52 protein-coding genes and 1 pseudogene (1 of these 53 cut by a window edge) are annotated in these 55467 nt (G+C 68.4%); 24 read left to right on the forward strand and 29 right to left on the reverse strand.

Annotated features, from left to right (window positions below; genetic code table 11):
* Window positions 1–44 precede the first annotated feature (44 nt).
* From L3V85_RS21370 to scpA, 5 genes are read right to left on the reverse strand one after another with little or no spacing between them, the layout of a single operon-like run.
* Window positions 45–668 carry a hypothetical protein gene (locus L3V85_RS21370; RefSeq protein WP_237674709.1) on the reverse strand — a complete coding sequence of 208 codons (624 nt, stop codon included), beginning with the start codon at window positions 666–668 and terminating at the stop codon, window positions 45–47.
* The gene (locus L3V85_RS21375; protein ID WP_237674710.1) at window positions 638–2182 is read right to left on the reverse strand and encodes an acyl-CoA carboxylase subunit beta; all 1545 of its coding nucleotides are present in this window, start codon (window positions 2180–2182) and stop codon (window positions 638–640) included. Before L3V85_RS21375 ends, L3V85_RS21370 begins: the two co-directional genes overlap by 31 nt.
* A 37-nt stretch (window positions 2183–2219) precedes the next feature.
* The gene (gene meaB / locus L3V85_RS21380) at window positions 2220–3218 is read right to left on the reverse strand and encodes a methylmalonyl Co-A mutase-associated GTPase MeaB (protein ID WP_237680618.1); all 999 of its coding nucleotides are present in this window, start codon (window positions 3216–3218) and stop codon (window positions 2220–2222) included.
* Window positions 3219–3262: 44 nt separating this feature from the next.
* Window positions 3263–3739, reverse strand: a complete 477-nt coding sequence (locus L3V85_RS21385) for a GNAT family N-acetyltransferase (protein ID WP_237674711.1) — start codon at window positions 3737–3739, stop codon at window positions 3263–3265.
* Between the two features lie 10 nt (window positions 3740–3749).
* Window positions 3750–5912 (reverse strand): methylmalonyl-CoA mutase, encoded by a 2163-nt coding sequence (gene scpA / locus L3V85_RS21390; RefSeq protein ID WP_237674712.1) that lies wholly within the window; start codon window positions 5910–5912, stop codon window positions 3750–3752.
* 128 nt (window positions 5913–6040) lie between these two features.
* On the opposite strand from scpA, the gene L3V85_RS21395 reads away from it, so the two are divergent.
* Window positions 6041–6682, forward strand: coding sequence for a GntR family transcriptional regulator (locus tag L3V85_RS21395; RefSeq protein ID WP_237674713.1), 642 nt, complete (start codon window positions 6041–6043; stop codon window positions 6680–6682).
* Between the two features lie 27 nt (window positions 6683–6709).
* On the opposite strand, the gene L3V85_RS21400 is transcribed toward L3V85_RS21395, so the two are convergent.
* The 7 genes from L3V85_RS21400 to L3V85_RS21430 form a co-directional block, all read right to left on the reverse strand.
* Complete coding sequence (locus L3V85_RS21400) at window positions 6710–7498, reverse strand: IclR family transcriptional regulator (protein WP_237674714.1); 789 nt, start codon at window positions 7496–7498, stop codon at window positions 6710–6712.
* A 160-nt stretch (window positions 7499–7658) separates the two neighbouring features.
* Window positions 7659–8660, reverse strand: a complete 1002-nt coding sequence (gene dusA / locus L3V85_RS21405) for a tRNA dihydrouridine(20/20a) synthase DusA (protein ID WP_237674715.1) — start codon at window positions 8658–8660, stop codon at window positions 7659–7661.
* 134 nt (window positions 8661–8794) lie between these two features.
* Complete coding sequence (locus L3V85_RS21410; RefSeq protein ID WP_237674716.1) at window positions 8795–10507, reverse strand: acyl-CoA dehydrogenase family protein; 1713 nt, start codon at window positions 10505–10507, stop codon at window positions 8795–8797.
* A complete protein-coding gene (locus L3V85_RS21415) occupies window positions 10504–11184 on the reverse strand; it encodes a TetR/AcrR family transcriptional regulator (RefSeq protein ID WP_237674717.1) in 681 nt (226 codons plus the stop codon). Before L3V85_RS21415 ends, L3V85_RS21410 begins: the two co-directional genes overlap by 4 nt.
* Before the next feature lie 46 nt (window positions 11185–11230).
* Window positions 11231–12052, reverse strand: coding sequence for a helix-turn-helix transcriptional regulator (locus L3V85_RS21420; protein ID WP_237674718.1), 822 nt, complete (start codon window positions 12050–12052; stop codon window positions 11231–11233).
* Between the two features lie 28 nt (window positions 12053–12080).
* The gene (locus L3V85_RS21425; RefSeq protein WP_237674719.1) at window positions 12081–12878 is read right to left on the reverse strand and encodes an acetoacetate decarboxylase family protein; all 798 of its coding nucleotides are present in this window, start codon (window positions 12876–12878) and stop codon (window positions 12081–12083) included.
* Window positions 12879–12978: 100 nt separating this feature from the next.
* Window positions 12979–13362, reverse strand: a complete 384-nt coding sequence (locus L3V85_RS21430) for a response regulator (RefSeq protein WP_237674720.1) — start codon at window positions 13360–13362, stop codon at window positions 12979–12981.
* A gap of 177 nt (window positions 13363–13539) precedes the next feature.
* Here L3V85_RS21430 and L3V85_RS21435 point away from each other — a divergent pair, with 177 nt between their 5' ends.
* Window positions 13540–13935: a hypothetical protein gene (locus tag L3V85_RS21435; protein WP_237674721.1), complete on the forward strand. Its 396-nt coding sequence runs from the start codon at window positions 13540–13542 to the stop codon at window positions 13933–13935.
* Between the two features lie 22 nt (window positions 13936–13957).
* On the opposite strand, the gene gabT is transcribed toward L3V85_RS21435, so the two are convergent.
* Genes gabT through L3V85_RS21450 form a run of 3 tightly spaced genes read right to left on the reverse strand, consistent with a single transcriptional unit; the run spans window position 13958 to window position 17474 of the window.
* The gene (gabT, locus tag L3V85_RS21440; protein WP_237674722.1) at window positions 13958–15247 is read right to left on the reverse strand and encodes a 4-aminobutyrate--2-oxoglutarate transaminase; all 1290 of its coding nucleotides are present in this window, start codon (window positions 15245–15247) and stop codon (window positions 13958–13960) included.
* Between the two features lie 47 nt (window positions 15248–15294).
* Window positions 15295–16524, reverse strand: a complete 1230-nt coding sequence (locus L3V85_RS21445) for a serine hydrolase domain-containing protein (protein WP_237674723.1) — start codon at window positions 16522–16524, stop codon at window positions 15295–15297.
* Between the two features lie 20 nt (window positions 16525–16544).
* Window positions 16545–17474 (reverse strand): GntR family transcriptional regulator, encoded by a 930-nt coding sequence (locus L3V85_RS21450; RefSeq protein WP_237674724.1) that lies wholly within the window; start codon window positions 17472–17474, stop codon window positions 16545–16547.
* A gap of 168 nt (window positions 17475–17642) precedes the next feature.
* Here L3V85_RS21450 and L3V85_RS21455 point away from each other — a divergent pair, with 168 nt between their 5' ends.
* Genes L3V85_RS21455 through L3V85_RS21495 form a run of 9 tightly spaced genes read left to right on the forward strand, consistent with a single transcriptional unit; the run spans window position 17643 to window position 28663 of the window.
* Window positions 17643–18998, forward strand: a complete 1356-nt coding sequence (locus tag L3V85_RS21455; RefSeq protein WP_237674725.1) for an aspartate aminotransferase family protein — start codon at window positions 17643–17645, stop codon at window positions 18996–18998.
* 25 nt (window positions 18999–19023) lie between these two features.
* Window positions 19024–20124 carry a C45 family autoproteolytic acyltransferase/hydolase gene (locus tag L3V85_RS21460; protein WP_237674726.1) on the forward strand — a complete coding sequence of 367 codons (1101 nt, stop codon included), beginning with the start codon at window positions 19024–19026 and terminating at the stop codon, window positions 20122–20124.
* A gap of 54 nt (window positions 20125–20178) precedes the next feature.
* On the forward strand, window positions 20179–21798 hold the full coding sequence (locus L3V85_RS21465) for an ABC transporter substrate-binding protein (RefSeq protein ID WP_237674727.1): 1620 nt from the start codon (window positions 20179–20181) through the stop codon (window positions 21796–21798).
* An 18-nt stretch (window positions 21799–21816) separates the two neighbouring features.
* Window positions 21817–22761, forward strand: coding sequence for an ABC transporter permease (locus L3V85_RS21470; RefSeq protein WP_237674728.1), 945 nt, complete (start codon window positions 21817–21819; stop codon window positions 22759–22761).
* A gap of 1 nt (window position 22762) precedes the next feature.
* Window positions 22763–23578 (forward strand): ABC transporter permease, encoded by an 816-nt coding sequence (locus tag L3V85_RS21475; protein ID WP_237674729.1) that lies wholly within the window; start codon window positions 22763–22765, stop codon window positions 23576–23578.
* The gene (locus tag L3V85_RS21480; protein WP_237674730.1) at window positions 23575–25239 is read left to right on the forward strand and encodes an ABC transporter ATP-binding protein; all 1665 of its coding nucleotides are present in this window, start codon (window positions 23575–23577) and stop codon (window positions 25237–25239) included. Before L3V85_RS21475 ends, L3V85_RS21480 begins: the two co-directional genes overlap by 4 nt.
* Window positions 25236–26228, forward strand: coding sequence for an alpha/beta hydrolase (locus tag L3V85_RS21485; protein ID WP_237674731.1), 993 nt, complete (start codon window positions 25236–25238; stop codon window positions 26226–26228). Before L3V85_RS21480 ends, L3V85_RS21485 begins: the two co-directional genes overlap by 4 nt.
* A gap of 14 nt (window positions 26229–26242) precedes the next feature.
* Window positions 26243–26890 carry an FMN-binding negative transcriptional regulator gene (locus L3V85_RS21490; protein ID WP_237674732.1) on the forward strand — a complete coding sequence of 216 codons (648 nt, stop codon included), beginning with the start codon at window positions 26243–26245 and terminating at the stop codon, window positions 26888–26890.
* A gap of 39 nt (window positions 26891–26929) precedes the next feature.
* On the forward strand, window positions 26930–28663 hold the full coding sequence (locus L3V85_RS21495) for a hypothetical protein (protein WP_237674733.1): 1734 nt from the start codon (window positions 26930–26932) through the stop codon (window positions 28661–28663).
* A 16-nt stretch (window positions 28664–28679) separates the two neighbouring features.
* Here the strand turns inward: L3V85_RS21495 and L3V85_RS21500 are convergent, their stop codons facing one another.
* Entirely contained in the window at window positions 28680–29735 is a 1056-nt protein-coding gene (locus L3V85_RS21500; protein WP_237674734.1) for an NAD(P)-dependent alcohol dehydrogenase, read from the reverse strand.
* 18 nt (window positions 29736–29753) lie between these two features.
* The gene (locus tag L3V85_RS21505) at window positions 29754–30764 is read right to left on the reverse strand and encodes an aldo/keto reductase (protein WP_237674735.1); all 1011 of its coding nucleotides are present in this window, start codon (window positions 30762–30764) and stop codon (window positions 29754–29756) included.
* Between the two features lie 99 nt (window positions 30765–30863).
* On the opposite strand from L3V85_RS21505, the gene L3V85_RS21510 reads away from it, so the two are divergent.
* The 4 genes from L3V85_RS21510 to L3V85_RS21525 all read left to right on the forward strand — a co-directional run bounded on the left by L3V85_RS21510 (window position 30864) and on the right by L3V85_RS21525 (window position 33562).
* The gene (locus L3V85_RS21510; RefSeq protein ID WP_237674736.1) at window positions 30864–31757 is read left to right on the forward strand and encodes a LysR family transcriptional regulator; all 894 of its coding nucleotides are present in this window, start codon (window positions 30864–30866) and stop codon (window positions 31755–31757) included.
* A 109-nt stretch (window positions 31758–31866) separates the two neighbouring features.
* Entirely contained in the window at window positions 31867–32334 is a 468-nt protein-coding gene (locus L3V85_RS21515) for a (R)-mandelonitrile lyase (RefSeq protein ID WP_414080145.1), read from the forward strand.
* A gap of 11 nt (window positions 32335–32345) precedes the next feature.
* Window positions 32346–33122, forward strand: coding sequence for a carboxymuconolactone decarboxylase family protein (locus L3V85_RS21520; protein ID WP_366491388.1), 777 nt, complete (start codon window positions 32346–32348; stop codon window positions 33120–33122).
* 59 nt (window positions 33123–33181) lie between these two features.
* A complete protein-coding gene (locus L3V85_RS21525; protein WP_237674737.1) occupies window positions 33182–33562 on the forward strand; it encodes a phosphopantetheine adenylyltransferase in 381 nt (126 codons plus the stop codon).
* A gap of 13 nt (window positions 33563–33575) precedes the next feature.
* Here L3V85_RS21525 and ilvB read toward each other — a convergent pair whose 3' ends face one another.
* A complete protein-coding gene (gene ilvB, locus L3V85_RS21530) occupies window positions 33576–35354 on the reverse strand; it encodes a biosynthetic-type acetolactate synthase large subunit (RefSeq protein ID WP_237674738.1) in 1779 nt (592 codons plus the stop codon).
* A gap of 65 nt (window positions 35355–35419) precedes the next feature.
* Here ilvB and L3V85_RS21535 point away from each other — a divergent pair, with 65 nt between their 5' ends.
* Both L3V85_RS21535 and L3V85_RS21540 read left to right on the forward strand, forming a co-directional pair.
* The gene (locus tag L3V85_RS21535; protein ID WP_172839876.1) at window positions 35420–35914 is read left to right on the forward strand and encodes an Lrp/AsnC family transcriptional regulator; all 495 of its coding nucleotides are present in this window, start codon (window positions 35420–35422) and stop codon (window positions 35912–35914) included.
* A gap of 91 nt (window positions 35915–36005) precedes the next feature.
* A complete protein-coding gene (locus L3V85_RS21540) occupies window positions 36006–36599 on the forward strand; it encodes a hypothetical protein (protein ID WP_237674739.1) in 594 nt (197 codons plus the stop codon).
* Window positions 36600–36612: 13 nt separating this feature from the next.
* Here the strand turns inward: L3V85_RS21540 and L3V85_RS21545 are convergent, their stop codons facing one another.
* The 6 genes and pseudogenes from L3V85_RS21545 to L3V85_RS21570 all read right to left on the reverse strand — a co-directional run bounded on the left by L3V85_RS21545 (window position 36613) and on the right by L3V85_RS21570 (window position 42798).
* Window positions 36613–37629 carry an OmpA family protein gene (locus L3V85_RS21545; RefSeq protein WP_237674740.1) on the reverse strand — a complete coding sequence of 339 codons (1017 nt, stop codon included), beginning with the start codon at window positions 37627–37629 and terminating at the stop codon, window positions 36613–36615.
* 113 nt (window positions 37630–37742) lie between these two features.
* Window positions 37743–38975, reverse strand: a complete 1233-nt coding sequence (locus L3V85_RS21550) for a dienelactone hydrolase family protein (RefSeq protein WP_237674741.1) — start codon at window positions 38973–38975, stop codon at window positions 37743–37745.
* A gap of 14 nt (window positions 38976–38989) precedes the next feature.
* Window positions 38990–39514, reverse strand: coding sequence for a flavin reductase family protein (locus L3V85_RS21555; RefSeq protein WP_237680621.1), 525 nt, complete (start codon window positions 39512–39514; stop codon window positions 38990–38992).
* A pseudogene (locus L3V85_RS37445) lies at window positions 39488–40723 on the reverse strand (styrene monooxygenase/indole monooxygenase family protein); the annotation flags it as partial. The gene L3V85_RS21555 and the pseudogene L3V85_RS37445, both read right to left, overlap by 27 nt.
* A gap of 7 nt (window positions 40724–40730) precedes the next feature.
* A complete protein-coding gene (locus tag L3V85_RS21565) occupies window positions 40731–41972 on the reverse strand; it encodes a styrene monooxygenase/indole monooxygenase family protein (RefSeq protein WP_237674742.1) in 1242 nt (413 codons plus the stop codon).
* Window positions 41973–42006: 34 nt separating this feature from the next.
* Window positions 42007–42798, reverse strand: coding sequence for an SDR family oxidoreductase (locus tag L3V85_RS21570; RefSeq protein WP_237674743.1), 792 nt, complete (start codon window positions 42796–42798; stop codon window positions 42007–42009).
* A 183-nt stretch (window positions 42799–42981) separates the two neighbouring features.
* Here L3V85_RS21570 and L3V85_RS21575 point away from each other — a divergent pair, with 183 nt between their 5' ends.
* From L3V85_RS21575 to L3V85_RS21590, 4 genes are all read left to right on the forward strand, one after another.
* Complete coding sequence (locus tag L3V85_RS21575) at window positions 42982–44019, forward strand: AraC family transcriptional regulator (RefSeq protein WP_237674744.1); 1038 nt, start codon at window positions 42982–42984, stop codon at window positions 44017–44019.
* 78 nt (window positions 44020–44097) lie between these two features.
* Entirely contained in the window at window positions 44098–44397 is a 300-nt protein-coding gene (locus L3V85_RS21580; protein WP_237674745.1) for an iron uptake protein, read from the forward strand.
* 34 nt (window positions 44398–44431) lie between these two features.
* A complete protein-coding gene (locus L3V85_RS21585) occupies window positions 44432–46117 on the forward strand; it encodes a PepSY-associated TM helix domain-containing protein (protein WP_237674746.1) in 1686 nt (561 codons plus the stop codon).
* On the forward strand, window positions 46110–46433 hold the full coding sequence (locus tag L3V85_RS21590) for a DUF3325 domain-containing protein (RefSeq protein WP_237674747.1): 324 nt from the start codon (window positions 46110–46112) through the stop codon (window positions 46431–46433). Before L3V85_RS21585 ends, L3V85_RS21590 begins: the two co-directional genes overlap by 8 nt.
* Before the next feature lie 12 nt (window positions 46434–46445).
* Here the strand turns inward: L3V85_RS21590 and L3V85_RS21595 are convergent, their stop codons facing one another.
* Window positions 46446–46889: a GFA family protein gene (locus L3V85_RS21595; RefSeq protein WP_237674748.1), complete on the reverse strand. Its 444-nt coding sequence runs from the start codon at window positions 46887–46889 to the stop codon at window positions 46446–46448.
* A 334-nt stretch (window positions 46890–47223) separates the two neighbouring features.
* On the opposite strand from L3V85_RS21595, the gene L3V85_RS21600 reads away from it, so the two are divergent.
* A complete protein-coding gene (locus tag L3V85_RS21600; RefSeq protein ID WP_237674749.1) occupies window positions 47224–49035 on the forward strand; it encodes a sensor histidine kinase in 1812 nt (603 codons plus the stop codon).
* 9 nt (window positions 49036–49044) lie between these two features.
* On the opposite strand, the gene L3V85_RS21605 is transcribed toward L3V85_RS21600, so the two are convergent.
* The 4 genes from L3V85_RS21605 to L3V85_RS21620 form a co-directional block, all read right to left on the reverse strand.
* Window positions 49045–51147, reverse strand: a complete 2103-nt coding sequence (locus L3V85_RS21605; protein WP_237674750.1) for an alpha/beta hydrolase domain-containing protein — start codon at window positions 51145–51147, stop codon at window positions 49045–49047.
* A 62-nt stretch (window positions 51148–51209) separates the two neighbouring features.
* A complete protein-coding gene (locus tag L3V85_RS21610; RefSeq protein ID WP_237674751.1) occupies window positions 51210–52175 on the reverse strand; it encodes a Bug family tripartite tricarboxylate transporter substrate binding protein in 966 nt (321 codons plus the stop codon).
* Between the two features lie 49 nt (window positions 52176–52224).
* Window positions 52225–52593 carry an AtuA-related protein gene (locus L3V85_RS21615; protein WP_237674752.1) on the reverse strand — a complete coding sequence of 123 codons (369 nt, stop codon included), beginning with the start codon at window positions 52591–52593 and terminating at the stop codon, window positions 52225–52227.
* Complete coding sequence (locus tag L3V85_RS21620; RefSeq protein ID WP_237674753.1) at window positions 52590–53984, reverse strand: acyclic terpene utilization AtuA family protein; 1395 nt, start codon at window positions 53982–53984, stop codon at window positions 52590–52592. Before L3V85_RS21620 ends, L3V85_RS21615 begins: the two co-directional genes overlap by 4 nt.
* Before the next feature lie 99 nt (window positions 53985–54083).
* On the opposite strand from L3V85_RS21620, the gene L3V85_RS21625 reads away from it, so the two are divergent.
* Both L3V85_RS21625 and L3V85_RS21630 read left to right on the forward strand, forming a co-directional pair.
* The gene (locus tag L3V85_RS21625; RefSeq protein ID WP_237674754.1) at window positions 54084–55001 is read left to right on the forward strand and encodes a LysR family transcriptional regulator; all 918 of its coding nucleotides are present in this window, start codon (window positions 54084–54086) and stop codon (window positions 54999–55001) included.
* Between the two features lie 141 nt (window positions 55002–55142).
* A protein-coding gene (locus tag L3V85_RS21630; protein ID WP_414080146.1) for a Bug family tripartite tricarboxylate transporter substrate binding protein crosses the window boundary here: on the forward strand, window positions 55143–55467 show its 5' end (the start). The gene runs 653 nt beyond the window's last position; only the first 325 of its 978 coding nucleotides appear in the window; its start codon is at window positions 55143–55145; its stop codon lies off the right edge, out of view.

A 55467-nucleotide genomic window follows, 5' to 3' on the forward strand; every position in this document is an offset into this window, starting at 1 on the left:
TCAAGATGATGTTCCGTACTTGTCAGATTTGCCGGCCAAACGGCCTACATCTCCGTCAGACATTTTTCAAGCCATGCACCCGTCACTCGCGTGATTGCCATCGGCTCACGGTACGAGTCGACGGGATAGGCGTAGAAGAACTCGATAAGCCGCGTATTGCTCGCATCGGAAGTCTCTGTGCCCATGTACTTCAGCGTGGACTGAGCTTCGGACAAGGGGCGCCCTTTGAAGCGCATGACCGCAGGGATGAAAGAGGTTTGCCACGTTTCGCCGCACCGCCCGACAGTAGCCTCGGACGCCTGCGGAAACAAACGCGCCGCACATGCGGACGCAACGACTTTCAACTCATCGGAGGCTCCTGACGCGGGCAACGACTTTCCCCAGCCAGCAAGCAGACGTTCATACTCACCTTTGAGCGGGGCCAGCAGTTGTGCAAGAGCCTCCGCACGCGCCGTATCGGGCGAGTCCGACGAGCGATTCGCCTCTGCTTTTGCGGGGACGTGTAGTGCCTTGAAGAGCAGTCCGCATTGGACGCCACGCGCGTCGAATGCCGGCAACTTTGAATCGGCGGCACTGCACCCCGATGCGATTCCCAGCATGGCCAGTGCGGAAACCAGGAGCTGGACAGAGCGTTGAATCACAACGGAATGTTCCCGTGCTTGCGCCACGGGTTCTCGAGCTTCTTCTCGCGCAGCATCACCAGCGAGCGGCAGATGCGCTTGCGCGTCTCGTGCGGCAGGATCACGTCGTCGATGTAGCCGCGCGCGCTGGCCACGTAGGGGTTGGCGAAGCGCGCCTTGTATTCGGCCTCGCGGGCGGCAAGCTTCTCGGGGTCGTTCTTGTCCTCGCGGAAGATGATTTCCACGGCGCCCTTGGCGCCCATCACCGCGATCTCGGCGCGCGGCCAGGCCAGGTTGACGTCGCCGCGCAGGTGCTTGGAGGCCATCACGTCGTAGGCGCCGCCGTAGGCCTTGCGCGTGATGACGGTGATCTTCGGCACCGTGCACTCAGCATACGCGTAGAGCAGCTTGGCGCCGTGCTTGATGATGCCGCCGTACTCCTGCCCGGTGCCGGGCATGAAGCCGGGCACGTCGACGAAGGTCACGACCGGAATGTTGAAGGCGTCGCAAAAGCGCACGAAGCGCGCGGCCTTGATGCTGCTCTTGATGTCCAGGCAACCCGCCAGCACCAGCGGCTGGTTGGCCACGATGCCGATGGTCTGGCCTTCCATGCGGGCGAAGCCGATCACGATGTTCTTCGCGTAGTCGGGCTGCAGCTCGAAGAAGTCGCCGTCGTCCACCACCTTCAGGATCAGCTCCTTGATGTCGTAGGGCTTGTTCGGGTTGTCCGGCACCAGCGTGTCGAGCGAATAGTCGGGCCGGTCGGCCGGATCGCCCTGGCCGTTGTTGCCCAGGCGCACCGGCGGCTTCTCGCGGTTGTTCAGCGGCAGGTAGTTGTACAGGCGGCGCAGCATCATCAGCGCCTCGACGTCGTTCTCGAACGCCATGTCGGCCACGCCGCTGCGCGTGGTGTGGGTGATGGCGCCGCCCAGTTCCTCAGCCGTGACGCTCTCGTGCGTCACCGTCTTCACCACCTCGGGGCCGGTGACGAACATGTAGCTGCTGTCCTTCACCATGAAGATGAAGTCGGTCATGGCGGGCGAATACACCGCGCCGCCCGCGCAGGGGCCCATGATCATGCTGATCTGCGGCACCACGCCGGAGGCCATCACGTTGCGCTGGAACACGTCGGCATAGCCGCCGAGCGAAGCCACGCCTTCCTGGATGCGCGCGCCGCCCGAATCGTTCAGGCCGATGACCGGTGCGCCGACCTTCATGGCCTGGTCCATCACCTTGCAGATTTTCTCGGCATGCGCTTCGCTGAGCGCGCCGCCGAAGACGGTGAAATCCTGGCTGAACACGAACACCAGGCGGCCGTTGATCATGCCGTAGCCGGTGACCACGCCGTCTCCGGGGATCTTCTGCTCGGCCATGCCGAAGTCGACCGAGCGGTGCTCGACGAACATGTCCCACTCTTCAAAAGTGTTGTCGTCGAGCAGCAGCTCGATGCGCTCGCGCGCGGTGAGCTTGCCCTTGGCGTGCTGCGCGTCGATGCGCTTCTGCCCGCCGCCGAGACGCGCTTGGGCGCGGCGCTTTTCGAGTTGTTCGATCAGTTCTTGCATGGTGTGCTTCCGAAGCTGTGGTCCTGAATTTCTTGTCTCATGGCTTGGCCGTGACGGCGGCCGCGGCAAGCAGGCTGCGCGCCGCCGTCGAAGCCGGCAATGTGCCCTGTGCCACCTGCTGCGTGAGCTGCGGCAGCAGCTCGCGCACCTGCGGGTGATGCCTGAAGGCCTGCTTGAGGCCGGCGTCGATGCGTTCCCACATCCACGCGGTGGCCTGCTTTTCGCGGCGCCTGCCGAGCTTGCCGTTGGCGGTCTGCAGCTGCCTGAATTGCGTGACGGCGTCCCAGAAGGCGTCGACGCCGGTGCCAGCCAACGCGCTGAGCTGCAGCACCCTGGGCAGCCAGAAGCGCACTTCGGCGCCGCTGTGCGCGTCATGCACGGCATGCGCGTGGTCCGGGTTGCCCTGGTGGCCGAAAAGCCGCAGCGCCGAAGTGATCTGCGCCTGCGCGCGGGTGGCGGCGTCCTTGTCGATGTCGGCCTTGTTGATGACGACGAGGTCGGCGATTTCCATCACGCCCTTCTTGATGGCCTGAAGGTCGTCGCCGGCGTTGGGCAGCTGCATGAGCACGAACATGTCGGTCATGCCGGCCACGGCGGTCTCGCTCTGGCCCACGCCGACGGTCTCGACGATCACGATGTCGTAGCCGGCGGCCTCGCAAACCAGCATGGCTTCGCGCGTTTTCTCGGCCACGCCGCCCAGCGTGCCGCTCGACGGGCTCGGCCGTATGTAGGCGCGCTCGTGCACCGAGAGGCGCTCCATGCGCGTCTTGTCGCCCAGGATGGAGCCGCCCGACACGGTGGAAGACGGGTCGATGGTCAGCACCGCCACGCGGTGGCCCTTGCCGATCAGCAGCAGCCCCAGCGTCTCGATGAAGGTCGATTTGCCCACGCCCGGCACGCCCGAGATACCGAGCCGAAACGAACTGCCTGTGCGCGGCAGCAAGGCCGTGAGCAGCTCGTCGGCCTGCGTGCGATGGTCGGCGCGTGTCGATTCGAGCAGCGTGATCGCCTTGGCGATGGCACGGCGCTGCGCCATGCCTTCCGTGCCGGTGACCGTCGCTTCGAGGGCCTGCACGGAATTCAGCACGCAGCAGCCTCCGACGCGACGCGCCAGCGGTAGTACAGGTCGACGCCCTCCTCGCCTTCGAGCACGAAGCCGTGCCGCAGATAGAAGCGGTTGGCGTCGCTCTTCACCAGCGCGGTGAGCTTGATGTCGAGCTGCCGTTCGCGCGCCTGCGCCTTGGCCCAGTGCATCACCCATTCGCCGATGCCGCGGCCCTGGAAGCCGGTGCGCAGGTAGAGGTGATCGAGCCGCAGCGCGTCCGTGCCCTCGGGCTTGAGCGTGACGAAGCCGACGCGCTGGTCGCCGTCGAGCACGATGTGGTGCATGTACGGCACGACGAAGCCGGCGCTCAGGCGTTCGCGCGAGCGCGCGAGGTCGAAGCGGCCGACTCGCTCCAGGCTCGGGCGCATCGCATCGATGCGCACCGCCAGCATGTCCTCGAAATCGCCGGAATCCACCGGCTGCAGCGACAGCCGCGACAAGAGATCGCCCACGTCGCGCGCCTCAGGCCGTGACCGCCGCGCGAATCTGCTCCAGCACATCCTTGGCGCTGGCCGGAATGGGCGTGCCCGGCCCGTAGATGCCCTTGACGCCGGCCTCGTACAGAAAGTCGTAGTCCTGCCGCGGAATCACGCCCCCGACGAACACGATGATGTCGTCCGCGCCCTGCTTGCGCAGTTCGTCGATGATGGCTGGCACGAGCGTCTTGTGGCCGGCCGCGAGCGTGCTCACGCCGACGGCGTGCACGTCGTTCTCGATAGCCTGGCGCGCGCACTCTTCGGGCGTCTGGAACAGCGGGCCCATGTCCACGTCGAAGCCCAGGTCGGCAAATGCCGTCGCGACGACCTTGGCGCCACGGTCATGGCCGTCCTGCCCGAGCTTGGAGATCATCACGCGCGGGCGGCGGCCCTGCTCCTCGGCGAAGGCGTTGATTTCGGTCTTGAGCGTTTCCCAGCCCTCGGCCGAGTCGTAGGCGGCGGCATACACGCCGGTCACCTTCTGCGTGTCGGCACGATGGCGGCCGAACGATTTTTCGAGCGCGTCGGAAATCTCGCCCACCGTGGCGCGCAGTCGCACCGCATCGATGCTCAATGCCAGCAGGTTGCCGGTGTTGTTCTCGGCGGCTTCGGTGAGCGCGTCGAGCGCGGCCTGCACCTTGGCGCCATCGCGCGAGGCACGGATGCTCTGCAGGCGCGCGACCTGCTGCTCGCGCACTTTCACGTTGTCGATGGAGAGGCTGTCGATCGCGTCTTCGCTCTTGAGCTTGTACTTGTTGACGCCGACGATCACGTCCTTGCCGGAGTCGATGCGCGCCTGTTTCTCGGCGGCGGCCGCCTCGATCTTGAGCTTGGCCCAGCCGCTGTCCACGGCCTTGGTCATGCCGCCCATCGCCTCGACTTCCTCGATGATGGCCCAGGCCGCGTCGGCCATGTCCTGCGTGAGCTTCTCCATCATGTAGCTGCCGGCCCAGGGGTCGATCACGTTGGTGATGTGCGTCTCTTCCTGGATGATGAGCTGCGTGTTGCGCGCAATGCGGGCGCTGAACTCCGTGGGCAGCGCGATGGCTTCGTCGAGGGCGTTGGTGTGCAGGCTCTGCGTGCCGCCGAACACCGCGGCCATCGCCTCGATGGTGGTGCGCACCACGTTGTTGTACGGGTCCTGCTCGGTGAGGCTCCAGCCCGAGGTCTGGCAATGCGTGCGCAGCATCAGGCTCTTGGGGTTCTTGGGCTCGAACTCCTTCATGATGCGGCACCACAGCAGGCGCGCCGCGCGCATCTTGGCCACTTCGAGATAGAAGTTCATGCCGATGGCCCAGAAGAAGCTCAGGCGCCCGGCGAAGCCGTCGACGTCGAGGCCCTTGGCCAGCGCGGTCTTCACGTACTCCTTGCCGTCGGCCAGCGTGAAGGCCAGCTCGAGCGCCTGGTTGGCGCCGGCCTCCTGCATGTGGTAGCCGCTGATCGAGATCGAGTTGAACTTCGGCATTTTCTGCGCCGTGTACTCGATGATGTCGCCGATGATCCGCATGCTCGGTGCGGGCGGGAAGATGTAGGTGTTGCGGACCATGAACTCCTTGAGGATGTCGTTCTGGATGGTTCCGCTCAGCTGGTCCTGCGCCACGCCCTGCTCTTCCGCCGCGACCACGTATCCCGCGAGCACCGGCAGCACGGCGCCGTTCATGGTCATGGACACGCTCACCTTGTCGAGCGGGATCTGGTCGAACAGGATCTTCATGTCCTCGACCGAATCGATCGCTACGCCGGCCTTGCCCACGTCGCCGGTCACGCGGGGGTGGTCGCTGTCGTAGCCGCGATGGGTGGCAAGGTCGAAGGCCACGCTCACGCCCTGCCCGCCGGCGGCCAGCGCCTTGCGGTAGAAGGCGTTCGACTCCTCGGCTGTGGAGAAGCCGGCGTACTGGCGGATGGTCCAGGGGCGCACCGCGTACATGGTGGCCTGGGGGCCGCGCAGGTAGGGTTCGAAGCCGGGCAGCGTGTCTGTGTACTTCAGCCCCTGCAGGTCGGCCGCGGTGTAGAGCGGCTTCACGCTGATGCCGTCGGGCGTGATCCAGTTCAGCGCGCTCACGTCGCCACCGGGCGCCGACTTGGCTGCGGCCTTGGCCCAGGCTTCGAGATCGGCGGGCTTGAAAGAGGGTTCGGGTGTGCTGCTCATGAGGGGCCGCTTCGCAGTGTCTTGCAGAGGTATTTGCAAATTTGCTTGCACGAATTTGCAAGTCGTTCGGGAGTCTAACCCATCCATAATTATTAATTCAAACCCGATTTTGAAGTACAGTGCGGCCCATGTCCGCCGTCACCCTTACTCCCCGCGCCCTCTATGAAGAGGTGGCCGAGCTGCTGCGCCAGCGGATCTTCCGCCGCGAGCTGGAGCCCGGCAGCTGGATCGACGAGCTGAAGCTGGCCGAGGAGTACGGCATCAGCCGCACCCCCCTGCGCGAGGCGCTGAAGGTATTGGCGGCCGAGGGCCTGGTGACGATGAAGGTGCGCCGCGGCGCCTACGTGACCGAGGTGTCCGAGCAGGACCTGGCCGACGTGTACCACCTGCTCTCCCTTCTGGAGAGCGACGCCGCCGGCGTGGTGGCCGAGCGTGCCACCGACGCGCAGCGCGCCGAACTGAAGGCGCTGCACGCCGAACTGGAAGCCGCCGCCACCCCGAAAGACCGCGAGCATTTCTTTGCCGTGAACGAGCGCTTCCACATGCAGCTGCTCGCCATCGCCGACAACAAGTGGCGCGACCAGATGGTGGCCGACCTGCGCAAGGTGATGAAGCTCAACCGCCGCAACTCATTGCTGAAAGCGGGGCGGATCGCGGAGTCGCTGTCGGAGCACCGCGCCGTGATGGCCGCCATCGAGGCGCGCGACGCCGAAGCGGCCATGGCCCGCATGCGCGAGCACTTCAAGAACGGCCTCGAAGCCGCGAACTAGGCGCAGCCCCTTTCGGGGGCCGGCGCTTCAGTCGTGATGGCCGAGGGTGCCGATTTCCCTGGCGATGGCCCGCGCCGTTTCCAGCAGCAGCGGCGCGATGCGCGCCACCATCGCGTCCTTTGGCATCAGGTAGGCCGGGCCGCCGCAGCTGACGGCATAGCGCTCGCCTCGCGGCCCCTGCAGTGCGAAACCTAGAGCATGGATGTGCGGGTTCCAGTCGCCGAAGGAGCCGCAGTAGCCCAGGTTCGCATATTCCTCGACCTCGGCCGTCAGGCGCGGCTCGATGGTCGGCCAGCTCTCGCCGCTCTCGATCCGGATCTGATCCAGCAGCTCGGCCTGCTCCGCCGCGGGCAGCGCCGCCAGAAAAGCCCGGCCGGCTGCCGAGGTGGCGATAGTCATGCGGGTGCCGACCTCGATGCGCGAGCTGATCACCGCCGAGCGCGGCCGCAGCGAATCGATCACGAGCATGTCGAGCTCGTCCCGCACCCCCATGTGCACGCTGACGCCGGCCGCCTCCGCCAACTCGGCCAGGTGCGGCCGCACCACCGTGCGCAAATCGAAATGCAGCAGATAGCGACTGCTCATATCGAGCAGCGCCGGCCCCAGGCTGAAGCGCTCGTTGTCTTGCGACTGTCGCAAATAACCCGCACTCACCAGCGTAGCGGTGAGCCTCGACACCGTGGCCTTGGGAATTCCCGTGGTGTCTGCCAGTTCGCGATTGCCTATGGGTGCCGCCGCCATGCCGATGACCTTGAGGAGGGCCAGGCCGCGGGCGAGCGCGCTCACTTCTTCTTTGCCGCCAATCGCGTCATTCATGTATTCGAAACCTTCTTATTTCCCTGATGCACCTCATTTTTCAGCAAAAAACGGTTGACGTGCCACTTATCACGAAGTAGCAATTTCGAAACAGCGTTTCATTTGGCGGCAAACGGGCGTGAAAACACCCGTGCCGGAAGCCGAAACAGGCGCGCCGGGATCAGGCCGCCTGGGCCGCCGGCTCGTGCGCGATCGCCATCACTTCGTGCGGCGGCAGCGTCTTGTGCCGGTGGTCGCTCCAGACCTGGCGCCAGCGGCGCGCGCCCGGCAGGCCGTTGCGCAGGCCCAGCATGTGGCGCGCGATCGACGACCACTGCGTGCCGTGCTCGGCGGCTTCGCGGACCATGTAGTCGCACATCAGCGACTCGACCTCTTCGCGCGTCAGCGTCTGCGGCGCGGCGCCGTAGAACTCGGCGTCCCATTCGGCGAGCCACCACGGGTTGTGGTACGCCTCGCGCCCGATCATCACGCCGTCGAGCAGCCGCAGGTGCTCGTGCACCTGTGCATTGACCGAGATGCCGCCGTTGATTGAGAAATTCAGCGCGGGAAACTCATGCTTCAGCCGGTGCACCAGTTCGTAGCGCAGCGGCGGGATCTCGCGGTTCTGCTTCGGGCTCAGGCCCTGCAGCCATGCGTTGCGCGCATGCACGATGAAGGTGTGGCAGCCAGCCTCGCTCACCTGCCCGACGAAGTCGCGCACGAACTCGTAGCTCTCGATCTTGTCGATGCCGATGCGGTGCTTGACCGTGACGGGCACGCTCACCACGTCGACCATCGCCTTCACGCAATCGGCCACCAGTTGCGGCTCGTTCATCAGGCAGGCGCCGAAAGCGCCGCGCTGCACACGCTCGCTCGGGCAGCCGCAGTTCAGGTTGATTTCGTCGTAGCCCCACTCCTCGCCCAGCTTCGCGCAATGCGCCAGGTCGGCAGGCTCGCTGCCGCCGAGTTGCAGGGCCACGGGGTGTTCTTCGGTGTTGAAGCGAAGGTGCCGAGGTACGTCGCCGTGTATCAGCGCGCCGGTCGTGACCATCTCGGTGTAAAGGAGCGCGTGGCGGGACAGCAGGCGGTGGAGGTACCTGCAATGGCGATCGGTCCAATCCATCATCGGAGCGACCGAAAGCACTTTCTTGTTTGAATTCAACAACTTATCTCTATATCCCATACGTTCACCGCCCATCGGCCCGGGTGAGCTGGCCAACCGGTGGGGCACCGGCTGCATCGGTGTCGTAGTTTCTCATGCAGCCACTGCTCATGGGATTTGCGGCCCGGCAGAGCCGGTGGGATGGGTTCGATCGCTCAGCCCGTCACCATCGCGCGATGCACGATCTTCCGTGCCGCAGCCTGCGTGACCGTCCCACCCAGCGTTCCGTAGTGCGATCCCCATGCCCCCGAAGCACCAGGGCCGCGCGTGCTCATGAAAGCATCCACCACCTCTTGGCTGCCGTGGCGCAGAAGTTCCGCGCCCTGAAGCGCCCGTGCAACCGCCTCGGTCATCGGCCGCGCCAGGAATTCGTCGTCGATCGCGGCGCGCACCAGCCGCTCGGCATGGCTGACCAGTGCATCGAAGCGGCCGTCCTGCCCGGCCAGCGGCTTCAGTTCCTCGAACAACGCATCGATCGTCCGCGAGTCCTTGCTCATTGCGCGCCGAACATCCATGCACATCATGTTCGCGGTCCCCTCCCACACGCTGTTGAGCGGAGACTCGCGGTACACGCGCGCCATCGGCCCCTCCTCGATGAAGCCGTTGCCGCCGTGGCACTGCAGGGCCTCGAAGGCAATGGAGGGAGCGCGTGAGCAGTTGAAGAACTTCGCAGCCGGCGTGGCGATGCGGGCCAGCAGCCTCTCGTGCTCGCTGGCGTTCATCAGGTCGGTGGCCTTGGCCACGCGCAAGGCCATCAGCGTGGCGGCCTCGACTTCCACGGCCATGTCGGCCAGCACGTTGACCATCATCGGGCGGTCGGCAATCGACGAGCCGAAGGCGCCACGCGTGGTGGTGTGCCGCAGCGCCAGCGTGAGCGACTGGCGCATCAGCCCGGCAGATCCCACTGCGAAATCCAGCCGCGTCAGATGCGCATGCGAGAGGATTTCGCGAATGCCCTTGCCTTCCTGCCCCACCCGGATGGCGAGCGTGCCGGCGTACTCCACCTCGCTGGAGGCGTTCGACCTGTTGCCGCACTTGTCCTTGAGGCGCTGCACGAAGAAGCGGTTGTGGCTGCCGCCGGGCAGCGTGCGCGGCAGGAAGAAGCAGGTGACTTCGCCATCCACCTTGGCCAGCGTGAAGAAACCATCGGACTGCGGCACCGAGCAGAACCACTTGTGGCCGGTCAGTTCGTACCAGTTCGCAGTGGCGCCGTGGTAGTCGCTCGTGTGCGAATGGCGCGCCGTGGTCTGCGTCTGGCGCAGGTCGGAGCCGCCCTGCTTTTCCGTCATGGCATAGCCGACGACCACTGACGGCTTCTCGCCCACTTCCTTGCGGCTGAACTCGTAGGTCGTGCCTTTCGATTTTTCCGCCCAGATCGCAAGCGCCGGCTCGGCCTCGAAGCCGGCATGGGAGGCATAGGCCATGCCGGTGGGGCAAGCCGTTCCGTGCTCGACCTGGTTCCACAGGTACGACAGCACCGCGCGCGCGAAGTGGCTGTTCTTCTCCTGGGTGCGCCATGTGAGGTTGGGCACTTCGTGCTTCCATGCGAGAGTCATCAGTTCATGCCAACTCGGATGGAAGTCGACCCAGTCGATGCGATTGCCGAAGCGGTCGTGCGTCTGGAGTTCGGGAACATGGCGGTTCGCCAGCCTCGCCAGCTCCTGCACGTCCTCGTCGCCAGCAACCGCTCCCAGCGCTTCGCAACGCGATGCGGCCCAGGGCGCCTCGCGCTCGATTGCCGCCTTCAGCACCGCGTCCCCGCTGAAGGCATTGAAGCCGCTGGCCGGCAGCGCCTGGTTGAGCACTTCATGCGTGTCGTAGCGATCCGCGGGCGCTTCGAGGATGTCCGCGGCAAGGGGCTTGTTCATGGGGGTCTCCGAGAGAGTTTCCGAACCGTGGCGGGAGAAGCGGAAGAAGCCGACACGCTGGCGCACGCCAGCCTGGCGATCTGGTCCGCCAGCATGGCCACTTCACGCTGGTAGTCGTCCGTGTCCTGGTGCTGCTGGCGGCTGAGGGGCGACAGCGGCCCGATCAGCCCCTCCATGAACCCGCCCACGATGACGGAGGCGGCAATCTCGGGCTGCATGTCAGGCGTCATTTCCCCCGATGACTGCCCCGACGCGACGATGGCGCGTATCACCTCGCTGATCGCAGCCCGGTACACCAGCCGGACCTCGTCGATCTCCTTGTCGCACGGCTCCGCGATCAGCGCGTAAGCCAGGCGCGGGTTGCGCATGGCCCGCCGCACGAAGGTCGCCACGGCCGAGCGCAACCGGCCCAGGGCCGAGTCGTGCGTCGCGGCGATCTCGGCCAGCACGTCCACTTCGCGCTGCGACACGGCGGACAGCACCTCGGCGAAAAGCTCGGCCTTGGACGGGAAGTAGCGGTACACCGTGCCGGTGGCAATGCCGGCCGCCGCGGCGACGCTGGCGACCTGCGCCTCCCTCCAGCCGCCCTCGCTCACCAGTGAGCGGGCAACCCGCAGGATGCGGGTGCGGTTGTCCTGCAGGCGGGCTTCGACGGCAGCGGTCTGTCTGTAGGCCATGAATGAAATGAACCGGGATTCACCAATGATGTGAATCCCGGTTCATTCATTCAATCGGTAGAGACCCGCATCGGGGCTCCCGTGCCATGTAGTTGCCCGGAGTCACGCCGAAGCAGCGACGGAACCACCGCGAAAAATGCGCCTGGTCGGCAAAGCCGCATTGCGCCGCCACGTCGGCCTGCGCGCGGCCTTCGCGCAGCAGGGCCTTGGCCCGGCCGATGCGGGCAAGCCGCGCATAGTGGGCCGGCGCCATGCCGACGGCGACACGGAACAGGCGATGGAAGTGCTCCCTCGACACCCCGAGCCGCGACGCCAGCGCGCCCGGGTCGATGCGGCAGGCGTCTTCGGTCTCCAGCGCGGTGCAGATCGCCTCGACGCGCTCGTCGCCCGCGCGGCGCTCGACCGGCACCAGCTCGCGGCCGGTCTGCGCGCGCAAGACGTGCTCCAGCAGCCGCCCGACCGCCACGCCGTCTCCGGACCGCGCGGCGCAGGCGAGCGCGTCGGCCATCGCCGCGTCATGCCACACGCCGTTCAGCAACTCGCCGCGCAGCCCGACAGGCCATCCGAGGCGCGCCTCGGCCCATGCATGCGGCACATACAGCATCACCATGCGAAAGCCCTGCGCACTCACACCGGCCGTGTGCAGCATGAAGGGCGCCATCAGCACGATGTCGCCCGCTCCGGCAATGCGCCGTTCGCCGGCGCAGGTGAATTCGCAGCGCCCTTCGAGAATCGCGCCCACGCTCCACTCGGCATGCCAGTGCAGTTCGAAATGCGCCTTGGGGTCGGCCGAGAACATGGCCTCGACCTGCACGGCGCCTTCCATCGGAAGACCGATGACATGCGAAGCGGCGGCGGGAGAACTCATCCCGCCAAGCGTAGCGCCGCCCGCTTCGTCACGCCTGCAGCGCACCGCGCACCGTGATGCCGGTCCAGCCCGCGCTGGCCGCCGTCGCCTCCACCGGCCCGAGCAGCGCGAGTTCTTCCACCGGATGCTCATGAAAGCGCAGGCTCGCGCTGCCGGCCATCCAGCCCGATTCGACGCGGTCGATGATGTCGGCGCGCAGATAACGCGGTGTCGCCCTGCTGCCCGGCTGCGTCAGGTCGGGCCAGCCGACGGCGCCCACGGTCGGCGCAGAAAGAAAGCCCAATCGCCGCTCGGCCTTCTCGCCCGACAGCTTGACCGAGGCGTCGACCAGCCGCCGCTCCTTCACGCTCAGGCTCGCGCCGAGCCGGCTGCCCGCGCTCAGCGGCGCGGCCGCGGGGTGGATCAGCGGCATGCTGCGCGTGAGCCAGGTGCTGCCGATCTTTTTGGGCCAGCCTTGCAGCCAGCCGCGCAGCAGCGAGATGTCCTGGTCGACGTAGATCAGCGGGCAGTAGAAGCGCGCATCGCCGCCGCCCTGCCCGGCCGCGATCTCGAGCACCACGATGGTCTCGCGGTACTGCGCATACACGGGGTCGAGCAACTCGCGCCCGTCGTCGCCGCACGATTGCCAGTCGGCGAAATGAACGCAGCCCTTGCCGGTGGCCGTGCCGAGCGCCGCGGGCACCAGCGCGGCAGCGCGGCCGGCGTCGAATTCGAAGGCGACATTGACCAGCCAGCCGGCGTAGTGCCAGGGCGGCGCCTGCACCAGCGCGCTGCGGCCGGAGGAAGTGAAGGGAGGAGTGAAGGAAAGCGCGGAAGACGATGACATGGGGTGCGTGCGAGTTCAAGACCGCCGCACGATAGGCCGCAGCCCGCGGTCCCGTCTTGTACGCCAGTGATCCCGCCTGCCAGGCCCGCTGCCTCTCCGTCTATCTCACCGCGGCCAGCGAACGCTCCAGCGTCTGCGTCAGTTGCTCGATGGTGTAGGGCTTGCGCAGCCACACGGTGCCCTTCATCGCCGTGGCCGGCTCGGCCTGCCCCGTCACGAAGACCACGGGCACGCGGTGATCATTCAGCAGCCGCTCGGCCAGATCGCGGCCCGACAGCGCGGGCAGGCCGATGTCCACCATCACCACGTCGAACGCGCCATCGAAGAAGCGGGCGATCGCGGCCTCGGCGCTCTTCACGCCGGTGGCCCAATGCCCCAGGGCCTCGAGCAGCTTCAAGGTGGTGGCGAGCGTGTCGGCATCGTCCTCGACCAGGAGCACCCGGAGCTTTTGTTGTTGTGTTGTCAGCGGCGGTTCTGTTGTCATTGAAATGCATTTTTCCAGACAAATCGCCGTCGCGCAGCGCGTGCGCACCCTTGGGCGCAGACATCTACGCCAGATAGCGGCCTTGTCCGACTCGGCATGTCGGCCGAAGGGGCGCGGGCCGCCGCCTTATCATGCAAAGCCCGCCAAGCTGGCGGCAGCTGCCACGCAGGCACGCGCATGAACACACCCACATTTCTTCCCCTCGACGCCGCCGCGCTGCGGCAACTCGCCCTCGCATCCACTCCCGGCGCATCGCCCTGCGCCTGTCGCCTCCAGGACACCGCCGCCTGGGAAAGCATCACCGAAGAACGCTGGCCCGAGGCCTTGATGCAGCAGATCGGCACGCTGCGCGACCCCGACCTCTATGAGCCGACCTTCGAGGAATGGCACCCCGGCGGCACGCGCTACGACTCGCCAGACGCGCCGATCTCGGTGAAGCACTTTCCCTTCAACCGCTGCAACGTGTACCGCTGCACCGCGTGCTCGCTGCTGGTGCTGCGCTACACCGAATTCGGCGGCTACTACATCGACCACCGCGTGCGGCGCGTCGATGCGGCATTGATCGTCGACTGACGGCGGCGCACCGACCCGCCGCTCAGCGCGCCGCGTCCAGCACGGCGCCGGCCAGCAGCGACAGCCCTTCCTCGAAAACATCGTCGGGAATGGTCAGCGCGAACAGGAAGCGCACCACGTTGCCGTGCACGCCGCAGGTCAGCAGCAGCAATCCGCGCTGCAGGCCGGCCGCATGCACACGCCGGGTGAAGTCGGCATCGGGCTCGCCCGTGCGCGGGTCGCGGAACTCGACCGCGACCATCGCGCCGAGACCGCGCACGTCGCAGATGCGCGGCTCCTGCGCCTGCAGCGAGCGCAGCTGCGCGGCGAGCCGTTCGCCGAGCATGCTGGCGCGCTCCACCAGCTTTTCGTCCCCGATCACGCGGATGGTCTCCAGCGCGGCGGCCACCGCGAGCGGATTGCCCGCGTAGGTGCCGCCGATGCTGCCCACCAAGGCAGCATCCATGACCTCGGCGCGCCCGGTCAGCGCCGACAACGGGAAGCCGCCCGCCAGGCTCTTGGCCATGGTCACCAGGTCGGCCTCCACGCCGTAGTGCTCCAGCGCGAACAGCTTGCCCGTGCGGCCGAAGCCGGTCTGGATCTCGTCGCAGACCAGCAGGATGCCGTGCTGGTCGCACACCGCGCGCAGGTGCTCCAGCAGCTTCGGCGGCGCAACATAGAAGCCGCCCTCGCCCTGCACCAGCTCGATGACGATGGCCGCCACGCGGCGCGGATCGACGTCGGTCCTGAACAGCCGGTCGAGCGCCGCGATGCTGTCTTCCACCGTCACGCCCAGCGGCGCCGCCGGGAACGGCACGTGCCAGACATCCGCGGGCATCGGCCCGAAGCCGGCCTTGTACGGCGCGACCTTGCCGGTCAGCGCCATGCCCATGAAAGTGCGGCCGTGGAAGGCGCCCGAGAACGCGACCACGCCGCTGCGCCCGGTCGCCACGCGCGCCACCTTCATGGCGTTCTCGACAGCCTCGGCACCGGTGGTGAAGAGCGCGCTCTTCTTGGCGAAGTCGCCCGGCACCAGCCGGTTGAGCTGCTCGCACAGCGCCACGTACTCTTCATAGGGCGTGACATGGAAGCAGGTGTGGTGAAAGTCGTCGAGCTGCGCGCGCACCGCCTCGACGATGCGCGGATGCCGGTGGCCCGTGGCCAGCGTGGCGATGCCGCTCGCGAAATCGACGAAGCGCCGGCCCTCCACGTCCCACAGCTCGGCATTGCCGGCGCGCGAGACGAAGTGCGGGGTGAGCGTGCCGACGCCCTGGGCACAGGCGGCGTTCTTGCGGGCCTGCAGGCTCGCGTTGGTCGTGACTTGGGTGAGCATTGAAAAAGCGAAGAAAGAGAAAAGCGAAGAAAGAGAAGTGAAGGAAATCAGCCGCCGTGGCGCATCAGGTGCTCGGCCAGCGCGCGGAATGCCGGCATCGAGGTCGGCAGGTGCGCGTTCGCGGCCAGCGGATGCGAGGCGAAGCGCGCCACCACCATCTCGGCAGTGGGGTCGATGTGCAGCGCCTGGCCGTGGATGCCCTGGGCGGTGAAGGTGCGGTGCGCGTCGTGCGCCACCCACCACATGTTGCGGTAGCTCCAGCCCGCCAGCCGCGTGTAGCCCGCGAGCGCGAAGCGCGCCGGGTCGGCGCCGTTGCGGATGTCAGCCACCACTGCCTCGGGCACGATCTGCGCGCCGTTGAAGAAGCCGCCGAGCCGCATCGTCTCGCCCAGCCGCGCGAGGTCGCGCAGCCCGGTGCACAGGCCGCCGCCCGCGAATTCCGCGCCCTGGCCGTCCAGGGCGAACGAGGCGTCCTGTTCGGCGCCGATGCGCGACCAGATCAGTTCGCTCAGCACCTTCGCCACTGGGTGCCCGGTGGCGCGGGAGATGAGCCAGCCCAGCACGTCGGTATTGACGGTGCGGTACGCGAAGGCTTCGCCGTGCGTGCCCTGCCCCTGCACCGTCTGCAGGAACTGCCGGTAGCCCTCGGCGCCCGCGTAGCCCGCCGGGCGCGGCAGCAGTTCGCCGGCACGCGCGTGCTTCCACACGCCGGCGTCGGGGTTTGCGTATTCCTCTGAGTAGTCGATGCCGGTCGTCATGTCCATCACCTGGCGCACCGTTGCCTGGCCGAAGGCGCTCGCGGCCAGCTCGGGGATGTAGCGGGTGACGGCGGCGTGCTCGTCCAGCGTGCCGTCGGCCGCCAGCATCGCGCCGACCGTGCCCACGACCGACTTGGTGACCGACATCGCCATGTGCTGGCCATGCTCGTCGAGCGCGCCGAAGTAGCGCTCGTACACGATGCGCCCGCGGTGCAGCACCACCGCGCCGTCGGCGTGGATGGTCTCGAGCGCGGTGCGCCAGTCGGTCTGCGAGCCGTCGGCCGGCAGCGTGAAGCGCAACTCGTCGAGTTCGGGACGCTCGGCGCGCGGCAGCACCGACACCGGGCCGTTGCCGCGCGGCACGTTGCGCGTGGGCTGCAGCTCGCGCAGGTGCGAAAAGGCCCAGCGGCTGTGCGGAAACTCGAAGACCGGCCGCTCGCGCGGGCGTTGCACGGCGGCGCCGGCCGTGGGAAATCCGTCGCGCCAGCCCGCGGCCAGCGCTGTGTTGTCTTGGATCATGAGATGAAAAGGAGTGGTTGTCAGTCGCCCAGAACGCCCATCACGCGGCGTTCGAGCAGGTCGCTGGCGCGGCTCAGGTGGGAGTGCATGCGCTCGGCGGCGGTTTCCAGGTCGTGGTCCTCGACCGCGTCGAGGATCTCCAGATGCTCGTGACACGACTTGTGCAGCAGGTCGATGTTCACCAGCGGGTAGTCCGACAGGTCGGACATGCGGCGCAGCCGGTTCTGCTGGCGCACCGCGTCCAGGATGAAGCGGTTGCCCGAGGCGCTGGCCAGCAGCTCGTGGAACTGCGCGTTGGCCTCGAAGAAGTCCATCCACGAATAGCGCGACGCATGCGCCAGCAGCCCCTGCTGCCGCTCGCGGCAGGCCAGCAGGCGTTCATGGTCGACCTTGAAGCCCGGCTCGCGCAGGGCGGCGCATTCGACCGTCAGGCGGAAGCGGTAGCTCTCGCGCTCGCTCTCGACCGAGTCGAGCGTCTCGGTGAACTCCCAGCGTTGGTAGTGCCGCCCGCGCAGCACGCCGTCCTGCAGCAGTGTGGTGAGCACGGTGCGCAGCAAGGGGCGCGGCACAGCGTAGGTCTGCGCCAGCTCCAGCTCGTTGACGCGGGTGGGCAGCTTGCCGGACAGGCGGTCGCGCAGCAGGCGGTAGTAGAGCGTCTTTTCCTCGTCCTCCGGCATCTCGCGCCGGGCCAGGCCCAGCGCCTCGCGGTCGGCGACGAGGGTGTAGCCCCGGTTGGGCACATGGGCCAGCAGCTGGCGCTCATGCAGGAAGCGCAGTGCGGCGCGCACCGGCGTGCGCGAAATGCCGAGCCGGCCGGCAAGGTCGGCCTCGGTCATGTGGCGGCCGTTCTCGTAGCCGCCGGCCAGCGCCTGGTCGAGGATGTAGCGGCTCACGCGCTGGGTGAGCGGCGGTATCGACGCACGGGGCTTCTCCATCTGTGCTGCGGCCATCGAAGGGGTCTCCGGAATCACGGTCTGGGCCCCGATCATCGCGGATGGTTTGTATTTTTTGGCTTAAAAAACCATGTACATCTCGTGTCAAAAATACAATTTAAATTTCAAGATCGGCCCCACGACGACCCGAGAGCCGGGTTGCTGCTTCCAACGGAGAACCATCTCGTGGCCCATGCCGACACCCTCGCCTCCCCCGCGTCGCTCGACGCGTTCTGGATGCCCTTCACCCCCAACCGCAAGTTCAAGCAAGCGCCGCGCCTGATCGTCGGCAGCGAGGGCCTGTACTACGACCTGGCCGACGGCCGCCGCGTGCTCGACGCCATCGCGGGCCTGTGGTGCGTGAACGCCGGGCACCGCAACCCGCGCATCAGCGCCGCAATGAAGGCGCAGATCGACGTGCTCGACTACGCCTCCAACTTCCAGATCGGCCATCCCGCCGCCTTCGAGCTGGCACAGCGCCTGGCACAGATGGCGCCGGCCGGCATGAACCATGTGTTCTTCACCAACTCGGGCTCCGAGTCGGTCGACACCGCGCTGAAGATCGCGCTGGCCTACCACCGGGCGCGCTGCGACGCCGGCCGCTACCGCCTCATCGGACGCGAGCGCGCGTACCACGGCGTGGGCTTCGGCGGCATCTCGGTGGGCGGCATCGGACGCCAGCGCAGCACCTTCGGGCCACTGCTCAACGGCGTCGACCACCTGCCGCACACGCTCGACCTCGCGCGCAACGCCTTCTCGCGCGGCGAGCCGGCGCACGGCATCGACAAGGCCGACGCACTCGAGGCCCTGCTAACGCTGCACGATGCATCGACCGTGGCCGCGGTGATCGTCGAGCCCGTGGCCGGCTCCACCGGCGTGCTGCCGCCGCCGCGCGGCTACCTGAAGCGCCTGCGCGAAATCTGCGACAGGCACGGCGTGCTGCTGATCTTCGACGAGGTCATCACCGGCTTCGGCCGCCTGGGCACCAACTTCGCGGCCGACCTGTTCGGCGTGACGCCCGACATCATCACCACCGCCAAGGGCCTGACCAACGGCGCGGTGCCGATGGGCGCGGTGCTCATGCGCGACGCGGTGCACGACGCCTTCATGCAGGGCAGCATCAGCGCGGTGGAGCTGTCGCACGGCTACACCTACTCGGGCCATCCGCTGGCCTGCGCGGCCGCCACGGCCACGCTCGACGCCTACCAGCAGGACGGCCTCATCGACCGGGCCGCGGCGCTGTCGCCCTACTTCGAGGAATGCCTGCACGCATTGCGCGGCCTGCCCGGCGTGATCGACGTGCGCAACGTCGGCCTGCTCGCCGGCATCGAGCTGCAGGGCTGGGCCTCCGGCCCCGGCACGCATGCGCAGGCCGTGGCGCAGCACTGCCTGGACCACGGCGGCGTGCTGGTGCGCTCGGTGGGCGACACCATCGCGCTGTCGCCGCCCTTCACGCTGGAGCGCAAGCACATCGACCAGATCGTGGACAGCCTGCGCGCCGCCATCGCGCAGACCGCCCAGCCCACCGACACCGCGGCCTGAGCCCGCAAGCAAGGAGACAAGACAGATGGACATCGAATCGTTCCCGCTCTACGACATCGAAGGCGACGCCTACCAGCGCGGCCAGCAGTACGGCCGCGCCGCCGGCGACCGCATCGACCTGAGCCTGCGCACCTACCGCGCCGCCTTCGAGCGCGTGGGCCTCGGCTGGGACCGCACCCGCGCGCTGGCCCGCCGCTTCATGCCGCTGGTCGCGGCCTTCGACGCCGGCATGCTGCGCGAGATCGAAGGCGTGGCCGAGGGCGCGGGCGTGCCGGCGGAAGACATCGTCGCGCTCAATGCGCGCAGCGAAATGCTCTACGCCTTCCAGCAGCTCGAAGCCACCGAGCCGCCCGACGGCTGCACCGGCGTGGTCGTCATGCCATCGGCCTCGCGCAGCGGCAAGCTCATCCACGCGCAGAACTGGGACTGGCGCGTGGAAAGCCTGGAGCTGGGCGTGGTGCTGCGCATCCAGCCCGATGAAGGCCCGTCGATGCTGACCTTCGCGGAGGCAGGCACGCTGGCGCGCGCGGGGCTCAACAGCGCGGGCATCGCCGTCACCGGCAACTTCATCAAGGCCGACAACGACGGCAAGCAGCAAGGCGTGCCGCTCGCGCTGATCCGCCGCGGCATCCTGCAGTCGACGCTGTACGCCAACGCGCTGGGCGTGGTGTGCCGCACCGCGCGCTCCATCTCCAACAACATGATCATCACCCACGCCGAGGGCGAAGCCGTGAGCCTGGAGACCTGCCCCGAGCAGGTGTTCTGGCAGCAGCCCGAGGCCGGCGTGCTGGTGCATGCCAACCACTTCAAGACACCGGCCGCGCTGGCGCGCGTGGTCGACCGCAGCCTGGAGACCACGCCCGATTCGCTCTACCGCGACCGCCGGGTGACGGAGGCCTTGCAGCAGCAATGCAAACGTGCCGGAGACCTCACCGAACAGGACGTGCTCGACGCGTTGCAGGACCGCTTCGGCGCGCCGCGCGCCGTGTGCCGCAGCCCGAGCGCGGGGCCCGGCGGCGCCTCGTCGGCCACCGTCGCGACCATCGTGATGGACCCGGCGGCACGAAAGATGCGCATCGCGCCGGCGCCCTTCAAGGCGCATCGCTTCACCGAGTATTCCCTCTGAGTTTTTCGACTGTCCCTTGATCCGATCGGCCCAGCCCACGCCAGGAGTGTTGTCATGAACGTACCCGTGCCCCCCTCTCGCCCACCCTCCGCACCGCGCGCCGGTGCATTGCGCGCCGCCGCCCTGGCATTGGGCTTGACCGCCGCAGCCTCGGTCTGCGCCCAGCCCGCGGCTGGCGCCGGGCAGACACTGCGCATACAGATCAACTCCGACATCCGCTCCACCGACCCCGGCGGCAACCGCGACGACAACACCGACAACGTGCTGCTGCACGTGGGCGAGGGCCTGGTCGCGCTGCGCGAAGACACCTCCGTGGGCCCCATGCTGGCGAGCAAGGTCGACACCTCGGCCGACGGCCTGACCTACACCTTCACCCTGCGCGACGGCGTGAAGTTCCAGAACGGCGCCACGCTCACCGCCGACGACGTCGTGTGGAACTGGCAGCGCTACCTGAAGCCCGCCACCAACTGGCGCTGCCTGCCGGAGTTCGACGGCAAGGGCATGACCAAGGTGCTCTCGGTCGAGGCACCCAACCCGAAGACGGTGGTGTTCAAGCTCGAGCGCGCGAGCGCCCTGTTCCTCACGATGATGGCGCGGCCCGACTGCGGCAGCTCGGCCATCGTGCACCGCAGCTCGGTCGGCCCCGACGGCCAGTGGAAGGAGCCCGTGGGCACCGGCCCCTACAAGCTCAAGGAATGGAAGCGCGGCCAGTACGTGGAACTCACCCGCTTCGACGGCTACAGCTCGCGCGCCGAGCCGCGCGACGGCCTCACCGGCGGCAAGAAGGCCGAGGTCGAGAACCTGCGCTTCGTCGTCATTCCCGACTCGGCCGCCGCCAAGGCCGCGCTCTACAGCGGCGGCATCGACGCCTTCATCAGCCCCAGCCCGTCGGACGTGATCGAGATGCGCAAGCGCAGCGACGTGCTGGTCGACACCACGCCGGTCATGACCATGGTCGCGCTGCTGCTGCAGACCAACGACCCGGTGCTCAAGGACGTGCGCATCCGCCGCGCGCTGGCGCTGGCGCTCGACACGCCCGAGATCGCGCGCTCAGTGACCGAAGGCCTCTCCGCCGTCAACAACTCGGTCGTGCCGTCGTCCAGCCCCTACTACGACGCGGTGCAGGGCAGCGGCTTCAAGCGTGACCTCACGGCCGCGAAGAAGCTGCTGGCCGAGGCGGGCTACCGCGGCCAGTCGATCCGCATGATCGCCAACAAGCGCTACGAGGCGCTCTACTCCGCCGCCGTGCTGGTGCAGGCCATGGCCTCGGAGGCCGGCATCAACGTCGAGCTCGAAGTGCTCGACTGGGCCACCCAGCTCGACCGCTACACCAAGGGCCAGTACCAGAGCATGGCCTTCGTCTACTCCGCGCGCATCGACCCCGCGCTCAACTACGAGATGGTGTCCGGCGACAAGGCCGCGCAGCCACGCAAAGTGTGGGACAGCCCCTATGCCCAGACCCGCCTCACCGAAGCCATGGTGTCGCGCGACAAGGCGCGCCGCCAGGCGCTGTTCGACGAGATGCACAAGCAGATGCTGCAGGACGTGCCGATGATCGTGCTCTTCAACGCCAGCGACGCCACCGCCATGCGCAAGAACGTGGTCGGCTTCAAGGGCTGGGCGCCTGCCAAGCCGAGGTTCTGGAACGTGCGGCTCGCCGCTGCCGCCGGCTGACCCCGGGGCCGCGTCTTCATGTTCGCGTACCTCCTGCGCCGGATCGCGATGACGATCCCGACGCTGCTGCTGGTGTCCATCGCCGTCTTCACCCTCATGCGGCTGATTCCGGGCGATCCGGTGCTGCTCATGCTGGGCGAAGGCGCCGACCCCGCGCAGCTCGCCCTCATGCGCCACCAGATGGGGCTGGACCAGCCCCTGCCCGTGCAATACCTCGTGTGGCTGCGCCATGCGCTCACGGGCGACCTGGGCGTCTCGACCACCAACGGCCTGGCGGTGCTGCCGCTGATCTGGGAGCGCTTCCAGGTCAGCGCCGTCATCGTGCTGGTGGCCGTGGCGCTGGCCTCGCTGATCGCGGTGCCCGCCGGCCTCGTTGCCGCCTGGCGCAAGGACAAGCCGACCGACCTCGCCATCATCGGCGCGGCCACGCTGATGCTCTCGGTGCCCAGCTTCTGGCTGGGCCTTCTGCTGCTGATGTTCTTCGGCCAGTACCTGGGCTGGCTGCCGGTGGTGGGCTACGTGCCCATGTCGGAGAACTTCTCGCAGGGCGTGCTCTACGTGATTCTTCCCATCGCCACGCTGCTGCTGGTGGAGACCGGCGTGCTCACGCGCATGTCGCGCGCCAGCACCATCGAGATCCTGCGGCTCGAATACGTGACGCATGCGCGCGCCAAGGGCGTGCCCGAGTCGCAGGTGCTGCGCCGCCACGTGCTGCCCAATGCCTTCAACCCCACGCTCACCATGATCGGGCTGATCCTGGGCCACCTGCTCAGCGGCATCGCGGTGCTCGAGACCGTGTTCACGCTGCCGGGCCTCGGCCGCCTGATGATCGACTCGATCTTCGCGCGCGACTACCCCGTGCTGCAGGGCTGCCTGCTGTTCACGGCCTGCATCTACGTCGTCATCAACCTCGTCGTCGACCTGTGCTATCCCCTCTTCGACCCCCGGGTCTCGGTGCAGTAGCGTGAAGAAGCTCAAGACCCATACCCTCATCGGCGGCGTGCTCATCGCGGTGCTGCTGGTCCTGGCCGTGGTGGCGGCCGTGTGGACACCCTACAACCCGCTGGCCATCGACCTGCGCTCCAAGCTGCAGCCGCCCTCGATGGCGCACTGGCTCGGCACCGACGAGTTCGGCCGCGACGTGGCCAGCCGTGCCATGCAGGGCGCCGCCACCAGCTGCCTGGTGGCGCTGCTCACGGTGACGCTGGCCACCGCCATCGGCCTCGTGGTGGGCGTGGTCGCGGGCTTCGTGCGCGGCTGGACCGACCGGGTGCTGATGGCCTTCAACGACACGCTGCTGGCCTTCCCGGGCCTGCTGCTGGCGCTGGGCGTGATGGTGATCGTCGGCGCCAACAAGTGGGGCATCGTTCTGGCGCTGAGCATGGCCTATGCGCCGTCGGTGGTGCGCGTGGTGCGCGGCACCGTGCTGTCTCTGCGCGAGCGCGAGTACGTCGAGGCCTCGCGCATGATCGGCAACAGCGAGCTCTACACAATGTGGCGCCACATCCTGCCCAACTGCGTGGCGCCCGTCGCGGTGCTGGCCACCAGCATGTTCGGCTGGGTGCTGCTGTCGGAAAGCGCGCTGAGCTTCCTCGGCCTGGGCGTGCCGCCGCCCGCGCCCACCTGGGGCAACATGCTCGCGAGCGCCCGCCCCTACATGGCCTCGGCCGTGTGGCTGTGCGTGGTGCCGGGCCTGTGCATCGCGCTCACGCTGCTGGGCATCAACCTGCTGGGCGAGTCGCTGCGCGACCGGCTCGATCCGCGCACGGAGAAGGCATGAACACTCCATCGAACCAATCCGCCAGGCCCGTGCTGTCGGTCGAGCACCTGAAGATCGAGCTGCGCCACGGCGCCCGGCCGCTGGTGCACGACCTGAGCTTCGAAGTGAAGCCTGGCGAATTCCTCGCGGTGGTGGGCGAATCGGGCAGCGGCAAGACCATGGCCGCGCGCGCCATCCTGCAACTGCTGCCGCCGGGCATCCTGCAGACCGGCGGGCGCATCGTGTTCGACGGCGAAGACCTGGCCGCGCGCGACCCCAAGGCCATGCGCCCCATCCGCGGGCCGGGCATCGGCATGGTGTTCCAGGAGCCGATGGTCTCGCTCAACCCGGTGCACCGCATCGGCGAGCAGATGGCCGAGGGCCTGCGCATGCACACGCAATTGCCGGCCGCCGAGATTCGCGCGCGCATCCTCGACATGCTGCGCCGCGTGCAGATCGCCGACCCCGAGCGCTGCATGCACGCCTATCCGCACGAGTTCTCCGGCGGCATGCGCCAGCGCATCATGCTGGCCAGCGTGATGCTGCTGAAGCCGCGCCTCTTGATCGCCGACGAACCGACCACCGCGCTGGACACGCTGAGCCAGCGCGAAGTGCTAGACCTGATGGTGGGCCTGGCGCGCGACAACGGCACCGCCGTGCTGCTGATCACGCACAACCTCGGGCTCGTGGGCCGCTATGCGCAGCGCGCCATCGTGCTGGAGAAAGGCCAGCTGGTCGAGACCGGTGACGTGCCCGGCATCCTGGTGGCGCCGAAGCAGCCGTACACCCGCAAGCTGGTCGACGCGCTGCCGCGCCGGCAGGCCGCCAAGCCGCAGGGCGATGCGCCGCGGCAGCCGCTGGTACAGGTGCGCAGCCTGTGCGTGAGCTTTTCCGGCGCCCGCGCCGGCCTGTTCAAGCGTCATGCGCCCGTGCACGTGATCGACTCGCTCGACCTGGACATCCATCCGGGCGAGATGGTCGCGCTGGTGGGCGGCAGCGGCTCGGGCAAGACCACGCTGGGCCGCGCCATCCTGCGGCTCGCGCCTTCGCAGAGCGGGCAGATCCTGTTTCGCGGCGAAGACGTGCGCACCGCCGGCCGCGCCGCGCTGCACCGCTTCAGGCTGGCCTGCCAGCTGGTGTTCCAGGACCCGTTCTCCTCGCTCGACCCGCGCATGCGCGTGCAGGACATCGTGGCCGAGCCGCTGCGCCACCTGCCCTCGCTCGACGCCGCGGCGCGCGTGCGACGCGTGAAGGAAACACTCGACGAAGTGGGCCTGGACGGCCTGGGCGCGCGCTACCCGCACGAGCTGTCGGGCGGCCAGCGCCAGCGCGTCGCCATCGCCCGGGCGCTGGTGCGCCGGCCCGCCTTCGTGGTGGCTGACGAGCCGGTGTCCGCGCTCGACATGACCATCCAGGCGCAAGTGCTGAGCCTGTTCCAGAGCCTGCAGCAGCACCACGGCTTCGCCTGCCTCTTCATCAGCCACGACCTCGCGGCGGTCGAACAGATCGCCGACCGCGTGATCGTGATGGAGCGCGGCCGCATCGTCGAGCAGGGCGCGCGCGACGCCGTGTTCGACGACCCGCGCCATGCCTACACGCAGGCGCTGCTCGCCGCCACGCCGAGGCCGCTGGCCTCGCTCGACATCGCACCCGCCGCCATTTCCGAGAAAGCTTTCGCGTGACATCTTCTTCCCCCTCGCCCTACTCCTGGCAGAACCCGAGCGCGCCGCCGCCGCTCGATCCGCAGATCGTCGAGTTCATGCGCCTCATGGGCGCCGAAGGTGCGCGCTACCCGAAGCGCCACACCATTTCCATCGCCGAAGGCCGCGCGAATGCCGAGAAGGTGCGCGCGCCGTGGACGCGAGGCGGCCCCGAGATGGCCAGGATGGTCGAGCACGCAGTGCCCACGCGCCACGGCAACGTGCGCATCCGTGTGCACTACCCTGAGAACCGCACGCTGCAGGGCGCGCTGGTCTACATCCACGGCGGCGGCTTCGTGCTCTTCAGCCTCGACACCCACGACCGCGTGATGCGCGAGTACGCGGGCCGCGCCGGCATCGCGGTGATCGGCATCGACTACACCCGCGCGCCCGAGGCACAGTTTCCGCAGCCGCACGACGAATGCGTGGACGTGATGCGCTGGCTGCGGGCCAACGCCGGCACGCTCGACATCGACCCCGCGCAGTTGTTCATCGGCGGCGACTCGGCCGGCGCTAACCTTTCGGTGGGTGCCTGCCTGGTGCTGCGCGACGAAGGCGACGCGCTGCCGCTGGGCATGCTGCTGAACTACGGCGCCTACAGCACCGAGCTGTACCGCGAATCGGTGGTGCGCTACGGCGCGGGCGAGTACGGCCTGTCGCTGCACATGATGGTGTGGTTCTACGGCCTGTACCTGCGCAAGCCCGGCGATGCCGCCGATCCGCGCGTGCACAGCCTCACGGCGCGGCTGGAGGGGCTGCCGCCCGCGTGCATGGTCGTCACCGAATGCGACCCGCTGCACGACGACAACCTGCTCATGGCCGCGCGCCTGCGCGCCGCCGGCGTGGCGGTGACCGACACGCTCTACCCCGGCACCATCCACGGCTTCCTGGAAGCCGTGTCGGTGGCCGACGTGGCGGCCCGCGCCTTCGACGAGACTGTACGCTGGCTGCGTACGCTGGCCGCCCGCTGACACCGCCAACTGCGATGTACACGCCCAAGCCCTATGTCGAGGCCGACCTCGCGACGCTGCATGCCGGCATGCGCGCCTGGAGCTTCGCCACGCTCGTCACCGTCGGCCCGTCAGGCGCCAGCGCCACGCACCTGCCCTTCCTGCTCGATGCGCAGCACGGCGACAGCGGCCAAGGCCTGCTCACCACCCATCTCGCGAAGAAAAACCCGCAGCTCGAAGACCTGCGCGCGGGCGCCGAGGCGCTGGTGATCTTCCAGGGGCCGCACGCCTTCATCACGCCGAGCTGGTATGTGAAGCAGAGCACCTTCCCGACCTGGAACTACACCGCCATCCATGCGCGCGGCACGCCGCGCGTCGTCGAGGAGCGCATGGCCGTGCACGCGGTGCTGCAACGCACGGTGGCCCAGTACGACACGCCGCTTCGCGAGGCCTACGGCGGCGACTGGGACTACGACGCCATGCCCTTCGACTACGTGGCGCCCAGGCTGGACATGATCGCCGTGGTCGAAATTCCGGTGCGCTCGCTCGAAGGCAAATACAAGCTCAACCAGGATCGCTCGGAAGAAGACCGGCGCGGCGTGATCGCGGCACTGGAGCGCTTGGGCGAGCCGCAAGGCGTGGCGGTGGCGGGGATGATGCGACAGCAGATGGCCGCCGCCTGAACGGCCGATGGCGCGGACGGGCGCGGCACAATCGCCCGCGTGCACTTCATCAGACACCGCCTGCTCGCGCCACTTGCGCTGGCCTTCGCCGCAGCGACCAGCTTCGCGGCGAGCGCCGCCGAGCCGCTGTTGCTCGTCACCGCGCCCGCCGCCCTGCAGACCGCAGAGCGCTCCGGTGCCGGCTTCGCCCGCTGGTTCGACACGGCGGCGCCCGCGGCGAACGGCGGCATCGCCGCCAACGAGGCGCTGGCGCGTTCGCCCGCATGGCGCGCCATCTCCGGCCCGCTGGGCGACAGCCTCGCCGGCATCCAGCGGCGCGACCGGCAGGCCGGCGTCGGCATTGCGCGCTATCCGCACCGGCTGTTCGACGTCCGCTGGCTCGCGAGCGCCGATGCATTCTTCGAGCTGGTCGGCGTCGCCAACCGCATGGACCGGCGGCCCTTCCAGGACGGCGCCTGCGGCGAGACGCGGCTGGTGTACCGGCTGGCCTATCGCAGCGCCGCGATGCAGTCGCGCCTGCCCATGACCGTCAACGTCGAACTGCGCGGCGACGCGCCCGATGCCGACGGCGGTTGCGCGGCCACGGCCCGCCTCTGGCAGCCGCCGCAAAGCGCAACAAAAGACGAAGCGCTGGGCCGCTGGCTGGTGTCGGCCGACGGCCCGCTGGCGCCCAAGCGGCTGGCGCACGCGCGCATCTCGCAGGTCACGACCAACCTGCAGAGCGTGCGCTGGCCCTCGGCGGTGCGGCCCGACCTGGGCGGCCATGCCGAATACATGCTGCGCGCCTTCAGCTGGAACGCAGGCACCAAGCGCTACGACGTGAGGCCGCTGGAGAACACGCCCGATGTCGCGAAGCTCAAGGCCAGCGCGCCGCTGCGCAAGGAGCTGCTGCAGTGGCTGCGCCAGCCCGACAACCTGCGCGCGCTCGACGAGGCGACCCTGCGCATCCCCGACCGGTTCCTGGCGACAGAAGCTGTGTCGGTCGCGCCGCGCGGACTCGAACGGCTCGCGAACCGCCCATTCGAGCAAGTGTTCCAGCCCGGCGAATGGCAGGCAGTGCCCGGAAGTCGCACGCTGCGGTCGCCGCAGGCGCTGCTGCGCCGCCTCGACGACCTGAGCTGCATGGGCTGCCACCAGAGCCGCGCGGTCGCCGGCTTTCATCTGCTGGGCGTGGACCGGCGCGGCGCATCGCGCACCTTCACCAACGGGAACGCGCTCGCGGTGCCGCACTCGCCCCACGTGCAGGACGAACTGGCGCGGCGCGGCGCCTACGTGGCGGCCTCGCTGTCGACGGCCCGGCCCGATCCGTTCCGGCCGCTCGCCGAGCCGCTGGAAGCAAGCGCCGCCGCCGAGCCCGCGACGGTCGGCTCGCGTTGCGAGCCCACGCGCATCACGCCATCGACCAACCCATGGCTCGACCGCGCGGAGAAGCTGCCGCGCATTTCCTGCGAAGGCGCTGCCTCCGTGTGCGAGAAGACTTCGGTCGGCTTCCCCGGCGGCATGTGCTCGGGGCCCTGCGATCCGAAAGATGCGAACGGCACCTGCGGCGGCATCGCCATCCTGAGCGACTTCAACAGCTGCCTGGCCGCGAAGAAGCCTTTCGGCGAATGCCTGGCCAGGCACACGCGCCCCGGCAACCTGCGCAGCTGCTCGGCGCAGCAGCCCTGCCGGGACGACTACATCTGCGCCCAGGCCGAGGGCCAGCCCGAAGGGCGTGGCGCCTGCATTCCGCCCTACTTCCTGTTCCAGATGCGGGTGGACGGGCACTCCTAGGGCCCAGGGCTGCGCCCTAGGCCTGAACCGTCGCCATGTCGATCACGAAGCGGTACTTCACGTCGCTCTTGAGCATGCGCTCATAGGCTTCGTTGATCTTGGGCATGGCGATGGTCTCGATGTCCGAGACGATGCCGTGCTCGGCGCAGAAGTCGAGCATCTCCTGGGTCTCGGCGATGCCGCCGATCATCGAGCCCGCGATGCGGCGGCGCTTCATGATCAGGCCGAACACGCCCGGCGAGGGATGCGGCGTGCTCGGCGCGCCGACGAGCACCAGCGTGCCGTCGAGCTTGAGCAACTGCACGAAGGGGTCGAGGTTGTGCGAGGCCGCCACGGTGTTGATGATGAGGTCGAAGCTGTTGCGGTGCGCCGCCATCTCGGCCTCGTTCCTCGACACCACGACTTCGGCGGCGCCGAGCCGCTTCGCGTCTTCCGCCTTGCCGGGCGTGGTGGTGAACAACACCACGTGGGCGCCCATGGCCGCGGCCAGCTTCACGCCCATGTGCCCCAGCCCGCCGAGGCCGACCACGCCCACCTTCGAGCCCGGCCCCACCTTCCACTGGCGCAGCGGCGAATAGGTGGTGATGCCGGCGCACAGCAGCGGCGCGACCGCGGCCAGCGAGGCTTCGTCGTGCGAGATCTTCAGCACGAACTTCTCGAACACCACGATGTGGTCTGAATAACCGCCCAGCGTGTTGGCGCGCGACACCTGCTCCTGGCTGTCGTAGGTGCCGGTCATGCCGTTGTCGCAGTACTGCTCGAGCCCGTCCTTGCATGGCTGGCAGTGCTGGCAGCTGTCGACCATGCAGCCCACGCCGACGAGGTCGCCGACCTTGAACTTCGACACCTCCGCGCCGACCGCCCGCACGCGCCCGACGATCTCGTGGCCCGGCACGCAGGGGTAGGTGGTCGGGCCCCATTCGCTGCGCGCGGTGTGCAGGTCGGAGTGGCAGACGCCGCAGTAGAGGATGTCGATGGCCACGTCGCGCGCGATGGGCGCGCGGCGCTCGAAGCTGAAGGGCGCCAGCGGCGTGGTGGCGGAGCTGGCGGCATAGGCGTGTGCGAGTGTCATGGCTTGCTGTGTCTTTCTTCAGGTGGCGACCCGTCCTTCGACGGGATAGCCGGGATCGGAATAACCGGGCGTCGAGGCATGGCCCGGCGGCACCAGGCCGTCGACCAGTTTCTCGTCGTCCGGGCCCAGGGTCAGCCGCAATGCGTCGGCATAGCTGTCCCATTGCGCTTCGGTGCGCGGTCCCGCGATGGTGGCGCTGATCAGGCGATTCTTCAAAACCCACGCCAGCGCAAAGGCGATCGAGGTCGTGCCACGCGCGGCGGCGTGCGCGCCGATGGCCTGTGCGATCTTCAGCGACTCCGGCCGCCATTCGGTCTGCTGCATGCGCTTGTCGCCCCGTCCGGCGCGGCTGTCGGCGGGCGGCGGCGCGTCTGGCGCGTACTTGCCGCTGAGCACGCCGCGCGCCAGCGGGCTGTAGGAGACCACGCCCAGCCCGTAGTGCGCGGCGGCGGGGAGCTGCTCGACCTCGGCGGTGCGGTCGACGATGTTGTAGAGCGGCTCGCTGGCCACCGGCCGGTCGATGCCGAGCTGGTCGGCAATGCGCGCGATCTCGGCGATGCGCCAGCCGCGGAAGTTGGACACGCCGAAGTAGCGCAGCTTGCCCTGGCGGATCAGGTCGCCGATGGCGCGCACGCCCTCTTCCAGCGGCACGTCGGCCAGCGCGCGGTGAAAGTACAGGATGTCGATGTAGTCGGTTTTCAGGCGCCGCAGGCTGGCCTCGACCGACTGCACGATCCACTTGCGCGACTGGCCCTGCTCGTTCGGCCCCGCCGTGGCGGTGGCCGGAAAGCCGAACTTGGTGGCCACCACCCAGCTGTCGCGCCGGGGCGCGATGGCGCGCCCCACGATCTCTTCGGAGCGGCCGGCGTGATACACGTCGGCGGTGTCGATGAAGTTGACGCCCTGCTCGAAGGCCTTGTCGATGATGCGCGTGGCAACGGTCTCGTCCGTCTCGCCGCCGAACATCATCGCGCCCAGGCACAGCGGCGACACCTTCAGGCCGCTGCGGCCGAGTCTTCGGTATTCCATGGTGCTTTCCTTTGCTTGCTGTCTCGCAGCATTCTGGGCGGCGGCGCCTTTTTCGACTAGCCGCTTGAATGCGCATGCACCAATGAGCACAATTCATGAATGCCCCGAGAGAACATCAACGACATCCTTGCCTTCCTCGCGGTCGCCCGCGAGCGCAGCTTCACCCGCGCGGCCGCCAGGCTGGGCGTGTCGCAATCGGCGCTGAGCCACACGGTGCGCGGGCTCGAGGCGCGCATGGGCATCCGCCTGCTGACGCGCACCACGCGCAGCGTGTCGCCCACCGACGCCGGCGAGCGGCTGCTGAACACGGTGGGCCCCAGGTTCGAGGAAATCGAGGCCGAGCTGTCGGCCCTGGCCGAACTGCGCGACAAGCCCGCGGGCACCATCCGCATCACCACCACCGACTACGCGGCCGACGCCGTGCTGTGGCCCAGGCTCTCGCGGGTGCTGCCCGACTACCCCGACCTCAAGATCGAGATGATCGTCGACTACGGGCTGGCGGACATCGTGGCCGACCGCTACGACATCGGCGTGCGCTTCGGCGACCAGGTGGCCAAGGACATGATCGCGGTGCGCATCGGCCCCGACGAACTGATGGTGATCGTCGGCGCGCCTTCCTACCTGGCGAAGCACGCCGCGCCAAAAAAGCCGCAGGACTTGCTCGCGCACAACTGCATCACGCTGCGGCTGCCGACGCGCGGCGGGCTCTACGCCTGGGAACTGCGCAAGGGCAAGCGAGAGCTGCAGGTGCGCGTCGACGGGCAACTGACCTGCAACGGCGCCTACCAGATGATCAACGCGGCCCTCGACGGCGCCGGGCTGGCCTTCGTGCCCGAATCCATGGTCCGGCACCATCTGGCGGAGCGCCGGCTCCAGTGCGTGATGGGCGACTGGTGCCCCACCTTCCCGGGACTTCACATCTTCTACGCCAGCCGCCGCGAGTCGTCGCGGGCGATGGCGGTGGTGATCGACGCATTGCGCTACCGGCCCTGACACTTCGGCAGGCCGACGAATGCCGCGCGGCATTCATGAGCCAACCTCATCAGTGTTTGCGGTTTCAGATGGCTAGTGCCGGCCGGCGCCGGCCTATAGATTCGTCGGCATGAAACCGCTCACCGCCACCGCTCTCCACGGCCTGCTGCTGATCGCATCGGCCGCGCACGCGCAAGACACCATGACCGTCACCCGCCACGGCACGCAGCCTTCGGCGAAGGCGCCGGCGCAGAACTTCACCGGCGCGGTGCGCGTCGATCCTTTGTTCGCGGCGACGGCGCCTTCGCGCGTTGCCGGCGCCTACGTCACCTTCGAGCCCGGCTCGCGCTCGGCCTGGCACACGCATCCGCTCGGCCAGACGCTGGTCGTCACCGCGGGCAGCGGATGGGTGCAGCAGGAAGGCGGACGCAGGCAGGAACTGCGGCCCGGCGACGTGGTGTGGACGCCGCCCGGCGTGAAGCACTGGCACGGCGCGACTGCGGCGAACGGCATGACGCACATGGCCATCCAGGAGTCGCTCGACGGCAGGAACGTCGAGTGGCAGGAGAAGGTCAGCGACGAACAGTACGGCAAGTGAGGACACCGACCATGAAACTGCTCTCCACCGCCCTCGCCTCGCTGTCGCTGATGGCCACCACTGTCGTTCACGCGGAGCGCGCCTCCGGTGCCTCGGCCGCGTCCCCCGGAGATGTTCGCAGCGTCGCCCCGGCGCTCGAACGCTATGCGCAGGACGTGCTGCTCGGCGACGTATGGAAGCGCCCCGGGCTTTCGGCGCGCGATCGCGGCGTGGTCACCGCCGCGGCGCTCATCGCGCGCAACCAGACGGCTGAGATGGCGGCGTACTTCGACCGCGCGCTCGACAGCGGCGTCAAGCCGGCGGAGCTTTCGGAAATCATCACGCACCTCGCGTTCTATTCGGGCTGGGGCAATGCGATGGCGGCTGTATCAGTCGCGAAGAACGTCTACGCGGAACGCAAGATAGGCGCCGACCAGTTGCCGCCCGCCAGCCCCGAGCTGCTGCCGCTGGACAAGGCGGCCGAAGCGCAGCGCGCCGCACGCGTCGAACAGGACGTGGGACCGCTTTCGCAGGGCGTCGTGCAATACACGGGCGACGTGCTCTTCAAGGACCTCTGGCTGCGCCCCGCGCTCGCGCCGCGCGACCGCAGCCTGGTCACCGTGACCGCGCTGATCGCATCGGGCCAGGTCGCGCAGATTCCCTATCACCTGAACCGCGCGATGGACAACGGACTGACGAAGCCGGAGGTGTCGGAGATGCTGGCGCACCTGGCCTTCTATGTCGGATGGCCGAATGTGTTCACCGCCATTCCGGTGGTGAAGGGCGTGGTCGAGAAACGCCCCGCCTGAGGCACGCCATGACCTGCGAGGTCATGGCGTGGACGAACGCTCGCGCGGTAGAACCGTGCATGCGCCACATCGTCACCGCCGCCTTGCTCCTCGTCGGAATCATCCATCTGCTGCCGCTGGCCGGCGTGCTGGGCGCGGCCCGGCTGTCGGGGCTCTACGGCATTGCCGTCGAAGAGCCCAACCTCGAGATCCTGATGCGCCACCGGGCGGTGCTCTTCGGCCTGCTCGGCGCATTCTTCTGCTACGCCGCGTTCCGGCCGCAGCAGCAGGCGCTGGCACTGGTGGCGGGCTTCGTCAGCGTTGCGTCGTTCCTGCTGCTCGCCTGGACGGTGGGCGGCAGCAACGCGCAGCTCGCCAGGGTCTTCGCGGCCGACCTGCTGGCGCTCGCGCTGCTGCTCGTGGGCGGCGGGGCTTTCGTCTATTCGAAGGCCACCGCCTGAGGACACCGGCCCGTCAAGCCTCTTCGTACCAGCGGTCCTTCGCCAGCATCACGCGGTGATGGCCGTGCCCCGCCGGCATCATCGGGAAGCAGTTCTCCTGCGCGGCCACCTCGACATTGAGGAAAAACGGCCCGTCGCTCGCCAGGCATTCGGCCAGCGCATCTTCCAGTTCCGCCGGGTCGGTCACGCGGCGCGCGCCCCAGCCGAAGGCCTTGGCCAGCGCCACGAAGTCGGGCAGCGCCTCGTTCCAGCTATGGCTCAGGCGGTTGCCGTGGTTCAGCTCCTGCCACTGGCGCACCATGCCCATGTAGCCGTTGTTGCACAGCACCAGCTTCACCGGCACGCGGTGCTGCACCGCGGTCGACAGCTCCTGGATGTTCATGAGCACCGACGCATCGCCGCTCACGCACACCGTCAGCGCTTCCGGGTGGCCGATCTGCGCGCCGATGGCGGCCGGCAGGCCGTAGCCCATGGTGCCGGCCCCGCCCGAGGTGAGCCAGCGGCGCGGGCTGTCGAAGCGCAGGTACTGCGCGGCCCACATCTGGTGCTGGCCGACATCGGTCGACACTATCGCGTCGCGCCCTGCAATGGCGCGGTTCAGCGAAGACATCAGCTGCTGCGGCAGGATCGCGTCCTCGCGCGTCTCGAAGGCCAGGCAGTCTTCGGCGCGCCAGCGTTCGATGCGCGCCCACCAGGGCGCGAGCCGCTCGGGCGCGAAGCTCTCGGGCAGCAGCGCCAGCAGGCCTTCGAGGATCGCCGCGCAGTCGCCCACCATCGGCACGTCGACATGCACCACCTTGTTGATGCTGCCGGGGTCGATGTCGATGTGGATCTTGCGCGCATGCGGGCAGAACTCGTCGAGCTTGCCGGTCACGCGGTCGTCGAAGCGCGCGCCGATGCACACCACCAGGTCGGCCTCGTGCATCGCGAGGTTGGCTTCGAGCATGCCGTGCATGCCCAGCATGCCGATGAACTTCGGGTCCGACGCGGGGAAGGCGCCCAGCCCCATGAGCGTGAGCGTGCACGGCGCGTGCAGCAGGTTCACCAGTTGCGTGAAGGCCTCGCAGGCCTCGGGGCCGGAGTTGATGAGCCCGCCGCCGCCGTAGATCACCGGCCGGCGCGCGGTGGACAGCAGGTCGGCCGCGCGCTGCAGCATGGCCTTGGGCGGCATCGCGGCGCGGCTGGTGCGCAGCGCGCGCAGCGGCGCTGGCTCGGGCGCGTGGCTCAGGCGGTCGAGCTGGATGTCCTTCGGCACGTCGAGCAGCACCGGGCCCGGGCGGCCGGTGGTGGCGATCTCCATTGCGCGGCGCACCAGCGAAGGCACGTCGTCCGCCGAGCGCACCTGCCGGTTCCACTTGGTCACCGAGCGCGACATGCCCAGCGCGTCGCTCTCCTGGAAAGCCTGCGTGCCGATGACGGCGGTCGCCACCTGCCCGCTGATGCACAGCACGGGCACCGAGTCGCTCATGGCGTCGAGCAGCCCGGTGATGGTGTTGCTCACGCCAGGGCCGGAAGTGACCAGCACCACGCCCACCCGGCCGGTGCTGCGCGCATAGCCTTCGGCCGCGTGCACCGCCGCCTGCTCGTGGCGCACCAGCACGTGGCGCAGCCGCGGCTCGCCGTGCAGCGCGTCGTACAGCGGCAGCGCGGCGCCGCCGGGGTAGCCGAAGATGGTGTCGACGCCGCACTCGACCAGCGTGTCGAGCAGGGCTTCGGCGCCGTTGCGCACCACGGGGGGCGTCTCGGGGTGGAGGGACAGGGAGGGCGTGAGGGGTAGGTCGAGCAGTCGCATGCCGTCAATTCTTCCGGTTTGAGCGCAAAATATGCTTCTTTCTTTTGGCTCTTTGGACTCGATTCATGAAGATCAATCGGCAAATCATCGGTGACAACGAAGGATCTTTCGACAAGACCGATCTGGCGATCCTCCGGGTGTTGCTGCTCGACTCCCGCAAGACCCTGCAGGAGATCGGCAACGAGGTCGGCCTGTCGCCCACCAGCTGCTGGACGCGCATCAAGAAACTCGAGGCCACGGGCGTCATCAAGCGCTACACGGTCGACGTCGATCCGGCCAAGCTGGGCTACCACGACTCGGTGATCGTGCAGGTCACGCTGGAGAGCCACACCGACGAGACGCTCTACGACTTCGGCCGCGTGCTAGCCACCATCCCGGAGATCCAGGAGGCCTACCTGGTCTCGGGCGACTACGACTACTACATCCGCATCGCCGTGCGCGACACCCGCGACTACGAGCGCCTCCTGCGCGAGAAGCTCTACAAGATCCCCGGCATCCGGCACAGCAAGTCGCACTTCGTGCTGCGCGTGCTGAAGGAGACCAGCGTGCCGGTCATCTGAAGAAGATGCGAACATCGCGGGGCACTGAAACTCCCCAAAGGATCTTCGGATGTTCGACTTCTTCAGGAAAAAACCTCCGCCCGCCCCCGCCATGGAGACGGGCCCCGCGGTTCCCGCGCCGCTGGCGGGCCGCGACGGGCACCTGGGCGCCATCGAGGCGATCAGGCTGGACGGCACCCTGCATTTCTTCGGCTTCGACTTCCGCAGCGACCTGGCGCTGTCGCCGCTCATTGCCGACCCCGCGCTCATGGCCCGCTTTGCCAGCCGTCACATGACACAGCGCGACGGCACGCACGACGAGGCCTACTGGAGCCAGCTCGTGGGCCATGCCGTCGAAGGCTCAGAGCTGTGCAGCGACGAGACCGGCCGCACCATCGACAGCCGTGCGCTGGCCGCCACCATCGCAAGCCTGGGCCGCGTGCGCCGCGAAGGCACGCCCGAGCCCGGCTTTGGCCTCCCCTACCACCTGCGCTACCTGCTGGGCGCGGCAGGCGGTTGGGAAGTGCCGGAAGAAGCCGGCGCCGAAGACGCCGATGTGTGGATCGGCCAGGTCGCGGGCGACGAGCCGGTCGCGGGCAGCACCACGCTGCAGGAAGTGGCCGCGCGGCTGCAGGCGCACCTGAATGCGCTGGTCGGCGCGGCGCCCGGCAACTGGGCGACGCTGTTTGCGGCACTCAAGAGCTGAAGAATCCGGCCGCTCAGAGCCGGACCAGCTCGACCCGCCGGTTCTTCGCGCGCCCCGCCTCGCTGTCGTTGGGCGCCACCGGCTCGGCCGAACCGGCGCCGCGTGTGGTGAAGCGGCGCGGGTCCACGCCGGCCTTCACCAGCACCGCGATCACCGCCAGCGCGCGGCGCTTCGACAGGTCGTCGTTGTGCTTCGCGTCGCCCTGCGCATCGGTGTGCCCCACCACCGACAGCTTCAGCGGCGGATTGCCGCGCATGAGCTTGGTCATTTCGTCGAGCGTGGGCTGCGACTCGGGCCGGATGATGTCCTTGTCGAGGTCGAACAGGATGCCGTAGAGGTTGATGCGCCCCGTCTCCGCCAGGCTCTTCTGCATGGCCGTGGCGTCGACGAAGACGATCTTGTTGTCTTCCATCGCCTTGGTCTCGACCACGCGCACGAAGGCATGGTTGCCCACATCGGCGTTGTGCTCGGCCAGCGCGATGCTGGCGTACACGGTGCCCGAGGGACCGGTCTTCTTCGCGAGCAGGTAGCGGCCGCTCACCGCGAAGTAGTTGCGCGCGTAGTCGCCCCGGCTGCCCAGGCGCGGCCATTCGGGGTTGTCGAAGGCCAGCGCGAAGTCATAGGGCGTGGTCGTGTCCACGCTGCCCGGGCGCGGCTTGTAGCACGACGCATTGGCCGTGCCGCAGCTGAACAGCACCTCGAAGCCCTTGGCCTTCAGGCTCGACTCGTAGTTGCGCTGCACCTCGAGCAGCGAGCGCTCCCTGGGCAGGCGGTAAAGGTAGAGCGTGACCTTGCCCTCGACCGGCAGCAGGTCGGGCTTGCCGCCGGCCCAGTTCTGGAACGGCTCCTTGATGAGGCCGACCTCGTCGTAGGCGGCGGCCTTGTAGCCGTCGAGCACCGCGCCCTCGTAGCGGCCGACCAGCGGATGGTCCTTGGCGGGCTCGGCGGCGAAGGCGCTCGCAACCGGCAGGCAGAGCAATGCCGCGCCCGCGATGCGCGCGAATCGGGCCATGAAAGCAGTCTGGGTCATCGGAGGCGTCTGCAAGAGCGGCGATGCGCTGCATGCTAGGCAGGGAAGCCGCCGCTGTGCATTCGACGGATGGCCTATGCCGTGGGCGGACTGCCCGGCCACGGCTCAATGCCTCAGCGCATCAACGTATTCGACGGCAAGGTCTCGTCCAGCAGCTTGCGTGCCGTCTCGATGCCCGCCACCGGCAGCAGCTTGGGGTCGAGCAGGCCGACCTGCACCAGCACGCTGGCCTGGTCCCAGTAGATGTGCTCGTGATAGAGCTTGTTGCCGCGGAACTTGATGACCGCCAGCAGCGGCACTTCCACGCGCTTGCCGGTGGGCGCCACGCCGGGCAGCATCCACGGGATCTCGGTGGTGTGCGTAAAGCTGAACAGCAGTTCGTCGACCACCTGCGTGGCGCCGATGGTGCGCGAGATCGAGGTGAGCGCCGTGTCGGGCGGATTGCTGTTGACGAAGTGGTTCGTATAGAACGCGTGCAGGTCCTTGTAGCCCACGCCGCCGGTCATGGTCGGGATGTGGTTGACGTACGGCTCGGCCACCATGGTGCCCATGGTGTCGTCGACGTTGCGCGTGCCGAACTCGTATTCGCAGTGCTTGTCCCACAGCGCCGAAAGGTCGTAGTTCGGGCCGATGGCGTCCTTCAGCGTGGCGATGCTGCGCTCGTGCGCCATGAGCGCCGAGGGCTTGTGGAAGTGCTCGCCGCCCGCGCGCGCGAAGGCATGGTCCATGCCGGGATAGACGTACAGCGACACGCCGGGCCGCCCCTTGAGCGCGGCCAGGATGCGGTCGCGCGCCTCGGGCGGGCAGAACTTGTCGAGCTCGGCGATGTGCAGGGTCAGCGGGCATTGGATCTTGTCGGCCTCGTCCAGCGCGGCGTCGATGCCCACGCCGTAGTAGCCGACCACCGCGTCGGCGTCGGTACGGCAGGCGCTGAGGTAGGCGAGCTTGCCGCCGAGGCAGAAGCCGAGGACGCCGACTTTCTTTTCTGTCACCTCGGCGCGGGCGCGCAGCGCGTCGATGGCGGTCTGCATGTCCTGCATGCCCTTGGCCTCGTCGAAGCCGCCGTAGAGGGCAAAGGCGCGCTGCCAGTCGGCTTCGCTGTAGCCCAGTTCCACGCCGGGTTCCTGGCGCCAGAACAGGTCGGGCACCAGCACCACGTAGCCTTCTTCGGCGTAGTAGTCGGCCACCTCGCGCATCGTGTGGTTGATGCCGAAGATTTCCTGGGCGATCACGAGGCCGGGGCCGGTGCCGGCCTCGGGCAGCGCGAGGTAGCCGCGGAAGGCGCCGCTGCCGTCGGCGGCCTGCATCTGGATGTATTGGCCCGAAGCCTTGGTTTTCTCTTGCATGTGGGTTCTCCGTTCTATTGCAAACATTCCGGGTGCCGCGTCGTCACCTGGTAGTAGCCCGAGTGAAAGACCAGCGGCTCGCCGTCGAAGCGGTCGTAACGCTCGACCTCGCCGATGAAGATGAGGTGATCGCCCCCGTCATACTGCCTGACATTGCGGCAGACGAAGCGCGCGATGACATCGTTGAGCAAGGGCACGCCCGCCGTGCCCTCGCAGCAGTCCACGCCGCCGAACTTGTCGGCCTGCGGCGTCGAGAACTGGCGCGACAGGTGATGCTGGTGCGCTGCAAGCACGTTGATCGCGAAATGGCTGGCGCCGGTGAAGTCCGCCAGGCTCGGCGCATTGCGCGCCAGGCTCCACAGCACCAGCGGCGGATCGAGCGACACCGACGAGAACGAGTTGGCGGTCATGCCCACGCGGCGCCCGTCGATGGCGCGCGTGGTGATGACGGTCACGCCGGTGGAGAACTGGCCCAGCGCCTTGCGGAAGTCGCGCCGGTCGAAGCGGTCGACCGCGGCCTCGCGCGCCCTGGCCTCCAGGAAGCGGTCGGCCTCCGCCGCGTCGAACCACCAGGGCGCGAAGGCGCGCGGATCGTCGAAGCCGTTGACCACCGTGCTCGCGACTGAAGGCATGTGCGTCGCGCTCTGCAGCAGCTTGTGCAGGTGCGGCGTGGGCGGCGCGAGCAGGCTGCGGGTCCAGTCGGTGGCCCAGCGGGCGTAGCCCTCCCAGTAGCGGTCGAAGGTCTGCTGCATCCATGCCGCGTCGAAGGAGGCGTCGCCGTTTTCGAGGATGCGCTCGAGGTAGATGTGGGCGCTCTTGGCCGCGTTGTTCGAGCCCTGGCCGGTGATCGGGTCGTTGAGCACCACCACGTCGGCCAGGCCCAGCACCTTGCGCCCCGAAGGCAGCGTGGCGATCGGCTTGCGCACCGTGGGCGCGAAGCTGCCGGCGAGGATGCCGTTGTCGTCGGTCAGCTCGATGTCGCGACAACGCTCGGCCTCCCAGGGCAGGAAGGTTTCGAGGATCTGCTTGCTGCGCGCCAGGTGCTCCTGCGGCGTCTTCACGTCGGCCCAGCAGCCCATCGGGCCGCCCGGAAGGCCTTCGAACACCATGATCTCGCACGGTCCGCTGGTCGTGAGCGCGGGGAACACGAAGTACTCGCCCACGCCGGGAATCAGGTTGAAGCACACGCGCGAATACGGCTGCGCCGGCCTCATGCCCTTCACGTAGGTCAGCGCCAGCACGCGCTGCGGTGCGTCGAATGCGCTGCGCTCGGCGTCGCGCTCGAAAAGCTTCGCGATCTCGCCCTTGCCGCTGGCCACGACCACCAGTTCATGCGTGAGAGCGCACGCCTCCAGCGCCTCGAGCCCCACGGCCTTCAGCACGAGCCGGCCGCCGCGTTGCTCGAAGGCGTTCATCCAGCCGTGGATCTTCACGCGCTGGTCGACCGACTGCGCCGCGCCGTCGAGCCGCGCGCTCCACTCGATGGCCTTGCCGCCCTGCGGGTTGCGCACCGTCATGCCGATGCCTTCCACGCGCGGGCAGTCGTCGGCCCAGAAGCAGAGGCCGAGTTCGCGCTCGGTCTGCAGCGCGGTCTCGAACATGCACTGGCTGGACATGACAGGCCCCTCGAAAATCTCCCGCGCGCTGCGGTTCGAGTAGACCGTCACCTCGTGCCCTGCCGCCTGCAGGCCCAGCGCGAGCTGCATGCCGGACTGGCCGGCACCGACGATGGCAACGCTGCGTTTCATCGCGCTCTCAGGCCGCCGCTGCGGCGCAGGTGTCGATGTAGCGATCGGCCTCCACGGGGTCTGCGAACCACGGGAAGAAGGTGCGCGGATCGTCGAAGCCGTTGGCGAAGGCGCTGGCCAGCGTCGGCATCGCGCCGGCGCTGCCGAGCAGCTTCAGCACATGGGGCGGCGGCGGCGCGAGCAGCATGTTGGTCCACTGCGTGACCCACTGCGAATAGCCGAACCAGTAGCGGTCGAAGGTCTGCTGCATCCACGAGGCATCGGCCGCGCCGTCGCCGCGCGCGAGGATGCTCTTGAAGTAAACGTCGGCGCACTTGGCCGCATTGTTCGAGCCCTGGCCGGTGATCGGGTCGTTGAGCACCACCACGTCGGCCAGGCCCAGCACCTTGCGCCCCGATGGCAGCGTGGCGATGGGCTTGCGCACCGTGGGCGCGAAGCGGCCGGCGAGGATGCCGTTGTCGTCGGTCAGCTCGATGTCCTTGCAGCGCTCGGCCTCCCACGGCGTGAAGGTGTCGAGAATCCACTTGCTGCGCGCCAGGTGCTCCTGCGGCGTCTTCACGTCGGCCCAGCAGTCCATGGGGCCACCCGGAATGCCTTCGAACACCATGATCTCGCAGGGGCCGCTGGTCGTGAGCGCGGGGAACACGAAATACTCGCCCACGCCCGGAATCAGGTTGAAGCACACGGCCGAGAAGGGCTCGCGAGGCTTCATGCCCTTCACGTAGGTCAGGGCCAATGCGCGCTGCGGCTTGTCGAAGGTCGATTTGTGGGCGTCGCGCTCGAAGAGCTTCGAGATCTCGCCCTTGCCGCTCGCCACCAGCGTGAGGTCTTGCGTCTGGGTGCAGGTCTCGAGCTCGTCGATGCCCGCGTCCTTGAAGACCAGCTCGCCGCCCTTCTTCTGGAATTCGGCCATCCATGCCGGGATCTTCACGCGCTGGTCGACCGACTGCGCGCTCGAATGCAGCCGCGCCGCCCAGTCGATGGCCTTGGCGCCCTTCTGCTCGGGGTGCGGCACGGCCAGGCCGATGCCGTCGACCGTGGGGCATTCCTCGGCCCAGTGATCAAGCCCGAGGTCGCGCTCGATCTGCAGCGAAGTGTTGAACATGCACTGGCTGGACATGACCTTGCCGTTGCGTATGTCTTCGCCCGTGCGGTTGCTGAACATCGTGACTTCATAGCCCGCGCCCAGCAGGCCGAGCCCCAGTTGCAGGCCCGACTGGCCCGCGCCGACGATTGCGATTCGCTTCATTGCCTTGCTCCTTGCTTGCTTGTTGGCTTGCTTGCTAGTCCATCAACTTGGGAATGGCCGGCACGGCCTGCTCGGGGCCCATGGCCGCGTAGCCGCCGTCCACCGCGTAGTCGGCACCGGTCACGAAGCTCGCGTGGTCGGAGCACAGGAACAGCACCACCTGCGCCACCTCGTCGGGGTCGCCCACGCGGCCCAGCAGGTGGAAAGGCGCGGCCACGCGATCGGTCTTGGCGCGGTCGCCGTTGCTCAGGCGGTCCATCACGGCCGACCATGTCCAGCCCGGCGACACGCTGTTCACGCGGATGCGGTCGCCCGCCAGGTCCATCGCCATGTTGCGGGTGAGCTGCGCCATCGCGGCCTTGCTGACCGGATACAGCCAGCGCCCCGTCTGCGCCACGCGCGAGGAAATGCTCGTGAAATTGACCACCGCGCCGCCACCGGCCGCGACCATGTGCGGATGCACCGCCTGCAGCATCGCCACGGCGCTCGCCACGTTCACGTTGAACGAGGTGAGCCAGTCGGCGCGCGGCGACTTGAAGCCGTCGTCCACATACGAGCACGCGAGGTTGACCAGAAAGTGCACGCCGCCGTGCCGCTGCGCGGCCTGCGCCACGCAGGCCGCCACCTGGGCGTCGTCGGTGATGTCGGTGTGCGAGAAGAGCGCGCCGGCGCCCAGCGAATCGGCCAGCGCCTGTCCGTTGGCGGCGTCGATGTCGGCAACGGTCACCTTCACCCCGGCCGCGTGCAGCGCGCGCACCACGCCGGCTCCTATCAATGTGGCACCGCCGGTGACGATGGCGCTCCTGCCTTCGAGTCCCTTGAACATGACGCTTGCTCTCCTCTTGGTGGATCGACCGGGCCGGGCTGGCCCGTGGGGTCGTACGTTAGGAGGTCGAGCGGCGCGGACGCATCCCGCAAGCGCAGGCGCTGTCCCTGCCGCGCATGTTTTTCGGCGAGGGACAGTCCGAATTGTGGGCGGGGATGGTTTTTGCTACGGTGCCCCAGCCCCATGGAAACCGCCGCCACGACCCCACGGCTGCCGCTGCAGCGCTACCGACTGTTCGAAAGCCACGACGTGGACGAGGCGCGCGAGAGCGTGGCCCGCGTGTTCTGCCCGCACGGCCTGAACATGCTGCGCCCGCGCACCGAACTGGACGCCTGCCACCACAGCGCACGCCTGCACCGGGACGTGAGCCTCAACTATGTGCAGTACGGGCCGGGCGTGCAGATCGAGCCGGGCTACCTGCAGGACTTCTTCCTGCTGCAGATTCCGCTGCGCGGCGGCGCCGACATCCGCTGCGGCGCGCAGCAGGTCGACGCCACGCCCAGCCTCGCCTCGCTGCCCTCGCCCACCGAGCCGCTCTCCATGCGCTGGGCCGACGACAGCCCGCACCTGATCGTGCGGCTGGCAAGGCCGGCGCTGCAGTCGCGGCTGGAAGCGCTGCTGCAGGCACCCGTGCGGCAGGCGCTGGTGTTCGAGCTCGGCGTGCCGCTCGACAACCCCGCGCTGGCGCCGCTGGTGCATTTCATCGACTACCTGCGGCTCACGCTCGATGCCGGCAACGCCCTGCAGACGGGCGGCAACCGCCTGGCCGAGCATGCCGAGGGCTACCTGATGTCGAGCCTGCTGATGTCGGCGCGGCACAACCACTCGGGCGCACTGGCCGGCGACGCGCAGCGCGGCCTGATGCCGCGCGTGGTGCGCAGGGCGCAGGAATTCATGTCGGCGCACGCGGAGCAGCCGGTGTCGCTGGCCGACGTGTGCCGCGAGGTCGGCTGCAGCGCGCGGGCGCTGCAATTGGCGTTTCGTCAGCACGCGGGCCAGGGGCCGATGGAGTTCCTGCGCGAACTCAGGCTCGACAAGGTACGGGCCGACCTGCTGGCCGCGGCGCTGAGCGACGACGGCGGCGGCGTGCGCGAGACGGCGGAGAAATACGGATTCCTCCACCTTGGCCACTTCGCGGCGCAGTACCGCGCCCGCTTCGGCGAAAGGCCCTCCGAGACGCTTGCGCATGGCGCACGCGCCGGCAAAGCCGAGATATCATGAGAATAGTTCTTATTTGATACGAGGCATCGAATCGGCCATTCGTTCGAGGCCGCCGCACCGCGCCGCCTCGACGATCGCATGACCGCTTCCGCCAACATCTCCAAGTCCCGCATCGTCTGGCGCATCGCCGCCGGCATGCTCGGCGGCTATGCCTTCACCTGGGGCTTCATCGCCCTGGCCATCGGCCTGCTGTTCGCAGCCCGCATGGAATTCCACGATGCCGAGGCCCTGGGCTACATCGTGGGCTTCATCGTCTTCCTGGTCGCGTTTCTCTGGGCCTTTTCGGCGCAGAGCCTGGCGCGCGTGTGGGTGGTGCTGGCTGGCGGCGGCGCGCTCATGACCGGTGCCGCCTGGCTGGTGCAGCGCGCGCTGCTTTGATTGTTGGCGCGCACGCGCAAGGAGACCCAAGTCCGTGTTCCAGAATTTCCGCCTCTCGATGGCCTGGCTTCATACGTGGTTCGGCCTCGTGCTGGGCTTCGTGCTGATGGCCGTCTTCTTCTTCGGCTCGCTGTCGGTGTTCGACCGCGAGATCGACCGCTGGGCGATCCCCTCGACCCGCTTCGCGCCGCAGCCCATGCCATCGTTCGACAAGATGCTGCTGCCCGTCTTCCAGGAGATGAAGCCCAGCACCCAGAGCATCGAGCAGGCCCGCGGCCGCGTGAGCGGCCCCATGGCCGACAGCTTCCCGGTGGTCAAGAGCTGGGGCGCCTACACCACGCACCGCGACCCGGTGCTCAGCCTGTTCGCCAGCTATGAGCTGCCCAATGCCAAGGACCCCGAAGACAGCGTGTTCGGCGACCGCACCATCGACCCGCGCAACGGCAAGCTGCTGCCCGACGATCACCTGAAGATCGGCAGCCAGTTCTTCTACCCGCTGCACTACAGCCTGCACCTGGAGTGGAAGAACCTGGGCTACTTCATCGTCGGGTTCTCGGCGCTGGTGATGCTGGTGGCGCTGGTCAGCGGCGTCGTCATGCACCGCAAGATCTTCCGCGAGCTCTTCACCTTCCGCCCGCGCAAGCACACGCAGCGCAGCGCGCTCGACCTGCACAACCTGACCGGCGTGGTGGCGCTGCCCTTCCATTTCATCTTCGCCTTCTCGGGGCTGGTGATCTTCGGCAGCATCTACTTTCCGATCACCGACACCCAGCTCAAGCCGCTGCACGACCTGCATGAAAAGCACGAGGCGCTGGAAACCGGCCTGCCGCACGACCGCGCGGGCGTGCCCGGCACGCTGGCCTCGGTGGACGCCATGGTGGCCGAGGCCCGCCGCCGCTGGGCGGCGAAAGAGATGGCGGGCGATGTCGGCTTCCTCAGCGTGCAGCACGTGGGCGACGCCAACAGCTACGTCAGCGTGTACCGCGCCGGCACCGACCGCATCGCGCTGACCGGCGAAGGCATCCACTTCAAGGCCTCGACCGGTGAAGTGCTGCGCGAAGACCCGCCGCTCACGCCGGTGGCCAGCGTCAACACCTTCCTCACCGGCCTGCACCTGCAGCACTTCCGCCACTGGCTGCTGCGCTGGCTGTACGTGCTGGGCGGCCTCTCGGGCTGCGCGTGCATTGCCACCGGCTTCATCTTCTTCGTGGAAAAGCGCAAGCGCCAGCATGCGAAGCAGGAACGCGGCGGCGCGCGCTGGGTCGACGCCTTCGCTGTGACCACCGTGACCGGCATGCTCGTCGCCACGCTGGCCATGCTGATCGGCAACCGCCTGCTGCCGGACGATCTGCCCGCGCGCGGCGACTGGGAGAAATACGTCTTCTGCGGCGCCTGGCTGCTCGCATTCGCGCACGCCATCTGGCGCACCGCGCCCGTGGCGCAGGCGCGCATGGCGCCGGCCTGGGCCGAGCAGTGCTGGGCCATCGCCGTCATGGCCGTGTCCGCGGTGCTGCTGAACTGGGTGACCACCGGCGACCACCTGCTGCGCACCATCGGCCAGGGCTACTGGCCGGTGGCGGGCGTCGACCTGTTCATGCTCGCCAGCGCCGCGGTCGCGGTCATGGCCGCGCGCAAGCTCGGCAACCGCGCCGGCGTGGCCACCGCCCCAGCCACGCCTCGCGCAACGCCCACCAACGTGAAGGAGAGCGCCCGTGCCTGACGCCATCCTCCTGCTGCTGGCCGTGCTGGCCAACATCGCCGGCCTCGGCTGGCTGGCGCTGGCCATGGACGTTCACTGGGAACAGGCATTCGGCCCGGTGCCCGCGTCGCGCGGCACGGTCGTGCTGCTGAGGGTGCTCGGCGTGGCGGGGCTGGTCGTCTCGCTGCTGCTGTGCCTGGCGGTCGACCACGCCTCGATGGCCTCTCTGGTGTGGTTCATGACGCTGGCCGGCGCCGCGCTGACGATTGCCTTCACTGCAGCCTGGAAGGCGCGCTGGCTGGCGCTGCTGGTGGCCTGGGTTCGGCCGGCTTCCTGAACATTTCGGCGGTCACCCCGGGGCCGCTTCGCCGATGCCGTGCCAGGACGGCGCGGACTCGAGGTGAACATGCCGCTGCTTCGACGGGGTGAACGGCGTATCGAGCGTCCCCAGCGAAAACGATATCCAGGCGGCGGCATCGCCGTGAATGCTGTGCCACGTCAACGGGGAGCCGCACCCCGAACAGAAGGTCCGGGTGACCCCGGGCGATGAACCGCGGCTGCGCACCAGCCCGTCGCCGGCCTTGACCACGAAATCGCCAGTCGGCACGCTGCCATAGGTGGCGAAGGCGGCCCCATGGGCCTTGCGGCACATGCTGCAGTGGCAGTGAGAGACCGCCCTGATCCTGGAGCGGACTTCGTACCTGACACCGCCGCACAGGCAGCTGCCCTCGAAAAAAGCCGGTGCGGCACCCGTATTCACACGGGTTTCTCGGGAGTCTTGTTCAGGCTTCATGGCGCCATTCTGCGTGAGCGGGCTCCCCCGGAATACCATGAAAAAGTATTCCCCCGGGCGCCGGGAAGACGGGTTGGCCGAAGACATAATTGCGGCCGCACGCGAAAGCGGGCCGGTCCCAGCATTCATCCGGCGCACCCAAGCAAGCTGAACACGATTTCCAAGGCAGAAGCGATCTATGAGGCTAGGCAGCAAAGGCTGTTGGCGAATTGGCTGGTCGATCGCAAAGCTCTGGCTGGCTCTCCTGCTGGCCATCCTGCCCTGTGCGCACGCCGACGAATCGCCGCGGAACGAAGACACCGCCGTCCACATCACGCGGGCGGAACTGCTTTCCGTGACCGGTACCGGCTATTCCCTCCCCCCTCAGCACATCGAAGCCGACACGCTGCTGAGCGACGGCTGGAAGCCGGTCGACCTTCCGTACACCGCCGCGCGCGAGCTCGTGCCCACGGCCTCGAGCGGCATGCGGGCCATCACCGACTGGTACCGCATCGACCTTTCCGGTCAGCCCCGCACGACGCAACAACGCGTTCTGTACCTCCCGCGCTGGAAGACCCTGGGACACATCTCGGTGTACGGCGACGGCGTGCTGCTCTACCAGTCGCACGGCAGCCCGATCCACAACGGCTACAACCACCCGCTGCTGCTGCCGCTGAACGCGACCGCGAACACGCTGTCGCCGACGTCCGTGCTGATCCGCGTCGACCGCCTGCGCAACAGCGGAAGCGGTTTTTCGACGGTGTGGGTGGGCGACGAGCACGCCCTGGCCTGGCGCTACCAGTCGCGCCAGCTGCTGCAGGTGCAGTTGCCGTTCATGGGCAGCGCCGCGTTCCTGGCGGTGGGCGCCTTCGCGTTCGCGGTGTGGCTGGGCAAGCGGCGCGAGTCGCTCTATTTGCTGTTCTCCGCCATCTCGGGCGTGGCGTTCCTGCGGATGCTGCACTACTACGTGGGCGGCAGCTACATCCCGATTTCGGACGAATGGTTCGAATGGATGACCGTGTCCAGCCTGCTCTGGCTGATCGTGCTCATCCACCTGTTCCTGCAGCGCCTGCACCAGCAGCCCTCGGCCTGGCTGACCCGCGTGGCGCTGGGCCTGACGCTGGCCTGCAATCTCGCGACGCTGCCGCACGTGTCGACCTCGATCGTCAGCCTGTACCTGTTCACGCCACTGCTCAACCTGGCGGTACTGCCCGTCGCGGTACTGATCTTCGCAGTGAACCTGCGCAAGGCCCTGCGGGCGCAACTGCCCGAAGGCCGGCTGGTGGCGGGCTGGACCGTGTTCGCGGTCGTGTTCACTTCCTATGACGGGCTGCTGCAGAACAACCTGGTCAGCCCGGAGAGCGTGTACACCTCGCCCTACGCCATCATCAGCCTGTTCTTCGTCTTCTCGTTCATCATGTTCCAGCGCTACACCGGCGCGTTCGCCGAGGTCGGGCGGCTGAACACCGAGCTGGTCCTGCGGCTGCGCGCGCGCGAAGCCGAGCTGGAGCAAAGCTACCAGCGCCTGCGCGTCATCGAGAACCAGCAGATGCTCAATGCCGAGCGGCGGCGCCTGATGCAGGACATGCACGACGGCCTGGGCTCGTCGCTGATCAGCGCCATCCGCTCGGTGGAACGCGGCACCATGAACGAGGCCGAGATTTCCAGCGTGCTCAAGAGCTGCATGGAAGACCTGAAGCTGGTGATCGACTCCATGGAAAGCGTGGACGCCGACCTGCTGCTGCTGCTGGCGACCCTGCGTTTTCGCCTGGCGCCGCGCATCGAGAGCGCCGGCGTCGCGCTGCGCTGGGAAGTGCAGCCGGTGCCGGTGCTGGCCTGGCTGGACCCGAACAGCGCGCTGCACATCCTGCGCATCGTGCAGGAATGCGTGGCCAACGTGCTGCGCCACACCCGGGCTTCCTCCATCTGCTTCAGCACCATGACGGTGCACGACGGCGTCTGCGTGGTGATCGAGGACAACGGCGAGGGCTTCGCCGTGGACGAGGCCCTGCGCCGCAACGGCCGCGGGCTGCGCAACCAGCAGCAGCGCGCCCAGGCCATCGGCGGCGCGGTGAGCTGGGAGTCCGGCAGCGCCGGAACCCGCTTCACGCTCTGGCTGCCGCTTCACCGCGAAGCCGACGCCGCCAGGACTCTCGATCCCGCCTGAACCCGGGCTTCAGGGCAGCACCGGATTCGCGGTCGCGTTGGCGATAGCGGCGTCGGCATCCACGCGCAGCATGAAGCGCTTGGCCACCAGGTCGTTGGCGGCGGCCGTCACGGCAGCCACGTAGCCCGCCTGGTCGGTATAGCGCTCCTGCAGCGACAGGCGCGGGTCGGTCGTGCCGGCACGCACGGCCGTCGTCTTCACGAACGGGAAGTACGCGCCGAACAGCCCCGCCTGATCGATGCGCCCCGGCTGGTTGGTGGTGTTCCAGCCGGTGTTCGTGCCCACGGGCACCGCCACGTCGAGGCTGCGGATGCCCGCGATGTCGTTGCCGTCGGCGTCGACCTGCGGCACCAGGATCGCGTAGTCGCGCCCCAAGTAGGCCGGCGGCACCTGGGTGGCGATGCCGCTTTCGTCCTGCGGGCGGTAGTTGGGGCCCCAGTCGAGCAGCGAGTAGCCGTTCACCAGGCCCGTGTAGCTCACGCCGGGAATGGCCGGAAAGCCGACCCGTGCCGGGCGCACCAGCGTGCCGTCGGCGATCTTCGGCACCTGGTTGTCGGGCGGCGTGGTGCCCTTGACGACCCAGTCTTCCAGGTTCTGGTAGAGCGCACGAACGACCGGAACCACGCCCGCGTTGGCATTGGTCGCATAGAGCGCCCCCGCACCGGCGCCGGGCACCGACGCCAGCCCCAGCAGATGGTGCGAGCTGGCGTAGTAGTAGATGCGCGCGTTTGCAGGCTGCACCAGGTCGGTCGTGCCCCAGGCGTCGGTCAGCAGCGGCGAGCCCTGCAGCGTCCAGAACTCGGTGCCGCTGAAGCCGATGAACAGCTTGGGGCAGGTGCCGCTCGCCTCGCAGCGCGACAGGATGCCGCCGCGCCGCTGCGCCACGTCGTCCACGTAGTCCTTCGAGAGGCCGCGCGTGCCGGCCTGGCCGAAGGCCGTGTGGTCGGCGCGCACGCCGCCGCCGCCGCCGGGCACGGAGAAGCGCATGTTGATGTTGGTCTGCCGCGCAGCGATCTGCGCGAACACGCCGTCGAACACCTTCGCGCCCGCACGGTCCTCGTTGAAGCCCAGATGCACGAAGGTCTTGATGAAGTTGCCGCACTGCGAGACGCCGGAGGCAATGGTGTTCCTGATCGCCGCCGCCACCGGGTTTGCAGTACCCGCCGCGTCGGCGGTGTCGCGATGGAAGAAGCTGATCATGTCGCGCAGCGCCGCGAGCCCCAGGCCCATGACCTTCGGGTCTTTCGCGATGTAGACCAGCTCGTACAGGTACGCCGGGTCCCACTTGTCCTTCAGGCACACGTTGGTCTCGTCGGGCGTGCCCGGGAACGGCGTGGCGGCGCCGCACTTGGCGAACTTCCAGTCGCTCGCGGGAATGAGCTGGCGCGCATCGCCCTCGTTGATGCGTCGGGTGAGCACATAGCCGGGTCTGGTGTTGTCCAGGCTGGCCGTGGCGTAGGCCTGCATCGCCGCGTTGAACGGGCCGCCCGGCAGGGGCAGCGAATCGTTCGTGGCCACAGTGGGCAGCAGCTCGGCGCGGTAGGTGCCGGTGATGCTGCTGCCGTCGGCGTTCTTGGCGACCGGCACCTTGAGCGTGAGCTTGCCCGGCCCCGCGGGCACGTCGCCCTGCCATGCGGCCGTGAGGAACACATAGCCGCGCGAGGCGAAGTACGGGTCGAGGTTGACGATGTTGCCGCGGTTCGGTGCGTCGTAGCGCAGCACGCCGCTGGCCTTGCTCATGTCCTTGGGCTTGAAGAGCACGAAGTCGGAGGTGTACTCGACCTTGCCGTTGGCGTTCAGCGGCGCGAGCGACAGGTCCTGGATGATGGCGTTGCGCGCGTCCTTGGGGTCGACCTCGCCGGTGAAGGTGCCGGTGATCTTCTCGTAGGCACCCGCGCTGCCGAAGGTGCCGGGCACGTCCTCCGTCGCGGTGATGGCGAGCTTGTACCTGGGCGCGGCGGCGGAGGCGGCCGGCGTGCTCGGGGTGGCGGGCGTGGCGGTGATGGGCAAAGGCAGCAGCAAGCCGCCGCCTCCCCCGCCGCTTCCGCCGCATGCAGTCAGAAAAAGGGCGGCCGAAGCCACCGTGGCAGCCTTGAGGCTCCAGCGTTTCATGGTTTGTCTCCTGTTGTGTGTCTTGTTTTGTCGCGGCGCCGATCCCCGCTACGGCGGGGGAACTACTCGGCCTCGATGCCGGCGGCCTTCACGATGCGGCCCCACTTCTGCGACTCGGCCGCCTGGAACTTCGCCAGGTCCTCGGGCGTGGTGGTGAACACCTCGGTGCCGGTGGGTTCGTAGAACGCGGTCTTCGCCGCCTCGCTCTTCGCAGCCTTCACCAGCAGCTCATTGAGCCGCTTGACCACGGCCGGCGGCGTCTTGGCGGGCGCATAAGCGGCGAACCAGTAGCCCATTTCGTAGCCCTTCACGCCGGCTTCGGAAATGGTGGGCACGTCGGGCGCGAGCGGCGAGCGCGCCGAGCTGGAGAAGCCCAGCGCGCGCAGCTTGCCGGCCTTGACCTGCGGCAGGCCGGTGGCGGTGTCGGTGATCATCATGTTGATCTGCCCGCCCAGCAGGTCGGTCACGGCGAGCGTGTTGCTCTTGTAGGGCACGTGCAGCAGCTTGATGTCTGCCATCTGCTGCAGCAGCTCGCCGGCCATGCGGCTGGACGAGCTGCCGCTGCCGAAGCTGTACTTGCCCGGCTCCTTCTTGGCGAGCGCGATGAACTCGGCCACGTTCTTGGCCGGGAACGACGGGTTCACCACCATGATCTGCCCGCCCTTGCCCAACGCGGCGACCGGCGAGAAGTCTTTCACCGGGTCGTAAGGCAACTTCTTGAACAGGTGCTCGTTGGCTGCATGCGTGGTGTTGGTGGTGATCAGCACCGTGTAGCCGTCGGCGGGTGCCTTGGCCACGTTCTGCGAGGCGATGAAGCCGCTGGCGCCGGCCTTGTTGTCGATGATGACGGCCTGCTTGGTCTCGGTCGCGATCTGGTTGCCCAGCGCGCGCGCGATCTGGTCGGTGGCCGTGCCGGCCGCGAAGGGCACGACGAAGGTGATGGCCTTCTCTGGAAAGGCCTGCGCATGGCCCAGCAGCGGCGCGAGCGCCAGCGCGGTGGTCAGCACGGTCAGGGGAAATCGTTTCACTTTTTGTCTCCGGATTGAATGGGCAAGGGGAAAAAATCGAAAGCCGCCGCTACGGCCCGGCCAGCAAAGGCACGAGCGAGCGAGGCACGCGAACGGGCATGTCGAGCAGCAGGAAGGACAGCGCTTTGCCGTGCGCATCGAGGTTCAGTGCATCGTTCACGCCGCCGTCGAGCACGGCGTCGAGCACGAAGTTCATCGCATGCAGCTTCGGCAGCAGAAAGCGCTGTACCTGCGACGGCGCGCGGTGGCGGAACTGCTCGGCCACGCGCTCGGGGGTGAGCTGTTCGGCCAGCAGCGGATACAGCCCGGCATGCCAGGCGATGACGCTGATGTTGGAGCGGTCGCCCTTGTCGCCGGTGCGGCCGTGGGCCGCGCGGTAGAGGGGCACGTCGATGGTGTCTTCCAGAATCTCGTTCATGCGAGTTCCTCCTGGGTCAGCAGCGTGAAACGCACCGGCACCGCCTCGCGCGACAGCAGGCACGACAGCGTGTTGAGCCTCGGCGTGAGCGCGGTGCGCACGCCACCACCGCCGGCCGGGCCACAGGTGTAGAGCGCCATCACCTCTCGGCCCAGCCGCTCGGCCTGGGCGCGGTCGGCATGGGTGGCCGCGACGCGCAGGCGCACATCGCGCAGGCCGCTGTCTGGCGTGTCGGCCAGTGCGCGGCCGGCGTCGTCGCCGAGGATGCTCAGCGCGCCGATCAGGTCGACGCGCAGCGCCAGGCCGTCCAGCCGCTTCTTCAACACATCGGTCGCGAGCCGCGCGCGTGCCTCGGCACGCGGGCCCGCGTAAGAGATTTCGCCCTCGGCCAGCCAGCCGCCTTCATGGCAGACGTTGACCTTGTAGTTGCCCGGCCGCGCATGCCCGCGCACGCCGCGCAGCTCGACGCGGTCGGAACCCGGCAGCGCTCGCACCTCGGCATCGGAAATGTCGGCCACCACGTCGGGCGTCAGGTAGGCGGCGGGATCGTGCACTTCGTAGAGCAGTTGCTCCTTCACCGTGGCTTCAGTCACGAGGCCGCCCGTGCCGTCGGCCTTGCCGATGACGCAGCCGCCGTCGGCGTCGATCTCCGCGATGGGAAAGCCGACCGACTCGAGCCCCGGCACGTCCTTGTAGCCGGGGTCGGCAAAGTAGCCGCCGCAGACCTGCGCGCCGCATTCGAGCAGATGGCCGGCCATGGTGGCGCGGCCCAGCCTGTCCCAGTCGTCGGCGCGCCATCCGAAGTGCGACATGGCCGGCCCCACGGTCAGCGACGGGTCGGCCACGCGCCCGCACACCACGATCTGCGCGCCCGCGTCGAGCGCGGCGGCAATCGGCTCGGCGCCGATGTAGGCGTTGGCGCTGACCACGCTCAGACCTTCCATCCGCGCGCCGAGCGCTTCGCCCAGCACCGCGCGGTGTTCGGCGCCAGAGAGGTCGTCGCCCTCCACCACCGCGATGCGCGGCGCGCTGGCGCCCAGTTCGCGCGCCATGCGGGCGATGTGCCTGGCGGCCGCGCGCGGGTTGGCCGCGCCGAAGTTGCTCACGATGCGGATTCCGTGCGCCAGGCAGCGCGCCAGCACAGGCCGCAGCATGTCGTCGAGCAGCGGTTCGTAGCCGGCATCGGGGTTGGTACGGCGGCGCAGTTGCGCCAGGGCCAGGGTGCGCTCGGCCAGCGTTTCGAAGATGAGGAACGCGCGCCGCCCCGCGGGGCCTTGCGCGAGACGCGCGATCAGCGTGTCGACCACGGGGCCGGCGGCGTCGGTGCGGTCGCCCGAGAAGCCGGCCGCGCATCCGATCAACAGCGTGGGCGTTGCAGCAGTGGAAGTCATCGAGCCGCACTGTAGGCAGCCACCCATCATCCGTAAAATCGAAAATACGGATCGATTGATCCGCTTTTCAAATAATCGGCCAGACACCGAAACAGAGACATGAGAAAGACGCCAGACCTCTCCACGCGGCAACTGCGCGCCTTTCTCGCGTTGGCGGAGCACCGCAACTTCACGCGCGCGGCGCAGACCAGCCACCTGTCGCAGCCGGCCTTCAGCGCCTTGATTCGCACGCTCGAAGACGCCGTCGGCACACGCCTGTTCGACCGCGACACGCGCAGCGTGCAACTCACGCCAGAGGGCCTGTTGTTCGAAGGCTCGGCGCGCCGGCTGCTCGACGACATGGGCAATGCGATGGTCGACCTGGCCGACCATGTGGAGCGCCGCAAGGGCCGCGTGCGCGTGGCCGCCCTGCCATCGCTCGCGGCCGGCTGGCTGCCCGCGGTGTTCGCGGAATTCATGCAGGCCTGGCCCGGCATCCGCGTCGACCTGGACGACGCGCTGTCAGATGCCTGCATTGCGCTGGTGCGCGCCGGCCAGGCCGACTTCGCGCTCGCCGCCTCGGGCGCGGAGGCCGCGGCGGGCAGCGACCTGCGCGCGCGCAAGCTGTGCAGCGACCGCTTTCACCTGGTGTGCCGCGCCGACCATCCGCTGGCGCGCGAACCGCGCCTCACGGTGAAGAAGATCGCGCCCTACCCCTTCATCCAGATGGCGCGCAACAGCAGCGTGCGGCAGGCGCTCGACGCCGCGCTGCATCCGCAGCGGCTGAACGCGGTGTTCGAGGTGGAGCACCTGGCCACCGTCATGGGGCTGGTCGAGGCGGGCCTGGGCATCAGCGTGGTGCCGGCGCTCACGCTGTTCCACTTCCAGCGCGAGACGCTGGTGACGCGAGCGCTGCCGCTGCCCGCGCTGACCCGCACGCTGTATCTGGTGCAACGGCGCGAAGGCAGCCTGTCGGTCGCGGCGCAGACGCTGTACGACCTGATCGTCGCTCGGCTCGGCTCCCTGCGGCTGGATTGAGGCGAATGCGCCGGCACCGCGCGCCCGGCCATGCCGAAAAGCTATATCTCCCAGTGCGAACACGATATTGCTGCAAGCCGACTCCTCGGCAATAGTGAGGCGCAGCGGTGAGAGAGGCCGCGCCCACACAAAAGGAGACCCATGAGAGATTCCCGTCGCGGCTTCGTCGGCCTGATGCTGACCCTGGCTGCCGGCGCCGGCGCGCCGTATGCGCTGGCCGCCCCCCTGTCTTCCCGGCCGATCCGACTGGTGGTGCCCTTCGGTGCCGGCGGCGTGGCCGACCTTGTCGCGCGCAGCGTGGCGCAGAAGATGTCCGAGTCGATGGGCCAGAGCATCGTGATCGACAACAAGCCCGGCGCGGGCGGCGTAGTGGCTTCCGACACCGTGGCCAAGGCCGCGCCGGACGGCCACACCCTGCTGCTCATGTCCAACGGCAACGCGGTGAGCGCGGGCCTGTTCAAGTCGC

Origin of the sequence: Variovorax paradoxus, from assembly GCF_022009635.1 — a bacterium.
Taxonomy (GTDB): Bacteria; Pseudomonadota; Gammaproteobacteria; order Burkholderiales; family Burkholderiaceae_C; genus Variovorax.

What these genes read in the sequence shown, in the direction of transcription:
- L3V85_RS21450 (WP_237674724.1), bottom strand. Translation starts at nt 17,474, where the DNA reads ATGGCCGCAGCACAGATGGAGAAGCCCCGTGCGTCGATACCGCCGCTC.
- L3V85_RS21520 (WP_366491388.1), top strand. Translation starts at nt 32,346, where the DNA reads ATGAAACTGCTCTCCACCGCCCTCGCCTCGCTGTCGCTGATGGCCACC.
- L3V85_RS21395 (WP_237674713.1), top strand. Translation starts at nt 6,041, where the DNA reads ATGTCCGCCGTCACCCTTACTCCCCGCGCCCTCTATGAAGAGGTGGCC.
- L3V85_RS21595 (WP_237674748.1), bottom strand. Translation starts at nt 46,889, where the DNA reads ATGAAGCCTGAACAAGACTCCCGAGAAACCCGTGTGAATACGGGTGCC.
- L3V85_RS21480 (WP_237674730.1), top strand. Translation starts at nt 23,575, where the DNA reads ATGAACACTCCATCGAACCAATCCGCCAGGCCCGTGCTGTCGGTCGAG.
- L3V85_RS21615 (WP_237674752.1), bottom strand. Translation starts at nt 52,593, where the DNA reads ATGAACGAGATTCTGGAAGACACCATCGACGTGCCCCTCTACCGCGCG.
- L3V85_RS21625 (WP_237674754.1), top strand. Translation starts at nt 54,084, where the DNA reads ATGAGAAAGACGCCAGACCTCTCCACGCGGCAACTGCGCGCCTTTCTC.
- dusA (WP_237674715.1), bottom strand. Translation starts at nt 8,660, where the DNA reads ATGGGATATAGAGATAAGTTGTTGAATTCAAACAAGAAAGTGCTTTCG.
- L3V85_RS21605 (WP_237674750.1), bottom strand. Translation starts at nt 51,147, where the DNA reads ATGAAACGCTGGAGCCTCAAGGCTGCCACGGTGGCTTCGGCCGCCCTT.
- L3V85_RS21430 (WP_237674720.1), bottom strand. Translation starts at nt 13,362, where the DNA reads ATGACAACAGAACCGCCGCTGACAACACAACAACAAAAGCTCCGGGTG.
- L3V85_RS21570 (WP_237674743.1), bottom strand. Translation starts at nt 42,798, where the DNA reads ATGTTCAAGGGACTCGAAGGCAGGAGCGCCATCGTCACCGGCGGTGCC.
- scpA (WP_237674712.1), bottom strand. Translation starts at nt 5,912, where the DNA reads ATGAGCAGCACACCCGAACCCTCTTTCAAGCCCGCCGATCTCGAAGCC.
- L3V85_RS21545 (WP_237674740.1), bottom strand. Translation starts at nt 37,629, where the DNA reads ATGACCCAGACTGCTTTCATGGCCCGATTCGCGCGCATCGCGGGCGCG.
- L3V85_RS21620 (WP_237674753.1), bottom strand. Translation starts at nt 53,984, where the DNA reads ATGACTTCCACTGCTGCAACGCCCACGCTGTTGATCGGATGCGCGGCC.
- L3V85_RS21375 (WP_237674710.1), bottom strand. Translation starts at nt 2,182, where the DNA reads ATGCAAGAACTGATCGAACAACTCGAAAAGCGCCGCGCCCAAGCGCGT.
- L3V85_RS21410 (WP_237674716.1), bottom strand. Translation starts at nt 10,507, where the DNA reads ATGAACAAGCCCCTTGCCGCGGACATCCTCGAAGCGCCCGCGGATCGC.
- L3V85_RS21580 (WP_237674745.1), top strand. Translation starts at nt 44,098, where the DNA reads ATGACCGCTTCCGCCAACATCTCCAAGTCCCGCATCGTCTGGCGCATC.
- L3V85_RS21500 (WP_237674734.1), bottom strand. Translation starts at nt 29,735, where the DNA reads ATGACACTCGCACACGCCTATGCCGCCAGCTCCGCCACCACGCCGCTG.
- L3V85_RS21510 (WP_237674736.1), top strand. Translation starts at nt 30,864, where the DNA reads ATGCCCCGAGAGAACATCAACGACATCCTTGCCTTCCTCGCGGTCGCC.
- L3V85_RS21550 (WP_237674741.1), bottom strand. Translation starts at nt 38,975, where the DNA reads ATGCAAGAGAAAACCAAGGCTTCGGGCCAATACATCCAGATGCAGGCC.
- L3V85_RS21420 (WP_237674718.1), bottom strand. Translation starts at nt 12,052, where the DNA reads ATGAGTTCTCCCGCCGCCGCTTCGCATGTCATCGGTCTTCCGATGGAA.
- L3V85_RS21465 (WP_237674727.1), top strand. Translation starts at nt 20,179, where the DNA reads ATGAACGTACCCGTGCCCCCCTCTCGCCCACCCTCCGCACCGCGCGCC.
- L3V85_RS21425 (WP_237674719.1), bottom strand. Translation starts at nt 12,878, where the DNA reads ATGTCATCGTCTTCCGCGCTTTCCTTCACTCCTCCCTTCACTTCCTCC.
- L3V85_RS21435 (WP_237674721.1), top strand. Translation starts at nt 13,540, where the DNA reads ATGAACACACCCACATTTCTTCCCCTCGACGCCGCCGCGCTGCGGCAA.
- L3V85_RS21470 (WP_237674728.1), top strand. Translation starts at nt 21,817, where the DNA reads ATGTTCGCGTACCTCCTGCGCCGGATCGCGATGACGATCCCGACGCTG.
- meaB (WP_237680618.1), bottom strand. Translation starts at nt 3,218, where the DNA reads ATGGCGCAGCGCCGTGCCATCGCCAAGGCGATCACGCTGCTCGAATCG.
- L3V85_RS21400 (WP_237674714.1), bottom strand. Translation starts at nt 7,498, where the DNA reads ATGAATGACGCGATTGGCGGCAAAGAAGAAGTGAGCGCGCTCGCCCGC.
- L3V85_RS21565 (WP_237674742.1), bottom strand. Translation starts at nt 41,972, where the DNA reads ATGAAGCGAATCGCAATCGTCGGCGCGGGCCAGTCGGGCCTGCAACTG.
- L3V85_RS21525 (WP_237674737.1), top strand. Translation starts at nt 33,182, where the DNA reads ATGCGCCACATCGTCACCGCCGCCTTGCTCCTCGTCGGAATCATCCAT.
- L3V85_RS21445 (WP_237674723.1), bottom strand. Translation starts at nt 16,524, where the DNA reads ATGATCCAAGACAACACAGCGCTGGCCGCGGGCTGGCGCGACGGATTT.
- L3V85_RS21575 (WP_237674744.1), top strand. Translation starts at nt 42,982, where the DNA reads ATGGAAACCGCCGCCACGACCCCACGGCTGCCGCTGCAGCGCTACCGA.
- ilvB (WP_237674738.1), bottom strand. Translation starts at nt 35,354, where the DNA reads ATGCGACTGCTCGACCTACCCCTCACGCCCTCCCTGTCCCTCCACCCC.
- L3V85_RS21540 (WP_237674739.1), top strand. Translation starts at nt 36,006, where the DNA reads ATGGAGACGGGCCCCGCGGTTCCCGCGCCGCTGGCGGGCCGCGACGGG.
- L3V85_RS21535 (WP_172839876.1), top strand. Translation starts at nt 35,420, where the DNA reads ATGAAGATCAATCGGCAAATCATCGGTGACAACGAAGGATCTTTCGAC.
- L3V85_RS21515 (WP_414080145.1), top strand. Translation starts at nt 31,867, where the DNA reads ATGAAACCGCTCACCGCCACCGCTCTCCACGGCCTGCTGCTGATCGCA.
- L3V85_RS21415 (WP_237674717.1), bottom strand. Translation starts at nt 11,184, where the DNA reads ATGGCCTACAGACAGACCGCTGCCGTCGAAGCCCGCCTGCAGGACAAC.
- L3V85_RS21460 (WP_237674726.1), top strand. Translation starts at nt 19,024, where the DNA reads ATGGACATCGAATCGTTCCCGCTCTACGACATCGAAGGCGACGCCTAC.
- L3V85_RS21490 (WP_237674732.1), top strand. Translation starts at nt 26,243, where the DNA reads ATGTACACGCCCAAGCCCTATGTCGAGGCCGACCTCGCGACGCTGCAT.
- L3V85_RS21505 (WP_237674735.1), bottom strand. Translation starts at nt 30,764, where the DNA reads ATGGAATACCGAAGACTCGGCCGCAGCGGCCTGAAGGTGTCGCCGCTG.
- gabT (WP_237674722.1), bottom strand. Translation starts at nt 15,247, where the DNA reads ATGCTCACCCAAGTCACGACCAACGCGAGCCTGCAGGCCCGCAAGAAC.